This is a genomic window from Pseudomonas sp. FW305-7 (assembly GCF_058786735.1).
Genome location: NZ_JBYSZA010000003.1, coordinates 113494 through 168921, shown reverse-complemented (window position 1 = coordinate 168921; position 55428 = coordinate 113494). Strand labels below are relative to the sequence as shown.

Genomic DNA, 55428 nt, shown 5'->3' with positions numbered 1-55428 from the left:
CAGCCAGAGCGATGTGCTGGCCAATCTGGCTCAGGCCCGGCGCCTGCTTGAACAAGCGGCAGCGAGCGGCGCGAAGCTGGCCGTGTTGCCGGAAAACTTCGCCGCCATGGGTCGTCGCGACATCGCCGCCATCGGCCGTGCCGAGGCCCTTGGCGAAGGCCCGATCCTGCCATGGTTGAAACAGACCGCCCGCGACCTCAGGTTATGGATAGTCGCCGGCACATTGCCGTTGCCGCCGGTCGATCAACCCGACGCCAAGTCGCACGCCTGTTCGCTGCTGGTCAACGATCAGGGCGAAACCGTTGCGCGATATGACAAGCTGCACTTGTTCGATGTCGATGTAGCGGACAATCGCGGCCGTTACCGCGAATCCGATGACTATGCTTATGGCAGTGGTGTGGTCGTGGCGGACACCCCGGTGGGCAAAGTCGGTCTGACCGTGTGTTATGACCTGCGCTTTCCGGAGCTGTATAGCGAATTGCGCGCTGCCGGTGCCGAGTTGATTACCGCTCCGTCGGCGTTTACCGCGGTAACGGGCGCGGCGCATTGGGACGTACTGATCCGCGCGCGGGCCATCGAGACTCAGTGTTATGTGTTGGCGGCAGCACAGGGCGGCACCCATCCGGGACCGCGAGAAACCTTCGGGCATGCGGCGATCGTCGACCCGTGGGGGCGCGTGCTGGCGCATCAGGATCAAGGCGAAGCGGTGTTGTTGGCCGAACGCGATAGCGATGAACAAGCGTCCATCAGGGCGCGGATGCCGGTGACGAGTCATCGGCGGTTTTTCTCGCAGGGCGCACAGCGACCTGCCTCAGAACATGAATTTAAGGCCTAAACCATGAGCGAGTTGTTGTCCTCAGTCAGTGATCACCTTTTGGCGCCCGGCGGCGTGACGATCGAGAGCCTGCAAGGCGTGCTCGGCGATCTGGCGGGCCCGGGCATCGATGCCGCCGACTTGTATTTCCAAGGCCAGATCTCCGAGTCCTGGGCGTTGGAAGACGGCATCGTCAAGGAAGGCAGCTTCAACCTCGACCAGGGTGTCGGTGTGCGTGCTCAGTCCGGTGAAAAAACCGGTTTTGCCTACAGTAATGCGATCACCCTCGAAGCCTTGGGCGCCGCGGCGCGTGCGGCGCGTTCAATCTCCCGGGCCGGGCAGAACGGCACCGTGCAGGCGTTCACCACTCAGGACGTCGCGCAGTTGTACGCGCCGGACAACCCGCTGGAAGTGCTGAGCCGTGCCGAGAAAGTCGAACTGCTCAAGCGCATCGACGTCGCCACTCGCGCACTTGATCCGCGTATTCAGCAGGTTAGCGTGAGCATGGCCGGCGTCTGGGAGCGAATTCTGGTGGCGTCCACCGACGGCGGCCTGGCGGCGGACGTGCGACCGCTGGTGCGCTTCAATGTCAGCGTCATCGTTGAACAGAATGGCCGTCGCGAGCGCGGCGGGCATGGCGGCGGCGGGCGTACCGATTACCGTTATTTCCTCGCCGAAGACCGTGCCATGGGCTACGCCCGTGAAGCGTTGCGTCAGGCGCTGGTGAACCTCGAAGCGATTCCGGCACCTGCCGGTACCTTGCCGGTGGTGTTGGGTTCAGGCTGGTCGGGCGTGCTGCTGCACGAAGCGGTCGGTCATGGTCTGGAAGGCGACTTCAACCGCAAGGGCAGTTCGGCCTACAGCGGGCGCATGGGCGAAATGGTTGCCTCGAAGCTTTGCACCATCGTCGATGACGGCACCCTTAGTGGTCGTCGCGGCTCGCTGAGTGTCGACGACGAAGGCACGCCGACCGAGTGCACCACGCTGATTGAAAACGGCGTCCTCAAGGGTTACATGCAGGACAAGCTCAACGCGCGTCTGATGGGCGTGGCCCGTACCGGTAACGGTCGCCGTGAATCCTACGCGCATCTGCCGATGCCGCGCATGACCAACACCTACATGCTGGGTGGCGAAAGCGATCCGGCGGAAATCATCGCTTCGGTGAAGAAGGGCATCTACTGCGCCAACCTTGGTGGCGGTCAGGTCGACATCACCAGCGGCAAGTTCGTGTTCTCCACCAGCGAGGCGTACCTGATCGAAGATGGCAAGATCACTGCGCCGGTCAAAGGCGCGACGTTGATCGGCAACGGCCCCGAGGCGATGAGCCGGGTGTCGATGGTTGGTAACGATCTGGCGCTGGACAGCGGCGTGGGCACGTGTGGCAAGGATGGGCAGTCGGTACCGGTGGGTGTTGGCCAGCCGACGCTGAAAATCGATGCGATCACCGTGGGTGGCACGGGCGCATAAGGAAAGGTGAAACTGCGGGTGGCGCACAGGGCGACCACCCGGTGACGAATATCAACGCAGTCCGCGTTGAGTCTCGTCCAGTTCACGGATGTACTTGAAGATCTTGCGGCTGGAAGCAGGAGGTTTGTTTTGCGCAACCTCATGCTGAGCCTGACGGATCAGGGAACGCAGTTGCTGGCGATCGGCGTCCGGGTACTCGACGACGAATTTTTCCAGCACGGCATCGTCGCCTGCGATCAGGCGATCACGCCAGCGTTCGAGATTGTGGAAACGCTCGTTGTACTGACGAGTCGAGGCATCGAGTTGATCGAGCAACGTGAGAATCGCGTCAGTGTCCTGATCGCGCATCAGTTTGCCGATGAACTGCAAGTGCCGTTTACGCGCGATGTTCGCGGTGTGCTTGGGCGCATCGGCCAGGGCCCGGCGCATAGCGTCGGTCAACGGCAGTTTAGCGATCAAGTCGGGCTTGAGTGTGGTCAGGCGCTCGCCGAGGTCAACCAGAGCATGCAGCTCGCGTTTGACCTGAGATTTGCTTTTTTCTCCCGTATCGAGGGAGTCGTCGTAAGAATCAACCATGGGTGGCAGTCCGCAAAGAAACGCCGCCATGATAACCAGTCGGGGGCCGCTTGTCCGGCCCGGTCGCTCGATGACCCCAGCCGAAAGCAGAATTTGAGTGGAGATGAGCATGAGTGCAGTTGAAAGCGTCGGCCCGCAGGCATTGCCGGCACTGCAGGAACAGGTCGAGCAGATCATCGCCGAAGCCAAGCGTCAGGGCGCCAGTGCCTGCGAAGTCGCGGTGTCGCTGGAGCAGGGCCTGTCGACTTCGGTGCGCCAGCGCGAAGTCGAAACGGTCGAATTCAACCGTGATCAGGGTTTTGGCATCACGCTGTATGTCGGTCAGCGAAAGGGTTCTGCGAGCACCTCGGCTACTGGCCCGGATGCCATTCGCGAAACAGTCGCCGCCGCACTGGCGATCGCCAAACACACGTCTGAAGACGAAGCCTCGGGCCTGGCCGATGCAGCGCTAATGGCCAGGGACCTGCAGGATTTCGATCTATTCCACGAATGGGACATCACCCCGGAGCAAGCCATCGAGAAGGCATTGCTCTGTGAAGCGGCGGCATTCGACGCCGATGCGCGGATCAAGAACGCCGATGGAACTACCCTCAGCACCCATCAGGGTTGCCGCGTGTATGGCAACAGCCACGGTTTCATTGGTGGGTATGCGTCGACCCGGCACAGCCTGAGCTGCGTGATGATCGCCGAGGCCGATGGCCAGATGCAGCGTGATTACTGGTATGACGTGAGTCGTCAGGGCACATTGCTCGCCGATCCGGTGAGCATTGGCCAGAAGGCCGCGCAACGAGCGGCGAGCCGCTTGGGCGCGCGCCCGGTGCCGACATGCGAGGTGCCGGTGCTGTTTTCCGCTGAGCTGGCGGGCGGATTGTTTGGCAGTTTCCTTTCGGCAGTGTCCGGAGGCAGTCTGTATCGCAAATCGTCGTTCCTGGAAGGCACGCTGGGGCAGAAGCTGTTCCCGGAATGGCTGACCATCGACGAGCGCCCACACTTGATGCGTGCAATGGGCAGCGCTTCGTACGACGGTGACGGCTTGGCGACTTATGCCAAACCGTTCGTCGAAAAGGGCGAGTTGGTTTCATACATTCTCGGCACTTACTCCGGCCGTAAGCTCGGTATGCCGAGCACTGCCAACGCCGGTGGCGTGCACAACCTGTTCGTCACCCATGGCGACGAAGATCAGACTGCACTGTTGAAGCGTATGGGCCGTGGCTTGTTGGTCACCGAATTGATGGGCCATGGCTTGAACATGGTTACCGGCGATTATTCGCGCGGGGCGGCGGGGTTCTGGGTCGAGAACGGTGAAATCCAGTTCGCGGTGCAGGAAGTGACCATCGCCGGCAACATGCGCGACATGTTCAAACAGATCGTCGCCGTGGGTAACGATCTTGAGCTGCGCAGCAACATTCGCACCGGTTCGGTGTTGATCGAGCGGATGACCGTCGCGGGCAGCTAAGCTTCGGATTTCGTTCAGCAAAAAGGCGCGCCATCTCATCGGATGGCGCGCCTTTTTCGTTGGTGTCACACAAAACCCTGTGGGAGCGAGCCTGCTCGCGAAGGCGATTTAACTGCCAATCTCCATGGTGACTGACACGACGCCTTCGCGAGCAGGCTCGCTCCCACAATGAAATCTGCATGGCTCGGCACTCTTGTTTTGGTTCTCATTATCATCTAATAATAAATCTCATTACCGAATGAGCCCGGATCATGAGTTCTGCCTTGCACGAGCAGCCGTACCTCGAAAACTGGCGCTGGATGAGTCGCCAGATCCGTTGCGCGATGGATCCTGACGAACCGCGCCTGATCGAGCATTACCTCGCCGAAGGGCGGTATCTGGCCTGCTGTACGGCAACTTCCCCGTGGACCATCGCTGAAACCTCTTTCCGTCTGCTGCTCGACACCGCCACCGACATCGCCTTGCCGTGGCACTGGCGCAGCTTCTGTCTCGACCAAGCCTGGCGCCCATTGCGTGAAATGGAGCGTCTGTCCCTGTGCAAGTGCCGGCTCAAGCGCTGGCAGCGCTACACCTGGCAACTGGCGACCTGCGAGTTGCTTCCCTCGATTCCTCTTATTGAACTGGTGCAAGGATTTTCAGATGACCAAGACACGTATTGAGCGCGACAGCATGGGCGAACTGCAGGTGCCGGTGGACGCTCTCTACGGCGCGCAAACCCAGCGCGCAGTGGATAACTTCCCGATCAGCGGCAAGCCGATGCCGACCCAATTCATTCGTGCGCTGATTCTTGCTAAAGCGGCCGCCGCCCGGGCCAACGTCGAACTCAACCAGATCAGCGCCGCCCAGGGCAAAGCCATCAGCGACGCCGCCCAGGGCCTGCTCGAAGGCGACTTCATGCAGCATTTCCCGGTGGATATCTTCCAGACCGGTTCCGGCACCAGTTCCAACATGAACGCCAACGAAGTGATCGCCACCCTGGCCAGTCGCCTGCTCGACGAGCCAGTCAACGCCAACGATCACGTCAACTGCGGCCAAAGCAGCAACGACATCATCCCGACCACCATTCACGTCAGCGCGGCATTGGCCCTGCACGAGCAATTGCTGCCAGCGCTGCTGCACCTGGTGCAAGTCATCGAGCACAAAGCCGAGCAGGTGCATCATCACGTCAAAACCGGTCGCACCCACTTGATGGACGCGATGCCGGTGCGCATGAGTCAGGTGCTCAACGGCTGGGCGCAGCAACTCAAGGCCAACATCGGCCACTTGCAGGACCTGCTGCCAAGTCTGCAATCCCTGGCGCAGGGCGGCACGGCCGTCGGCACCGGCATCAATGCGCATCCTGAGTTCGCCGCACGTTTCAGCCGTCAACTCAGCCAATTGACCCACGTGCAATTCACTCAAGGCAAGGATCTGTTCGCCCTGATCGGCTCACAAGACACTGCCGTCGCCGTCTCTGGCCAGCTCAAGGCCATAGCCGTTTCGTTGATGAAAATCGCCAACGACCTGCGTTGGATGAACTCCGGCCCGCTCGCCGGTCTCGGTGAAATCGAATTGGAAGGCCTGCAACCGGGCTCGTCGATCATGCCGGGCAAGGTCAACCCGGTGATCCCGGAAGCCACTGCCATGGTTGCTGCGCAAGTGATCGGCAACGACTCGGTGATCACCATTGCCGGTCAGTCGGGCAATTTCGAGTTGAACGTAATGCTGCCGATCATCGCCCAGAACCTGTTGAGCAGCATCGAACTGCTGGCCAACTCCAGCCGTCTGCTTGGTGACAAGGCCATCGCGACATTCAAGGTCAACGAGTCGCGACTCAAGGAAGCGCTGTCGCGCAACCCGATTCTGGTCACCGCGCTCAACCCGATCATCGGCTACCAGAAAGCCGCGGAAATCGCCAAGCAGGCCTACAAACAAGGCCGCCCGGTGATTGACGTCGCCCTGGAACATACCGACCTGTCGCGCAGCCAACTGGAAGAGCTACTCAATCCCGAGAAGCTCACTGCCGGCGGCGTGTAAACCCCGCAACCGCTTTGGAGGCTCACCATGGAGCACTGGAAACGCACGATCGAACGGGCCAATCGCTGCTTCATGCTGGGCGAATTGATCGACGCCCGCGAGGCTTACCTGCAAGCCCTGGCCCTGGCGCAAGTGTTGTTCGAGCGCTGGGCGGATGCCGACGAAGCGGTGGCGGCCTGCGTCATCTCCCATCACAACCTGGCGGATCTGCACCTGCGCCTGAATCAGCCCGAGGAGAGCGCCGAGTATCTCTGCGCGATTCACCAACGGCTGTTGCAGACCATGCAGGACGAGCGCCTACGCCCGGCCCTGCGTGAGGCGGCGCTGCGCCAGAGCAGCAAGACCTACGTTGAATTACTGAACTTCATCAGCGAACACGGCGAATACCCGCGCACTCAGCGCCTGCTGCACCCGGATACCGGCAATGCGCGTCGCGCGCCTGCCCCACATCACCATGGAGTCCATTGAAATGGCTTTTACTTTGCCTGCCTTGCCTTACGCCTACGACGCCCTCGAACCGCATATCGATGCGCAGACCATGGAGATCCACTACACCAAGCATCACCAGACTTACATCAACAACCTCAACGCCGCCGTAGAAGGCACTGAATACGCCGAGTGGCCGGTGGAAAAACTGGTCTCCAGCGTGCAGCAGTTGCCGGAAAAACTCCGTGCGGCGGTGATCAATCAGGGCGGCGGTCATGCCAATCATTCGCTGTTCTGGGAAGTCATGGTGCCAAGCGGTGGCGGCAAGCCCGATGGCGCGCTGGCCAAGGCCATTGATGAACAACTGGGTGGTCTGGACAGTTTCAAAGAGGCCTTCACCAAAGCCGCGCTGACCCGTTTCGGCAGCGGTTGGGCCTGGCTCAGCGTGACCCCGCAGAAGAAACTGATCGTGGAAAGCAGCGGCAATCAGGACAGTCCACTGATGAACGGCAACACGCCAATTCTCGGTCTCGATGTCTGGGAGCACGCCTACTACCTGCGTTACCAGAACCGTCGTCCGGAATACATCAACGCCTTTTACAACGTGATCAATTGGCCTGAAGTGGCTGCGCGCTACAAAGCCGCACTGGTTTAAGTCTTCTATAAAAACAATCCAAGGCTGACTATGGGCACTGAAACACTGGCGATCGGAAGTGGGCGTATGTTTCGTTACGCGGTGGGCTTGCTCTTGCTGCTGGCGGGTATGACCTTGCTGGTCGCTCACGGGCTGGAATGGCTGGATCTGGAACCGAGGCTGTCGCGGGCGTTGCAAGGCGGGGCGATCTGCGCGCTCGGCACGGCGCTCGGCGCGGTCCCGGTACTGGTGATTCGGCGCATGCCCCAGGCGCTCAGCGATACATTGCTGGGTTTTGGCGCTGGCGTGATGTTGGCAGCGACGGCGTTTTCGCTGATCGTGCCGGGCATTGCCGCCGCTGAAAGCCTCGGCCTGACAGCGTGGGCCGCCAGCGGCTTGATCTGCTTCGGCATCATGCTCGGTGCGTTCGGGCTGTTTCTGGTCGACCGGCAATTGGCTGGTGCGTCTCCGGAGATGCTCGTGGGCACGGTCGAACGGCCGGTGATTCCGCCGCGGATCTGGCTGTTCGTGTTCGCCATCATTGCTCATAACATTCCGGAGGGCATGGCGGTCGGTGTCTCCGCTGGCGGCGGCATGCCGGATGCCGATAGTCTGGCCATGGGGATTGCCTTGCAGGATGTGCCGGAAGGTCTGGTGATTGCGCTGGTACTGGCTGGGGCGGGAATGTCGCGGGTCAAGGCGTTCTTGATCGGCGCGTCGTCGGGTCTGGTTGAGCCGGTTTTTGCCCTGCTGTGTGCGTGGCTGGTGAGCCTGGCGCAGGTGCTGTTGCCGTTAGGTCTGGCGCTGGCGGCCGGGGCAATGTTGCTGGTGGTGACCCACGAAGTGATCCCCGAGTCGCGACGCAATGGTCACGACAAACTGGCCAGTCTTGGCCTGTTGATCGGGTTTTGTCTGATGATGGTGATGGATACAGCGCTGGGTTGAGTTGAATTGTGGCGAGGGAGCAAGCTCCCTCGCCACAGGCGATCAGCCACCTTCGTCGAAGTAGTTGTTGATCAACGCCACCAGCGCATCCAGCGCTTCCTGTTCCTGATGCCCTTCGGTACTCAAGTAGATTTTGGTGCCTTTGCCAGCCGCCAACATCATCATCGCCATGATGCTTTTGCCATCAACCGTAGTCTCCGGCGTGCGGCCTACTCGGATCGTGCAATCGGGATACTGGCCGGCAACCCCGACAAACTTCGCCGACGCTCGGGCATGCAAACCCAGTTTATTGATGATTTCGATTTCCAGAGCAGGCATCGCGGTGTGAATCCTTTAAGTGAGGTCGCGGTGGCGAACCTGGACATTCTTCAGGGTTTTCTGCAGGGCCTGACCCAAGCGTTCGGTCAGGTAGACGGAGCGGTGATGCCCGCCGGTACAGCCAATGGCAATGGTGACGTAGGCGCGGTTACTCGCGGCGAAGCGTGGCAACCATTTGTGCAGATAGGTGAAGATGTCCTGGAACATTTCCTCCACCTCGGGCTGTGCTGCCAGATACTCGGCCACCGGCGCATCGAGACCCGATTGTGCACGCAACTCAGGTTTCCAGTAAGGATTGGGCAGGCAGCGCACATCGAACACCAGGTCCGCATCCACCGGCATGCCGCGCTTGAAGCCGAATGACTCGACCAGGAACGCGGTGCCCGGCTCCGGCTGATTCAGCAAACGCAGCTTGATGGTGTCGCGCAACTGGTACAGGTTCAGATGGGTGGTGTTGATTTTCAGGTCAGCGAGGTCGGCGATAGGGCCGAGCAGGGCGGTTTCATCCTGAATCGCCTCGGCCAGCGAGCGGTTGGCGTTGCTCAGTGGATGGCGACGGCGGGTTTCGGAAAAACGCTTGAGCAGCGTCTCCTCGTCAGCATCCAGATACAAGACATCGCACTGGATATGCTTGCTGCGGACATCTTCAAGCAGTTCCGGAAAACGGGTCAGATGGCTCGGCAGGTTACGCGCATCGATTGAAACGGCCACCAGCGGCTGCGCCAGTTCGGTGTGAATCAGCGCCCGTTCGGCCAGTTCTGGCAGCAGGCCAGCTGGCAGATTGTCGATGCAGTAGTAACCGTTGTCCTCAAGGACATCCAGGGCGGTACTTTTACCCGAGCCGGAACGGCCACTGACGATGATCAAGCGCATGATTACTGCCCGTTTTGCTCGTCCAGTACGACCTGGTACAAGGCTTCGTTGCTCGGAGCGCTGCGCAGCTTATCGCGCACGTCCTTGCGATCGAGCATGCTGGCGATCTGGCGCAGCAACTCCAGATGGGCATCGGTAGCCGCTTCCGGGACCAGCAGAACGAACAGCAGGTCAACCGGGGCGCCGTCGATGGCATCGAAATCGATAGGGGCTTCAAGGTGCATCAAGGCGCTGATTGGCGACTGGCAACCCTTGAGGCGGCAGTGAGGAATGGCGATGCCGTTGCCGAAACCGGTAGAGCCGAGTTTCTCACGGGCGATCAGGGCCTCGAAGACATCTTGCATCTCCAGATCCGGCACTTCGCGGGCGATCAGGTTGGCAATTTGTTCGAGGGCTTTCTTTTTACTGCCGCCCGGCACGTTCACCAGGGAACGGCCGGGGGTCAGGATACTTTCAAGTCGGATCATGGAATGGGGGGTTATCGACCGGTGGCGCCCTGGAGCAGGCTCTGGGTCTTTTCCTTATGCTTTTTGAGTTGTTTATCCAGCTTGTCGGTCAAGGCGTCGATCGCCGCGTACATATCGGTATGTTCCGCATTGGCGACCACTTCGCTGCCGGGTATATGCAAGGTGGCTTCGATTTTCTGCTTCAGCTTTTCGACGCACATCGTGACTTGCACGTTGGTGATCTTGTCGAAATGTCGTTCCAGTCGTTGGAGTTTTTCCTCGATGTAGGAACGCAGAGGTTGGGTCACTTCCAGTTGGTGTCCACTGATGTTGACTTGCATACAGCTTCTCCTTCGTTGCCAGTGCATAAAGCGGCAGGCTGGATAGCCTGCCACTGGAACGCTGTAACGTGGCTTACATCAACCGCTTGCGTTCGCTCGAAGGCGCGATCCCTAAGGACTCGCGGTACTTGGCGACGGTGCGGCGAGCCACCTGAATGCCTTGTGCCTCCAGTAAACCAGCGATCTTGCTGTCACTCAACGGCTTTTTCTGATTTTCCGCCGCAACCAGTTTTTTGATGATCGCGCGGATCGCCGTGGACGAGCATTCACCGCCTTCGGAGGTGCTGACGTGGCTGGAGAAAAAGTATTTCAGTTCATAAATACCGCGCGGGGTATGCATGAATTTCTGTGTGGTCACCCGGGAAATCGTCGATTCATGCATGCCGACCGCTTCGGCGATGTCATGCAGGACCAGCGGCTTCATGGCTTCGTCGCCGTATTCCAGGAAGCCGCGCTGATGCTCGACGATCTGGGTGGCCACTTTCATCAGGGTTTCGTTGCGGCTTTGCAGGCTTTTGATGAACCAGCGAGCTTCCTGCAACTGATTGCGCATGAAAGTGTTGTCGGCGCTGGTATCGGCGCGACGCACGAAACCGGCGTACTGGGCGTTTACCCGCAGGCGTGGCACTGACTCCTGATTCAGCTCGACCAGCCAGCGCTCGTTGTCCTTGCGCACGATGACGTCCGGGACGACATACTCGGCTTCAGTGGATTCGATCTGCGAGCCTGGACGCGGGTTGAGGCTCTGCACCAGTTCGATGACCTGACGCAGCTCGTCTTCCTTGAGCTTCATGCGGCGCATCAACTGGCTGTAATCACGGCTGCCGAGCAAGTCGATGTAGTCGGTGACCAGGCGCTTCGCTTCAGCCAGCCAAGGGGTCTTGGCCGATAGCTGACGCAGTTGCAGCAGCAGGCATTCACTGAGGTTGCGGGCGCCAATGCCTGCCGGTTCGAATTGCTGGATGCGGTGCAGGACGGCTTCGATCTCGTCCAGTTCGATGTCCAGTTCCGGATCGAACGCTTCAAGAATCTCCTCGAGGGTTTCGTCCAGGTAGCCCTGATTGTTGATGCAATCGATCAGGGTCACGGCGATCAGTCGATCGGTGTCGGACATCGGTGCGAGGTTCAATTGCCACAGCAGGTGACTTTGCAGACTTTCGCCAGCGGAGGTGCGGGTGGTGAAATCCCACTCGTCGTCATCGCTGGTTGGCAGGCTGCTGGCACTGGTCTGGTAAACGTCCTCCCAGGCCGTATCGACCGGAAGCTCGTTGGGGATACGCTCGCTCCAGTCGCCGTCCTCAAGGTTATCCACCGTTGGGGCGGTTTCCTGATAGGAGGGTTCCTGGATCTCGGTGTTGGGCTTCTGTTCGGCGTTGTCGGCCAGGGGATCGGAGTTGTCGAAGTCGTCGCCTTCTTCCTGGCGTTCGAGCATCGGATTGGATTCCAGGGCCTCCTGGATTTCCTGTTGCAGATCCAGGGTCGACAATTGGAGCAGGCGGATGGCCTGTTGCAGCTGCGGTGTCATCGTCAGCTGCTGGCCCATTCTCAAGACTAGCGATGGTTTCATGGCAGGGGCTTAACACCTTATTCGCCGGCGCTATGCGCCATCCACTACAGGGCGCCGGAGCGCCAAACTTAAGCAAATTATATGCCTGAAACTGAAGTGTTTGCCTAGAGCGCTGTAACAATTAAAGCGTATTAAATCCTGCTTGAATCGATACAGCACCCGGGCGGCTCACCGGGCACTTTGCGCTTACAGGCGGAATTCGTGGCCCAGATACACTTCCTTGACCAGATCGTTGGCCAGGATGGTCGCGGAGTCACCTTCGGCGATCAGTTGACCGTCGTTGACGATGTAGGCGGTTTCGCAGATGTCCAGCGTCTCACGCACGTTGTGGTCGGTGATCAGTACACCGATGCCCTTGGCCTTGAGATGGTGGATGATCTGCTTGATGTCGCCGACCGAAATCGGGTCGACACCGGCGAACGGTTCGTCGAGCAGGATGAATTTTGGCGCAGTCGCCAGAGCACGGGCGATTTCCACCCGGCGGCGTTCACCACCCGACAGGCTCATGCCGAGGTTGTCGCGGATGTGGCTGATGTGGAATTCCTGCAGCAGGCTTTCCAGCTCTTTGCGACGGCCGGCCTTGTCGAGCTCCTGACGGGTCTCGAGGATGGCCATGATGTTGTCGGCCACCGACAGTTTGCGGAAGATCGATGCTTCTTGCGGCAGATAGCCGATACCGGCCTTGGCGCGGCCATGCATTGGCTGGTGGCTGACGTCCAGATCGTCGATCAGCACGCGACCCTGATCGGCCTGTACCAGGCCGACGATCATATAGAAGCAGGTGGTCTTGCCGGCGCCGTTCGGGCCGAGCAGGCCGACGATCTGGCCGCTGTCGATCGACAGGCTGACGTCACGCACGACCTGGCGGCTTTTATAGGCCTTGGCCAGGTGCTGAGCTTTCAGAGTTGCCATTACTGGGTTTTCTCGTCGGTTTTCTTCTTCGGCTGGATCACCATGTCGATGCGCGGACGCGACTCGGTGACCTTGCTGCCGGTAGCGCGACCGGCGCTGGCGAGTTTCTTCACGGTGTCATAGACGATTTTCTCGCCTTGAGTCGTGTTGTTGTCCTTGTCGACAACCTTGGCCTTGTCGATCAGCACAACGCGGTTTTGCGCGGCGTGGTACTGAATCGTCACGCCCCAGCCCTGAACAGGCTTGGTGTCGCCAGCGGTCTGCAGTTGTTCGAAGTAGGCGAGGTTGCCCACCGAGGTCACCACGTCGATGTCACCGGTCGGCGTGCGAGTGATGGTCACGGTGTTGCCGGTAACCTTCATCGAGCCCTGAGTGATGATGACGTCGCCTTTATAAGTGGCAATGCCATTCTTGTCGTCCAGTTGGGCGTCGTCGGCCTGGATGCGGATCGGCTGTTGCTGATCGTTCGGCAGAGCCCAGGCGCTCACGCTTCCCAGTGCTGCGCCCAGACTGAGCAAAATAGGGAGGGTTTTAACGAGCCTCATACTGTCCTCTTACGTTCGATAGCAGGTGTATCCTGCTTTCCTTCAGATACGCTTTCATTCCCACGCCAGTCGATACACCGCCAGCGCCGTCGATTCTAACGGGTTGCTCGGTCTGCGCATATTGTTCCTGCGGGAACACGGTCATGCGCGTGGAGGTAACCAGCAAATCGCGGTTTTGCTCATCGGTGCGCTTGATGCGTACCGAATCGATCAATTCGACCTGGGTGCCGCCCGAATTCACTTCGCCGCGCTCACTGGTCACATGCCACGGAAATTCCGTCCCGCGGTACATGTTCAGGTCAGGCTTGGTGACCAGCGTGATGTCGGTCGCCTTGACGTGCTCGGCCTTGTCGGAGGTCATTTCATATTGCACTTTGCCGTCCGGCAGGTATTGCAGGGTATGCGTATTGGTTGCATACCAGTCGATAGGGGTTTCGACGGACGTGACCGGAGGCTTGTCGAGGAAGCGTTCCGGGCTGATGTTCCAGTAGCCTACCGCAGCGAATATCGCCGCGATGCAGCCGAACAGCAGGAAGTTGCGAAATTTTTTGCTAAACATGGTTTGGCTCACAGGTACGCGGCGTTGGCCGCATCAAGGCGGCCCTGGGCGCGCAGGATCAATTCGCAGAATTCGCGGGCGGCACCTTCGCCGCCACGGGCCCGAGTCACGCCGTGAGCGTGTTCGCGGACGAAATCGGCAGCGTTGGCAACGGCCATGCCCAGTCCCACGCGGCGAATCACCGGCAGGTCGGGCAGATCGTCACCGAGGTAGGCGACCTGTTCATAGCTTAGGCCCAGTTGTTCAAGTAGACCGTCCAGAACCACCAATTTGTCTTCGCGCCCCTGAAACAGGTGCGGGATGCCCAGGTTTTTCGCCCGGCGCTCGACCACGGGGGTTTTGCGTCCGCTGATGATGGCGGTCTGTACGCCGGCGTTCATCAGCATTTTGATGCCTTGGCCGTCGAGCGTATTGAATGTCTTGAATTCACTGCCGTCCTCAAGGAAATACAGACGTCCGTCAGTGAGGACGCCGTCGACGTCGAAAACTGCCAGTTTGATGGCTTTACCGCGATGCAGCAGATCGGTGCTCATTTACATCACTCCTGCGCGCAGCAGATCGGAGAGGTTGAACGCGCCGACCGGGCGATCTTCCTCATCGACAACGACCAGTGCGTTGATTCGGTGGTCTTCCATGATTTTCAGGGCTTCGGCGGCGAGCATCTCCGGCCGGGCAGTCTTGCCGTGGGCGGTCATGACCTGGTCGATGGTGGCGCTGCGAATGTCGATGCTGCGATCCAGGGTGCGGCGCAAATCGCCGTCGGTGAAGATTCCGGCCAGTTTGCCATCGGCTTCAAGGATTACGGTCATGCCCAGACCCTTGCGGGTCATTTCCATCAGCGCGTCCTTGAGCAGCGTGCCGCGCTGCACTTGCGGCAATTCCTGCCCGGCGTGCATGACGTTTTCCACCTTCAGCAGCAGACGACGGCCGAGGGCGCCACCCGGGTGGGAGAAGGCGAAGTCTTCGGCGGTGAAACCGCGCGCTTCCAGCAATGCCACAGCCAGGGCATCGCCCATGACCAGTGCGGCAGTGGTGGAGGAGGTCGGGGCCAGGTTCAGCGGGCAGGCTTCATGCTCGACGTGTACGTTGAGGTTGACTTCGGCGGCCTTGGCCAGCGGCGAGGCCGGGTTGCCGGTCACGCTGATCAACTGGATGCCCAGTCGCTTGATCAGCGGCAGCAGGGTGACGATTTCGTTGGTCGAGCCGGAGTTCGACAGTGCGAGGATCACGTCATCGCGAGTGATCATGCCCATGTCGCCATGACTGGCTTCGGCCGGGTGTACGAAAAATGCCGGGGTGCCGGTGCTGGCCAGCGTCGCGGCAATCTTGTTACCGACGTGCCCGGATTTGCCCATGCCGACCACCACAACACGGCCCTTGCTGGCCAGAATCATCTCGCAAGCGCGTACGAAATCGGCGTCGATATGGGGCAACAAGCCTTGTACGGCTTCCACTTCGAGGCGGATGGTGCGTTGTGCCGATTGGATCAGGTCGCTGGATTGGCTCATGTCAGAAATCGTATAGCCCGATGAAAAGGCGGCGATTATAGCGGTTATGTTGGAAAGCCTCACGCAAGTTCGTCGTGCTTTGTCATTACTCGTTACCAAAACCCGGGGAAACAGCCGCCAGACCTGTCATATCGCCGAACACGGGCCGGTACAAGCCTTGGGCGCTTGGCCTTTGCAGTGATATAGTTCGCCGCCAGTTCGGCCTGCCCGGGATGTACGTGCTTTTTAAGTAAAGCCAGGCGTCCGAGTGAGAGGCTGCATCGCAAGGAGTTTAGATGAGTGCCGATAACGCCTACGCGGTCGAGCTGAAGGGAGTCTCCTTCAAGCGCGGTGCGCGCAGCATTTTCAATAACGTCGATATTCGCATCCCGCGCGGCAAGGTCACCGGCATCATGGGGCCTTCCGGGTGTGGCAAGACCACGCTGTTACGGTTGATGGGCGCACAGTTGCGTCCGTCCAGTGGCGAAGTCTGGGTCAACGGTCAGAATCTGCCTGCGCTGTCGCGCAGCGATCTGTTCGATGCGCGCAAGCACATGGGTGTGCTGTTTCAGAGCGGCGCACTGTTCACCGATCTCGATGTGTTCGAGAACGTCGCTTTTCCCCTGCGCGTTCATACCCAATTGCCCGAAGAAATGATCCGCGACATCGTTCTGCTGAAATTGCAGGCGGTCGGTCTGCGCGGCGCTATCGAGCTGATGCCCGATGAACTGTCCGGCGGCATGAAACGCCGCGTGGCGCTGGCCCGGGCGATTGCGCTCGATCCGCAGATTCTCATGTACGACGAACCGTTCGTCGGTCAGGATCCGATTGCCATGGGCGTGCTGGTGCGACTGATCCGTCTGCTTAACGATGCGTTGGGGATCACCAGCATCGTGGTGTCCCACGATCTGGCCGAAACCGCGAGCATCGCCGACTACATCTATGTAGTGGGTGATGGTCAGGTGCTGGGGCAGGGCACGCCGGATGAGTTGATGAACTCGGATGAACCGCGTATTCGTCAGTTCATGACCGGCAATCCCGATGGCCCGGTGCCGTACCATTTTCCAGCGACGGATTACCGCGCAGATCTTCTGGGGAAGCGCTGATGCGCAGAATTTCATTAATAGAACGCGTGCGCCGTTTCGGCGAAGCGGCGATCGACGCCATTGCGGTGTTTGGTCGGGCAACGCTGTTCCTGTTTCACGCCTTGTTGGGGCGTGGCGGGATCAGCGGCGGTTTCGGTTTGCTGGTCAAACAACTGCATTCGGTCGGCGTGATGTCGCTGGTGATCATCGTGGTCTCCGGTATTTTCATCGGCATGGTGCTGGCGCTGCAGGGCTTCAGCATTCTGTCGAGCTACGGTTCGGAGCAGGCAGTGGGGCAGATGGTTGCGCTGACGCTGTTGCGTGAACTCGGCCCGGTGGTGACCGCACTGCTGTTCGCCGGGCGCGCCGGATCGGCACTGACCGCAGAAATCGGCAACATGAAGTCCACCGAACAGCTTTCCAGCCTGGAAATGATCGGTGTCGACCCGCTCAAATACATTATTGCCCCGCGTCTGTGGGCCGGTTTCATTTCCCTGCCGGTGCTGGCGATGATTTTCAGCGTGGTGGGTATCTGGGGCGGCTCGTGGGTGGCTGTCGACTGGCTGGGCGTGTATGAAGGCTCGTACTGGGCGAACATGCAAAACAGCGTGAACTTCACCAGTGACGTGCTCAACGGCGTCATCAAAAGTATCGTGTTTGCCTTCGTCGTGACCTGGATCGCCGTATTTCAGGGCTATGACTGTGAGCCCACTTCCGAGGGCATCAGTCGCGCCACCACCAAGACCGTAGTGTTTGCCTCGCTGGCAGTGCTGGGCCTGGACTTTATTCTGACCGCTTTGATGTTTGGAGATTTCTGATGCAAAACCGCACCCTGGAAATCGGTGTCGGCCTGTTCCTGCTGGCAGGGATCCTGGCTTTGTTGCTGCTTGCTTTGCGGGTCAGTGGCCTGTCTCCGACTTCGACCACCGACACCTATAAACTTTATGCCTACTTCGACAATATTGCCGGTTTGACGGTCAGAGCCAAAGTGACCATGGCCGGTGTGACCATCGGCAAGGTCACCGCAATCGATCTGGATCGCGACAGCTTCACCGGTCGGGTGACCCTGCAAGTGGACAAGAAGGTCGACAATCTGCCGACCGACTCCACAGCATCTATCCTGACTGCGGGTCTGCTGGGCGAGAAATACATCGGTATCAGCGTGGGCGGGGAGGACACCCGTCTGAAGGATGGTGGAACCATCCACGACACGCAGTCGTCTCTGGTACTGGAAGACCTGATCGGTAAATTCCTGCTCAATACCGTTAGCAAAGACGCCAAATGAGGAGCTTTTGAATGATCTCTACCTTGCGACGTGGCCTGTTGGTGTTACTCGCGACACTGCCACTGATGGGTACCGCTGTGGCGGCACAGTCGGCGCACGATCTGGTTCAGGACACCACGAACCGGATGCTTTCCGATCTGCAGGCCAATAAAGAGAAGTACAAGCAGGATCCGCAGGATTTCTATACGGCGTTGAACACCATCGTCGGCCCGGTGGTGGATGCCGAAGGTATTTCCAAAAGCATCATGACGGTCAAGTATTCGCGCAAGGCTACGCCGGCGCAGATGCGGACCTTCGAGGAAAACTTCAAGAAAGGCCTGTTTCAGTTCTACGGCAACGCCTTGCTCGAATACAACAACCAGGGCATTACCGTCGATCCTGCCAAGGATGAGTCGGGTGACCGCACCAGCGTTGGCATGACCGTCAAGGGCAGCAACGGCGCGATCTATCCTGTGCAATACACGCTGGAGAAGATCAACGGCGAGTGGAAACTGCGCAACGTGATCATCAACGGCATCAACATCGGCAAGCTGTTCCGTGATCAGTTCGCCGACGCGATGCAGCGCAACGGCAATGATCTGGACAAGACCATCAACAACTGGGCAGGTGAAGTGGCCAAGGCCAAGCAAACCACCGAGCAAGCTGCCGAGAAGCCAGCGCAATGAATGAGGCGGCAGTTCGTATGAGTGATGTCGACGAGCTATTGCTCAGCGGAGTGCTGGACTACCGCACCGGCCCTGACCTGCGCAAGGAAGGTCAGGCGCTGATCAAGTCGAGCAAGGCTGCTTCGCTGGTCATTGATTGCTCGGCAGTGAAGAAGTCCAGCAGCGTCGGTTTGTCGTTGCTGCTGTGCTTCATCCGTGATGCACAAGCCGCCGGCAAAGCGGTCAGCATCCGGGCGATGCCCGAAGACATGCGCGAAATCGCTCAGGTCAGCGAACTGACCGAGCTGTTGGCGCAACCCTGAACCCGCATCGATAAAGAAGCCCCCCGTCAGAGTCCTGCCAATGCGGGGTTCGCAGGCGCGGGGCTTTTTTGTATGATGTCCGACCCGTGCGCACAGGGCGCCGATTGAGGTTGAGCATGCAGGCCGTAGAAGTGAAGAGCTTCCTTGAAGGAAAGCTGCCCGGAACGTTGGTAGAAGTTGAGGGCGAAGGCTGCAATTTCCAGCTGAACGTGATTAGCGATGAACTGGCGGCGTTGAGCCCGGTGAAGCGTCAGCAGCAGATCTATGCCCATTTGAACCCATGGATCACCGATGGCAGCATCCATGCGGTCACTATGAAATTTTTCAGCAGCGCGGCCTGGGCCGAGCGCACCTGAGCCTAAGGGCGTCGAGATTCTTATGGATAAATTGATTATTACTGGTGGCGCTCGTCTTGATGGCGAGATCCGCATTTCCGGGGCAAAGAACTCTGCCCTGCCGATCCTGGCCGCCACCCTGCTGTGCGATGGCCCGGTGACGGTCGGCAACCTGCCGCACCTGCACGACATCACCACCATGATCGAGCTGTTCGGGCGCATGGGCATTGAGCCGGTGATTGACGAGAAGCTCAGCGTCGAAATCGACCCACGCACCATCAAGACCCTGATCGCGCCGTACGAACTGGTGAAAACCATGCGTGCCTCGATTCTGGTACTGGGCCCGATGGTTGCCCGTTTCGGTGAAGCCGAAGTCGCGCTGCCTGGCGGTTGCGCCATCGGTTCGCGTCCGGTCGACCTGCACATTCGCGGTCTCGAAGCCATGGGCGCAGTGATCGACGTCGAAGGCGGCTACATCAAGGCCAAGGCGCCTGAAGGCGGCCTGCGCGGTGCACAATTCTTCTTCGATACCGTCAGCGTGACCGGTACCGAAAACATCATGATGGCCGCTGCTCTGGCCAAGGGCCGCAGCGTGCTGCAGAACGCCGCGCGCGAGCCTGAAGTGGTTGACCTGGCGAACTTCCTCAACGCCATGGGCGCCAAGGTTTCCGGCGCTGGCACCGACACCATCACCATTGATGGCGTCGAGCGTCTGGGTTCGTGCTTCTACAAAGTCATGCCTGACCGTATCGAAACCGGCACCTACCTGGTGGCTGCTGCGGTCACCGGTGGTCGCGTCAAGGTCAAGGACACCGATCCGACCATCCTTGAAGCGGTTCTGGAAAAGCTTCGTGAGTCCGGCGCAGAAATCACCTGCGGTGAAGACTGGATCGAGCTGAACATGCACGGCAAGCGCCCGAAAGCGGTCAACGTGCGCACCGCGCCGTACCCGGCGTTCCCGACCGACATGCAGGCGCAGTTCATCTCGCTCAACGCCATTGCCGAAGGCACTGGTGCCGTGATCGAGACGATCTTCGAAAACCGTTTCATGCACGTTTATGAACTGCACCGCATGGGCGCCAAGATCCAGGTCGAAGGCAACACCGCCATCGTTACCGGTACTGAAGTGCTGAAAGGCGCGCCTGTGATGGCGACCGACCTGCGGGCGTCGGCCAGCCTGGTGATCTCGGCACTGGTTGCCGAAGGCGATACCCTGATCGACCGCATCTACCACATCGACCGTGGTTACGAGTGCATCGAAGAAAAATTGCAGATGCTGGGTGCCAAGATCCGTCGCGTTCCGGGCTGATCGCTGCATCGGGACACAGGGACGTGTCCACTGAATTCGTTTCGAGTCGAGGTTTTCATCCGTGAAAACCTCGATGTGTGTCCGGCGCCGATTGCGACCGGACATGAGTACCTTGATAAGGACTGACGTTTCCCATGTTGACCATCGCACTGTCCAAGGGCCGCATCCTTGACGACACGCTGCCGCTTCTCGCTGAAGCGGGCATCGTGCCGACCGAGAATCCGGACAAGAGTCGCAAGCTGATCATCCCCACGACGCAGGACGACGTACGCCTGCTGATCGTGCGCGCCACCGACGTGCCGACCTATGTCGAGCATGGCGCGGCCGACCTCGGCGTTGCCGGTAAAGATGTGCTGATGGAATACACCGGCCAGGGCCTGTACGAGCCACTGGATCTGCAGATCGCTCAGTGCAAACTGATGACCGCCGGCAAGATCGGCGCCGCCGAGCCCAAGGGCCGTCTGCGCGTGGCGACCAAGTTCGTCAACGTCGCCAAGCGCTATTACGCCGAGCAGGGCCGTCAGGTCGACATTATCAAGCTGTACGGTTCGATGGAGCTGGCGCCGCTGATCGGTCTGGCGGACAAGATCATCGACGTGGTCGACACCGGCAACACCCTGCGCGCCAACGGCCTGGAACCTCAGGAACTGATCGCTACGATCAGCTCGCGCCTGGTGGTCAACAAGGCTTCGATGAAAATGCAACACGCCCGAATCCAGGCGTTGATCGATACCCTGCGCAACGCAGTGGAATCGCGACACCGCGGCTGATCTACCTGCGCGACCCCAGGTCGCGCCGTCTATCCGCCTCATAGCCAGAATTCTCAGGTGCCCAAGCGGATCGAATGATAGTTTCGGGCGCCTGAGTTTTTTGCCATTCCTATGAGGCTCTCGCTATGACCGCACCGACTGCAATTCGCCGACTCAACGCTGCTGACCCGGATTTCGCGCATCATCTGGATCATCTGCTGAGCTGGGAAAGTGTGTCTGACGACTCGGTCAATCAGCGCGTGCTGGACATCATCAAGGCTGTGCGCGAGCGCGGTGACGCGGCGCTGGTCGAGTTCACCCAGAAGTTCGACGGCCTCGAAGTCGCCTCGATGGCCGACCTGATCCTGCCGCGCGAGCGCCTGGAGCTGGCCCTGACTCGCATCACCGTGGCGCAGCGCGAAGCGCTGGAAAAAGCCGCCGCCCGTGTGCGCAGCTACCACGAAAAACAGAAACAGGACTCGTGGAGCTACACCGAAGCCGACGGCACCGTGCTTGGCCAGAAGGTCACACCACTGGATCGCGCCGGCCTCTACGTGCCGGGCGGCAAGGCGTCGTACCCGTCGTCGGTGTTGATGAACGCGATTCCGGCCAAGGTTGCCGGCGTGACCGAAGTGGTCATGGTCGTGCCGACCCCGCGCGGTGAAATCAACGAACTGGTGCTGGCCGCCGCGTGCATCGCTGGTGTTGACCGGGTGTTCACCATCGGTGGCGCGCAAGCGGTTGCTGCTCTGGCTTATGGCACCGAAAGCGTGCCGCAAGTGGACAAGGTCGTTGGCCCGGGCAACATTTATGTCGCCACGGCCAAACGTCACGTATTTGGTCAGGTCGGCATCGACATGATCGCCGGCCCTTCGGAAATCCTTGTGGTCTGCGACGGCCAGACCGACCCGGACTGGATCGCCATGGACCTGTTTTCCCAGGCCGAGCACGACGAAGACGCCCAGGCGATTCTGGTCAGCCCGGATGCCGAGTTCCTCGACAAAGTCGCCGCCAGCATCGACAAACTGCTGCCGACCATGGACCGCGCGACCATCATCGAAACCTCGATCAATGGTCGCGGCGCGCTGATTCACGTGCGCGACATGGCGCAAGCCATCGAAGTTGCCAACCGTATCGCCCCGGAGCACCTGGAGTTGTCGGTCGCTGACCCGCAAGCCTGGCTGCCGCAGATCCGCCACGCCGGCGCGATCTTCATGGGCCGTCACACCTCCGAAGCGCTGGGCGATTACTGCGCAGGCCCGAACCACGTATTGCCGACTTCCGGCACTGCGCGGTTCTCTTCGCCGCTGGGCGTGTACGACTTCCAGAAACGTTCGTCGATCATCTTCTGCTCCGAAGCAGGTGCTTCCGAGCTGGGTAAAACTGCATCGGTACTGGCCCGTGGCGAATCGCTCAGCGCGCACGCCCGCAGCGCCGAATACCGCATCAAAGACGACGACTTTCTTCAAGGGCAGGGGGAATGATCATGAGTAAATTCTGGAGCCCGTTCGTCAAGGATCTGGTGCCTTATGTGCCGGGCGAACAGCCGAAGCTGACCAAGTTGGTCAAGCTCAACACCAACGAAAACCCGTATGGCCCATCGCCAAAAGCCTTGGCGGCGATGCAGACCGAACTCAATGACAACCTGCGCCTGTACCCGGATCCGAACAGCGATCTGCTGAAAAACGCCGTCGCCAAGTATTACGGCGTGCAGAGCAATCAGGTATTCCTCGGCAACGGCTCGGACGAAGTGCTTGCGCACATCTTCCACGGTCTGTTGCAGCACGAGCAGCCGATTCTGTTCCCGGACATCAGCTACAGCTTCTACCCGGTCTATTGCGGGTTGTATGGCATCAAGTTCGACGCCGTGCCGCTGGATGCGCAATTCCGGATCAACCCGGCGGACTACGCCAAGCCGAACGGCGGGATCATTTTCCCTAACCCGAACGCCCCGACCGGTTGCCTGTTGGCGCTGGACGCGGTCGAGCAAATCCTCAAGGCCAGCGCTGATTCGGTGGTGGTCGTGGACGAGGCTTACATCGACTTCGGCGGCGAGACGGCGATCAGTCTGGTGGATCGTTATCCAAACCTGTTGGTGACGCAGACCCTGTCCAAGTCGCGTTCGCTGGCCGGCCTGCGGGTCGGTCTGGCGGTGGGGCATCCGGATCTGATCGAGGCGCTGGAGCGGATCAAGAACAGCTTCAACTCCTATCCACTGGATCGTCTGGCGAATGTCGGCGCGGCGGCGGCATTCGAGGATCGCGAGTACTTCGACAAGACTTGCCGATTGGTCATCGAGAGTCGCGAGTGGGTGATTGCGCAGTTGCAGGCCAAAGGTTTTGAAGTGCTGCCGTCGGCAGCCAACTTCATCTTTGCCCGTCACCCGCAACACGATGCGGCAGGGCTGGCGGCGAAACTGCGCGAGCAGGGCGTGATCGTGCGGCACTTCAAGCAGGAGCGGATTGCACAGTTCCTGCGGATTTCGATTGGTACGCCGGAGCAGAATCAGGCGTTGATCAATGGGTTGGGTGATTTATAACTTTGTAAGTTGATCGTTCCCATGCTGCGTGTGGAACGATCAGCAAAGGTTGGTTTGTATTGCTGTTTTGAATGGTTTATTTGCTCATTTGTTGGACATTAAAATTTCCGTTCAAGATGAGAGCTTTATCAGCATCAAGAAATTCAAAAGTTCCATTTACAGATTTTAAGCCGTTGACTGTCCCAATCACGATGGACGCCCTGCCAAATTTTGGTTCACGGGTATCTTGTTCCGGGAGTTGGTAGGACCAAAACTCTACGACAGGCCCATGATCCAAGTCCGCAGGATAGTCGATGATATGAGCACCATCTCCAAGAGCTGGAGGGAAAGCCAGCGTCACACCCGAATGCTCGTCTTTGCCAGCAAGCATCCAGGGGTATTCTGAACCCGTGAAGGTAAACTGGATTTGTTTGGCCTTAATAGTCAGCCCTTCCGGTGATCTTGCTTCTAACGTACCGGTGCCGTTGCTTGTTTTAGATGACTTCATAACGTTATCCTTTTTTCGTTAATGATTCTGTTTGGGGGCGGAGGGTTCTATTCGTTTTTTCAGTCGTTAGTTTATTTTTATGAGTTAGCGTCTGCCTACTGATAGAAATGACAGTTTTTTAGCTTGATTTGGAATAGGTCGGAGGGTTCTTGCTTCTAAAGAATCAAGTCAGAGTGGACTGTTTTTACTTGGATTCGTAATTCGTAATTCGGAGCGGTAAACGTTAAATGTAAAAGCCCCTACCTCTACCCAATATAGAGAGGATCGATCGAGGGGCATTTCAGTATTTACATCGATCTGAGATATCGAGGTGTTTTGACCGATTGGGTGGGTGACTCCGCTTACTCGTGATGTGGCTCGCCAAGGAATGTCAGCGAACTGAACAACCCACGACTGTCCACATCAGTGCTGTTCTTCACCGGTACCTCAACCTGCGCCGCAATCACATTCAACCCTTCATTACGCACCAGCACTTGCGCACGCCCATCCATGTCCGTCTCGGTGCTCAAGGTGTTCGGCGCACTGCGATAATCGCCAATCAGTTTCACCCCCGCCGCCGGTTTGCCATCGAGCAACACCTGCACCGGCAATGAATTCCCCGGGCCAACAGTCAGCGGATCAACCTCCGGCAGAATCAGCAATTTGATCTGATCCAGTTTCGGCAGCTTCGCCCCCGGCTGATAAATCGCCAGGCTGTATTTGAACGTCTCCGTCGCCTCGACAGCGCCGGGGACTTTGCTGCGTCCTTCGTTGATCCACTTCTTGTCGGCGGTTTGCGACCACATGCCGTTATTCAATGCCACGGCCATAACCGCAGGCGACTTCAATGGTTTTAGCCGTGCGTGATCCGCCAGGCGCTCGACGCTGACCGGAATCATTTTGCCGCCCGCGTCATATGCCCAGGCACCACTGATCTTCTGCGCCTTGAACGCGTTGTCTTCAGCGCCATGGCCGTAGATCACTTCGATATTGCCGCGTCGTTGTTCGGTCCACAGGCCGTGGGCCGAGACTTGGCCGGCGAACAGCGCGGCGATGAGCACGAGGGTTTTGCCGTATTGCATGGGGGCTTCCTTTTACAGGTTGAGGGTCAGGCTGACAGTGAAGTTGCGCGGCTCACCGGGGTTGACCCAGTAGTTGCTGTAGGAGCGCTCGTAATACTTCTCGTCGAAGACGTTGTTCAGGTTCAGCCCGACGGTGACGTTGTCGCTGGCCTTGTAATGGGCGAGCAGGTCGACGGTCTGGTAGGCCGGCAATTCGAAATCGCTGCCGGACTCCCCCGAGCGGTCACCGACATAAGTGAACGCCGCGCCGACGTCCGAGCCGCGCAAATGACCATCCTGAAACTCATAAACACCGAGCAGACTGCCACTGCGTTTGGCCACACCGAGGATGCGGCTGCCGGTGGGAATCGTCGCGTCGCCCTTGGTCACTTCGGCGTCGATGTAAGCGAAGGCGCCGATCACCCGCAGCGCATCGGTCACTTGCCCGGTCACTTGCCAATCGAAACCGCGACTGCGTGCCTTGCCCACAGCACGGCTGGTGTCAGTGGCCGGGTCGAGGGCGAGGACGTTTTCCTTGTCGATGTGAAAGAAGGCGAGGGTGCTGCTCAGGCGCTCGTCGAACAGGTCGTTCTTGATGCCGACTTCGTAACCGACACCTTCTTCGGGGTCGAAGGATTTGCCGGAGGCGTCGAGGCCGTTGTTCGGTTTGAACGAGGTCGAGGCGTTGGCGAACAGGCCGGTGTTCGGCGTCAGTTGATAGAGCAGACCGGCGCGTTGGGTGAGCGCGTCATGACGCTGGCTGCTCTTGGCGTTACGGCTGTGGTCGTCGATGCGCTGGTCGAAATGCTCGAAACGCGCACCGATCATCCCGCGTAATTTATCGCTGAAGACGATTTGATCCTGCAGGTTCAAGGCGTGGCTTTCGACGTGTTCGAAGAAGTCCGTGCCTGAGCGAGCGCCACTGGGTTTCGGCTGGCCGTAGATCGGTTTGTAGATGTCGATGGCGTAAGGGCCACCGGCAATGGTGGTGACGCGCTCGTTCTTGCGGAAGTTTTCGTATTCGCTGCCGATCAGCAGTTCGTGTTGCCACGGGCCGAGGTCGAAGAGGCCGCGCAATTCCAGTTGGGTGATGCTGTCGTGCCAGTTGGTATCGCGTTCGCGATAGCGGCGGTTGACGGTGTGACCGTCGGCATTCAACGGGCGAGATTCGGAAGCGTCGCCCCAGAGTTTGCCTTCTTTGTAATGGCTGGCCAGACGCAGTTTCCAGCTGTCATTGAGGTGATGTTCGAGGGTCGCCTGCAGCAAGTTGTTGTGGTTGTCGATGTTGCCGTCGTTGGGTTCGCCGAGGAAAGTCGAGCGCGAGACGCCGCTCCACTTGTTGTTCGGCGCAACGATGCCACGATCGAAGGTGGAGCTGTGCCGGACGATTTCGCTCTCAATCAACAGCGACGTGTCCGGGTTCAATTGCCAACTGATCGAGGGTGCGACGAAGAGGCGCTGGCTGTCGACGTGATCGCGAAAGCTGTTGTTGTCTTCGACCGCGAGGTTGATCCGCGAGAGCACATTGCCCTGATCATCCAGCGGCGTGTTGACATCCAGGGCGGTGCGGTAGCGGTCCCAACTGCCGGCGCTGGTTTGCAGGGTGGTGAAGGCTTCGGGCTGCGGTTTCTTGGTGACGATGTTCACTGTGCCGCCGGGATCGCCTCGACCATAAAGGCTGGCCGCCGGGCCTTTGAGCACTTCGATACGTTCGATGTTGGCCGCGTCAGGCGTGCTCGGATAACCGCGATTGGCGCTGAAGCCGTCTTTGTAGAACTCCGACGTGGTGAAGCCGCGCACGCTGTATTCGTAGAGGGTGAGGCCGCCAAAGTTATTTTGCTTCGACACGCCACCGGCAAAATCCAGTGCGCGCTCGACGCTGCTGCTGCCCAGATCCTTGAGCACGCTGGCGGGCACCACGCTGATCGCTTGCGGGATATCGCGAATCGCCGTGTCGGTTTTTGTCGCGCTGGACGAGCGGGTGGCGCGGTAGCCTTTGACCGGTCCGGTCGGGGATTCATAGTCGGAGATGACGCTGATGGCGTCGAGTTCGAGGGGTTTGGGTTCTTCAGCGCAGGCTGGATCGACCAGCAAACCGAGGCTTAGGCCCAGCAGAGAGGCCTTTGTTCGAGACGACATGTTATGTTGTTCCAATTATCAAAATTGAAACAATATAACATGCCTGTTGAGAATGTCTTTTATCCGCGCTGTCGGCGCGAAAAAAGTTTTACTCTTCTTTTTCCTGCACCGGCGCCGGTGGTGGACGCAAGCCGATTTCAGCGGTGAGTTTCAGTTCCTTGCCGTTACGCATCACCTGAATCGTCACTTTGTCAGTCGGTTTGATCCGCGCGACCTGGTTCATCGAACGGCGACCATCACCGGCCGGTTCGCCATCGATGCTCAGAATCACGTCGCCCAATTGCAGGCCGGCCTTCTGCGCCGGGCCGTCGCGGAAGATCCCGGCAACGACAATCCCCGGACGTCCGGACAAACCGAACGACTCTGCCAGCTCCTGAGTCAGCGGCTGCACTTCAATCCCCAACCAGCCGCGAATCACCTGGCCGTGCTCGATGATCGACTTCATTACTTCCATTGCCAGCTTCACCGGAATCGCGAAACCGATGCCCTGCGAGCCACCGGATTTGGAGAAGATCGCCGTGTTGATCCCGGTGAGGTTGCCGTTGGCGTCGACCAGCGCGCCGCCGGAGTTGCCCGGGTTGATCGCTGCGTCGGTCTGGATGAAATCTTCGTAGTTGTTCAGGCCCAACTGATTACGCCCGGTGGCACTGATGATGCCCATGGTCACAGTCTGGCCAACGCCGAAGGGGTTGCCGATGGCCAGCGCGACGTCGCCGATGCGAATGTTGTCGGAGCGGCCGACGGTGATGGCCGGCAGGTTTTTCAGGTCGATCTTCAAGACCGCGAGGTCGGTTTCCGGGTCGCTGCCGATCACCCGTGCGAGGGTTTCGCGGCCATCCTTCAGCGCCACAACGATTTGGTCGGCACCGCTGGTCACGTGGTTGTTGGTGAGGATGTAGCCTTCCGGGCTCATGATCACGCCGGAGCCGAGGCTCGATTCCATGCGCTTTTGCTTCGGCGAGTTGTCACCGAAGAAGCGGCGGAACTGCGGATCTTCAAACAGCGGATGCGCCGGTTTGTTGATGACTTTGGTGGTGTACAGGTTAACCACCGACGGCGCGGCGATGGTCACTGCGTCCGCATAGGACACCGGCCCCTGCTGCACGCTGGTGGTTTGCGGAGCCTGTTGCAGGTTGACGTCGAGGCTCGGCAGCCCGACCCACTGCGGGTAACGCTGAATAATCAACAGAGCGATAAGCACGCCGGCCAACAGCGGCCAACCCATAAAACGCAGCGCCTTGAGCATTAAGCACGTCCTGGAAAAGTTGCAGGCGGGGTCAGACCGCCCATAATGTCGCGCATTATACGAGGCCGCGCGTGCCTCTGAACGGGATATTTAGGAGTCTTTCATGGCCGTTGCCCTCAGCACCCTCGTCGAAGAAGCCGACCGTTATCTTGGCGCTGCAAAAATTGCCGATTATTGCCCCAACGGCTTGCAGGTCGAGGGCCGACCGCAGGTGATGCGCATCGTCAGTGGCGTCACCGCCAGTCAGGCGTTGCTTGATGCTGCTGTCGAAGCCGAGGCCGATCTGGTGCTGGTACACCACGGTTATTTCTGGAAAGGCGAGAACCCGTGCATCACCGGCATGAAGCAGCGTCGCCTCAAGACCCTGCTCAAGCACGACATCAGTCTGCTTGCCTACCACTTGCCGCTGGACCTGCACCCGGACGTCGGCAACAACGTGCAACTGGCGCGTCAACTGGACATCACCGTCGAAGGCCCGCTGGATCCGGACAATCTGAAGATCGTCGGGCTGGTGGGGTCGCTGGACGAGCCGGTGAACGCCCGTGATTTTGCCCGTCGAGTGCAAGAACGCATGGGGCGCGAACCGCTGCTGATCGAAGGCAGCGGCATGATTCGCCGGGTCGGCTGGTGCACCGGTGGTGGTCAGGGCTACATCGATAACGCCATCGCTGCCGGCGTTGATCTGTTCATCAGCGGCGAGGCCTCCGAGCAAACTTTCCACAGCGCCCGGGAAAACGACATCAGCTTCATTGCCGCCGGCCACCATGCCACCGAACGTTATGGCGTGCAGGCGCTCGGTGATTACCTGGCGAAGCGTTTCGCCGTCGAACACATCTTCATCGACTGCCCGAATCCGATCTGAAAACCACCGCATTTCCCTGTAGGAGTGAGCCTGCTCGCGATAGCTTTGTCACATCCAGGATAGCAGTGACTGACACACTGCTATCGCGAGCAGGCTCACTCCTACAGGGGGTGGGTGCCCAAACGAGTGGGCATATTCATATACCCTTTCGATCTAGTTGGCGTCCTGATTAGAAGAGGTCGCTGTGCTAGGATTCCCCGCTCGAACACGGCCCGCTGGCCGTTCATAAGAAAGCTTTCGTGAGTAGCCATGGTCGACAAACTGACGCATCTGAAACAGCTGGAGGCGGAAAGCATCCACATCATCCGCGAGGTGGCCGCCGAGTTCGACAACCCGGTGATGCTGTACTCCATCGGTAAAGACTCCGCCGTGATGCTGCACCTGGCACGCAAGGCGTTCTTCCCGGGCAAACTGCCGTTTCCGGTGATGCACGTCGACACCCGGTGGAAATTCCAGGAGATGTACAAGTTCCGCGACAAGATGGTCGAAGAACTGGGCCTGGACCTCATCACTCACATCAACCCGGACGGCGTGGCGCAGAACATCAACCCATTCACCCACGGTAGCGCCAAGCACACCGACATCATGAAAACCGAGGGCCTCAAGCAGGCACTCGACAAGCATGGTTTCGACGCAGCATTCGGCGGCGCCCGTCGCGATGAAGAGAAGTCCCGTGCCAAAGAGCGCGTGTACTCGTTCCGCGACAGCAAGCACCGCTGGGATCCGAAAAACCAGCGTCCGGAGCTGTGGAACGTCTACAACGGCAAGGTCAACAAGGGCGAATCCATTCGCGTGTTCCCGTTGTCGAACTGGACCGAGCTGGACATCTGGCAGTACATCTACCTCGAAGGCATCCCGATCGTGCCGCTGTACTTTGCCGCCGAGCGTGAAGTGATCGAGAAGAACGGCACGCTGATCATGATCGACGACGAGCGCATCCTTGAGCACCTGTCCGACGAAGACAAAGCGCGCATCGTCAAAAAGAAAGTGCGTTTCCGTACCCTTGGCTGCTACCCGTTGACGGGCGCGGTGGAGTCCGAGGCCGAAAGCCTGACGGACATCATTCAGGAAATGCTCCTGACGCGAACTTCCGAGCGCCAGGGCCGTGTCATCGACCACGATGGCGCAGGCTCGATGGAAGACAAAAAACGTCAAGGCTATTTCTAAGGGGCTGTCATGTCGCATGTTTCTGATTTGATCAGCGAGGACATCCTCGCCTACCTGGGCCAGCACGAACGTAAAGAACTGCTGCGCTTTTTGACCTGCGGTAACGTCGATGACGGCAAGAGCACCCTGATCGGGCGCCTGCTGCACGACTCGAAGATGATCTACGAAGATCACCTGGAAGCGATCACCCGCGATTCGAAGAAAGTCGGCACCACCGGTGATGACATCGACCTGGCATTGCTGGTCGACGGCTTGCAGGCCGAGCGCGAGCAGGGCATCACCATCGATGTCGCTTACCGCTATTTCTCCACCGCCAAACGCAAATTCATCATCGCCGACACCCCCGGCCATGAGCAGTACACCCGCAACATGGCCACGGGTGCGTCCACCTGTGACCTGGCGATCATCCTCGTCGACGCCCGTTACGGCGTGCAGACCCAGACCCGTCGCCACAGCTTTATCGCCTCCCTTTTGGGGATCAAACACATCGTCGTCGCCATCAACAAGATGGACTTGAAGGGCTTCGATGAAGGCGTGTTCGAGTCGATCAAGGCCGACTACCTGAAGTTCGCCGAAGGCTTGAAGATGAAGCCGACCAGCATGCACTTCGTGCCGATGTCTGCCCTCAAGGGCGACAACGTGGTGAACAAGTCCGAGCGCTCGCCTTGGTACAAAGGCCAGTCGCTGATGGAAATTCTCGAGACCGTGGAAGTGGCGGGCGACCGCAACTTCACCGATCTGCGTTTCCCGGTGCAGTACGTCAACCGTCCGAACCTGAACTTCCGCGGTTTCGCCGGCACACTGGCCAGCGGCATCGTCAAGAAGGGCGACGAAGTCGTGGTGCTGCCGTCGGGCAAGAGCAGCCGCGTGAAGTCCATCGTCACTTTCGAAGGTGAGCTGGAGCACGCCGGTCCTGGTCAAGCGGTGACGCTGACCATGGAAGACGAAATCGACATCTCCCGTGGCGACCTGCTGGTGCATGCCGACAACGTGCCGCCGGTCACCGACAGCTTCGAAGCGATGCTGGTGTGGATGGCTGAAGAGCCGATGCTGCCGGGCAAGAAATACGACATCAAACGCGCCACCAGTTACGTGCCGGGCTCCATTGCCAGCATCGTCAACAAGGTCGACGTGAATACCCTTGAAGAAGGCCCGGCGAGCGCGTTGCAGCTCAACGAAATCGGCAAGGTGAAGATCGCGCTCGACGCGCCGATCGCCCTCGACGGTTACGAAAGCAACCGCACCACCGGCGCGTTCATCATCATCGACCGCTTGACCAACGGCACCGTCGGCGCCGGCATGATCGTCGCGCAGCCAGTGGCTCATGGCACGGCTTCGCACCACGGCAAACTGGCCCACGTTGCCACCGAAGAGCGCGCTCAGCGTTTCGGTCAGCAACCGGCCACCGTGTTGTTCAGCGGTCTGTCGGGCGCGGGCAAGAGCACCCTGGCCTACGCGGTTGAACGCAAGCTGTTCGACATGGGCCGCGCGGTGTTTGTGCTGGATGGCCAGAACCTGCGTCACGACCTCAACAAAGGTCTGCCACAGGATCGCGCCGGCCGCACCGAGAACTGGCGTCGTGCCGCGCACGTGGCGCGTCAGTTCAACGAAGCGGGCCTGCTGACCCTGGCAGCGTTCGTTGCGCCAAGCGCTGAAGGTCGCGAGCAGGCCAAGGATCTGATCGGCAAGGATCGTCTGCTCACCGTTTACGTGCAGGCCTCGCCGGCCGTGTGCGCCGAGCGTGATCCGCAAGGTCTGTACGCGGCTGGCGGCGACAACATCCCGGGCGAATCCTTCCCGTACGACGTGCCGCTGAACGCCGATCTGGTGATCGACACGCAGACACTGAGTCTGGAAGACAGCGTCAAGCAAGTGCTGGATCTGCTGCGCAAGCGGGGCGCGATCTAAGCAATAAAGCAGCGACAAGCTTCTAGTTTCAAACTGCAAGAAAAAGCCCGCCGATGAGTAATCTTCGGCGGGCTTTTTTGTTGTCTTGAGATTGCTATCGCTGGCAAGCCAGCTCCCACAGGGATTTTCAGCGCACACAAAGATTGTGTAACGCAGAGAAACCTGTGGGAGCTGGCTTGCCAGCGATGAGGGCGGATCAGGCGCCTGAGGACTTCGCTGGATATTCGCGGTGCATCTGTTCCAGCAACGCATCCTTGTCCAGCCACAGCTGATTGATCCAGCCCTGAAACTGCAGGCGATATTCGCCGTCCTGATCGTAGTTCTTGCCAATGAACTGTTGCGGGATCTTCAGCTCTTCAAAGTGCACCACCACATCGCGCACATTGCCACACAGCAAATCCCAGAAGCCCGGACGGCCGCCCGGATAGTGAATGGTCACGTTGACGATCGACTCGAGTTGCTCGCCCATCGCATCCAGCACAAACGCGATGCCGCCAGCCTTGGGCTTGAGCAGGTATTTGAACGGTGACTGTTGCTGCGCATGCTTGCCTTCGGTGAAGCGCGTGCCTTCAACGAAGTTGAAGATCCCCACCGGATTATTACGAAACTTCGCGCAGGTCTTGCGCGTGGTTTCCAGGTCTTTGCCTTTCTTTTCCGGGTGCTTTTCCAGGTAGGCCTTGGAATAGCGCTTCATGAACGGAAAGCCCAGCGCCCACCAAGCCAGGCCGATCACCGGCACCCAGATCAGCTCCTGTTTGAGGAAGAACTTCAGCGGCTGGATTTTCCGATTGAGCACGTATTGCAGCACCAGAATATCGACCCAGCTCTGATGGTTGCTGGTGATCAGGTACGAGTGCTTGTAGTCCAGGCCTTGCAGCCCGCTGATGTGCCAGCGCGTGCGCCGCACCAGGTTCATCCAGCCTTTGTTGTTGCTGATCCACGCTTCATGCGTGTGGCTCATCAACCAGAGTGAGGCACGCCGGGCGAGGTCGAATGGCAGCACTTTGATCAGCGCCACACAGAACAGAAACGAGCACAGCAGAATCGTATTGAGTGCCAACAGCAGCGAGGCGATCACGCCGCGCAACGGTGCAGGTAGAAAATCCAGCATTTACACATCCATAGGTCGGTTGGCGGCTTGAATCGCGGTGAGGGCGATGGTGTAGACGATGTCATCAACTTGCGCGCCGCGCGGCAAATCATTCACCGGTTTGCGCAGGCCTTGCAGCATCGGCCCGAGGCTGACGCAATCGGCGCTGCGTTGCACGGCTTTGTGCGTGGTGTTGCCGGTATTCAGATCAGGAAAGACGAACACCGTGGCGCGACCGGCCACCTGACTGTTCGGCGCCAGTTGCCGGGCAACCTCCGCGTTGGCGGCAGCGTCGTATTGCAGCGGGCCGTCGATCAGCAGCGAGTGCTGTTGTTCGTGAGCGAGCAGGGTGGCTTCGCGGACTTTCTCGACTTCTTCGCCGGTGGCCGATTCGCCGCTGGAGTAACTGATCATTGCCACGCGCGGGGTAATGCCGAACGCCGCAGCCGAGTCGGCGCTTTGCAGGGCAATCTCGGCCAGTTCCACGGCGCTTGGATGCGGATTCATCACGCAGTCGCCATACACCAGCACTTCTTCCGGAAACAGCATGAAGAACACCGACGACACCAGCGTGCAGCCCGGTGCGGTTTTAATCAGTTGCAGGGCCGGGCGGATGGTGTTGGCGGTGGTGTTGATCACGCCGGACACCAGTCCGTCGACTTCATCCAGCGCGAGCATCATGGTGCCGATCACCACGGTGTCTTCCAGTTGTTGCTCGGCCATCGGCGCATTGAGGCTCTTGGTTTTGCGCAGGGCCACCATCGGTTCGACGTAGCGCTCGCGGATCAGGTCCGGATCGAGAATCTCCAGCCCCGGCGGCAGCACGATGCCTTGGGCGCGGGCCACCGCTTCGACGTCTTCGGGTTTGGCCAGCAAGACGCAACGGGCAATCCCGCGTTCCTGGCAGATCGCCGCCGCCTGCACGGTAAACGGCTCGCTGCCTTCGGGCAGAACGATGCGCTTGTTGGCGGCTTGGGCGCGTTGGATCAGTTGATAGCGGAATACGGCAGGTGACAGGCGCATTTCCCGTGGCGTGCCGCAGCGCTGGTGCAGCCAGTTGGCGTCGAGATGGCTGGCGACGAAATCGGTGATGATCTCCGCACGCTCGCGGTCGTCGATCGGGATTTCCTTGTTCAGGCCATTGAGCAGGTTGGCGGTGTCGTAGGAGCCAGTGCTCACCGACAACACCGGCAAACCGGCCTGCAAAGCGCCACGGCACAGATCCATGATGCGCGGATCGGGCAGGGTGTCGCTGGTCAGCAGCAGACCGGCCAGCGGCACGCCGTTGATCGCCGCGAGGCTGACGGCGAGGATGATGTCGTCGCGATCGCCCGGTGTCACCACCAGCACGCCGGGCTTGAGCAGCTCGACGGTGTTGCGCATGGTGCGTGCGCAAATGATGATTTTGGTCATCCGCCGGGTTTCGTAGTCGCCGGCGTTGAGCACCTGCGCGCCCATCAGGTCGGCGACGTCGCGGGTGCGCGGCGCATTCAATTCAGGCTGATACGGAATGCAGCCGAGCAGGCGGAAATCACCGCTGCGCAGCAATGGCGAATGTTCTTTCAGACGCGCGGCGAAGGCGTCCATGCTTTCTTCGGTCTTGACCTTGTTGAGGATCACACCGAGAACTTTCGGGTCTTTCGGGCCACCGAACAACTGCGCCTGCAATTCGACACGGCCAGAGAGTTCGGCCAGCACTTCGTTTTCCGGCGCCGAGACCAGAATCACCTCGGCATCGAGGCTTTTGGCCAGGTGCAGATTGACCCGTGCGGCGTAACTGGCGCTGCGGGTCGGCACCATGCCTTCCACCACCAGCACGTCCTTGCCGATGGCGGCCTGTTGGTACAGGGCGATGATTTCCTCGAGTAACTCGTCGAGCTGACCGTCACCGAGCATCCGCTCGACGTGGGCCAGGCCCAGCGGTTGCGGCGGCTTCAGGCCGTGAGTGCGCGCCATCAGTTCGGTGGAACGTTCAGGGCCGGTGTCGCCGGGATGCGGCTGGGCAATCGGTTTGAAGAAGCCGACTTTCAAGCCCGCTCGCTCCAATGTACGCACCAGCCCGAGGCTGATGGAGGTCAGGCCCACGCCAAAATCGGTGGGGGCGATAAAAAAAGTTTGCATGCGAATTCTCTAAAGTTGCATGGCAATGGTGTCAGCTTATGTCTGGCTGACTACCGAAATTCAGTCGCCAAGGTTATCGCTAACCGAGCCTTGCGCGCACCAACCACAGGCAAAGGGTTGGCCTATTTTTTCAATACGTTGCGCCGGGTCCAGCACCCAGGCTCGCGATTGCCACGGCGGCTGATGACGCAGGTGTTGGGTGTGGCCGCAGGAAAGCTCGGCCACCCAGTGACCTTCCTCGTCCTGATGAAAGCCGGTAATGGTCGAATCCCGTTTGTCCGGGTTGTGTTCGCTTTCGCGCGATTGCTTCGCTAAACTTGGCCTTTCTATATTCTTATGCAAAAGGTCTCGCCCCATGCTGATCGCCGCCAATAAGGCTGTCTCCATCGACTATACCCTCACCAACGACGCTGGTGAGGTCATCGACAGCTCCGCCGGCGGCGCTCCGCTGGTTTACCTGCAAGGCGCAGGCAACATCATCCCGGGCCTGGAAAAAGCTCTGGAAGGTAAAGCTGTTGGTGATGAGCTGGAAGTTTCCGTTGAACCGGAAGACGCTTACGGCGAATACGCCGCTGAACTGGTCAGCACCCTGAGCCGCAGCATGTTCGAAGGCGTTGACGAGCTGGAAGTCGGCATGCAGTTCCACGCTTCGGCGCCGGACGGCCAGATGCAGATCGTCACCATTCGTGACCTGGACGGCGACGACGTGACTGTCGACGGCAACCACCCACTGGCCGGTCAGCGCCTGAACTTCAAAGTGAAGATCGTTGACATCCGTGATGCCAGCCAGGAAGAAGTCGCTCATGGTCACGTCCATGGCGAAGGTGGCCATCACCACTGATTTCTGCGCTAAGCTTTCGAGAACTGGAGAGGCGCCTGCGGGCGCCTTTTTAGTCCGCGGCTGTCCTTGGTGGCCTCGCCAAGTGGCTGTTTCGAGTAGAACACGGGAATCCTGGAGTCCGTCATGAGTGCTTTTCACGACCTTAAGTTGACAGCCCTGGATGGTCAGGAGCTACCGCTGGCACCGTTCAAGGGCCAAGTCGTGCTGGTGGTCAACGTCGCCTCCAAGTGCGGCTTGACCCCACAGTATGCGGCGCTGGAAAACCTCTATCAGCAATTCAAAGGCCGAGGCTTCAGTGTGCTGGGCCTGCCGTGCAACCAATTTGCCGGTCAGGAACCGGGCACCGAGCAGGAAATTCAGGAATTCTGCAGCCTCAACTATGGCGTGACGTTTCCGTTGTCGAGCAAGCTTGAAGTCAACGGTCACGATCGTCATCAGCTCTACCGCTTGTTGGCGGGCGAGGGCGCGGAGTTTCCCGGTGACATCACCTGGAATTTCGAGAAGTTTCTGCTCGGCAAGGACGGCCGGGTGCTGGCTCGGTTCTCGCCGCGCACGGCGCCGGATGATCCGACGGTGATTGGCGCGATCGAGAAGGCGCTGGGTTAAATCGCCAAAGATCAAAAGATCGCAGCTTTCGGCAGCTCCCACAGGGATTGCCGATGCTGCGATCTTTTCGTTTCTATCCCTTAATCATTCAAATCAATAGTGCTGTTCAAAGCTTGCAACGCTTCATATTATCGCCGTCATAAAGTCATTCCCTGTGGAGCCTTCCAATGCCGGTTCAAGCCTTGTTCAAACCGTTTCATCTCGGTGCCCTCGAACTGCCGACCCGCGTGGTCATGGCGCCCATGACCCGTTCGTTTTCTCCAGGCGGCGTGCCTAATTCGAAAGTCATCGAGTACTACCGCCGTCGCGCAGCAGCCGGTGTCGGCCTGATCATCACCGAAGGCACCACCGTCGGCCATATTGCCTCGAACGGCTATCCGAACGTGCCGCAGTTCTTTGGTGATGCGCCATTGGCCGGCTGGAAGAAAGTTGTCGATGCGGTTCACGCCGAGGGCGGCAAGATCGTTCCGCAACTGTGGCACGTGGGCAGCGTGCGGCGCATCGGTACCGAGCCGGACGCCAGCGTGCCGGGTTACGGCCCGTCGGAAAAACTCAAGGACGGTCAGGTCGTCGTGCACGGCATGAGCAAACAAGACATTCAGGACGTGATCGCCGCGTTCGCTCAAGCCGCTAAAGATGCACAAAACATCGGCATGGACGGCGTGGAAATCCACGGCGCTCACGGCTACCTGATCGACCAGTTCTTCTGGGAAGGCAGCAACCAGCGCACTGACGAATACGGCGGCAGCCTGGCCAACCGTTCGCGTTTTGCCATCGAACTGATTCAAGCCGTGCGTGCGGCGGTCGGTGAAAGCTTTCCGATCATCTTCCGCTTCTCGCAGTGGAAGCAGCAGGATTACACCGCGCGTCTGGTGCAAACCCCGGAAGCGCTGGGCGAGTTCCTCAAGCCGCTGTCCGACGCTGGCGTGGATATTTTCCACTGCTCGACGCGCCGCTTCTGGGAGCCGGAATTCGATGGCTCCGATCTGAATCTGGCCGGCTGGACACGCAAACTGACTGGCAAGCCGACCATCACCGTTGGCAGTGTTGGCCTGGATGGCGAGTTCCTGCAGTTCATGGTCAACACCGACAAGGTTGCGCAGCCGGCCAGTCTGGAGAACCTGCTGGAGCGCCTGAATAAAGAGGAGTTCGATCTGGTAGCGGTGGGGCGTGCGCTGCTGGTCGATCCGGACTGGGCGCTGAAAGTGCGTGAAGGGCGTGAGCAGGACATTCTGCCGTTCAGCCGTGAGGCGTTGATGACGCTGGTTTAAGCGTCGCTCTCACTGGCGCCATCGCTGGCAAGTCGAAACGTCGCACCGCAGCTCCCACAGGTTTTGCGGGTGTTCACAAAAATTGTGTTCATCACAGCCCCTTGTGGGAGCTGCGGTGCGACGTTTCGACTTGCCAGCGATGGCGGCTTCAAAATCAGCGAAGACCTAAGGCAGTGTCTGTGCATTCGGCACAACCTGCTCCCCCACGCACGCCCCACGCAAATGACTTTCAAACTGCTCAATCACCGCTGGCCAGCCTTGGCGACTTGCATGCTGCCGCGCATTGAGCCGCACGCAACGCAACGTTTCGTCCTCCTCCAGCAACCACGCCGCTGCATCGCAAAACGCGTCTTCATCGCCTGGCATTGCCAGCACGCCGTTGTAGCCATGGCGAATATGTTGCGCCGCCGCTGCCTGATCGTAAGCCACGACACCCAGCCCTGAAGCCAGCGCTTCCAACACCACGTTGCCGAAGGTTTCCGTCAGGCTTGGAAACAGGAACATATCACCCGACGCATAGTGCGCCGCCAAGGCTTCACCGCGTTGCGAACCGCAGAAGATCGCCTCGGGCAGATCCTTTTCCAGTGCCATGCGTTGCGGCCCGTCACCGACCACGATGAGCTTCATATTGCGCTGTGGATAAGTGCTGCGCAGTTTTTCAAAGCTGCGTTTGAGTAAACCAAGGTTTTTCTCTGGTGCGAGCCGTCCTACATGAATCACCGCAATGTCACGCTCGCCCAGTCCCCATTGCTCACGTAAAGCGTTCAGCCGTTTGGCTGGGTGAAATAACTGGCTGTCCACACCTCGCGACAACAAGGCCAGACGCTCGAAATGCCGGCGCTCCAGTTCCAGGCGCTGACTGACGCTCGGCACCAGCGTCAGCGCCGAACGGTTGTGAAACCAGCGCAGGTAATGGGTCAGCATCCGGGTCAGCAGACCGAGGCCGTATTGACTGGTGTATTGCTGGAAATTGGTGTGAAAGCCGCTGACAACCGAAATCCCCAGTCGCCGCGCCGCGCGCAACGCCGATAAACCGAGCGGGCCTTCAGTGGCGATATACAGCACATCCGGACGCTGACGCTTCCAGCGCCGCAGCAGTTTGTGCATCGACGACTGACCCCATTGCAGCCCCGGATAACCGGGTAACGGCCAGCCGCGACACAACAGCAGCGCATCATCTTCACTGCGCTGCGGATCATCGGCCTGACGCGGACGCACCAGTTCGACGCGATGCCCGCGCGCGCGCAGTCCATCGCACAAGCGGCCAAGGGTATTGGCCACGCCGTTGATTTCCGGTGGGAAGGTTTCGCTGATCAGAGTGATATGCAGAGCTGTCGTCATGACCTTAGTGTCGGCTGAGGCCATGTCTTCATTGTGTCGAGTTGATGATGGATTGATGACAGATGCTTATCTGTCTGCCTAAACCTTTGGCCTATGCGGTCGTTAGCTTTGGCTTAAACTCTTTTTCCAGGAAAACGGCTGTGTCCGAGAATGCTTATGCGCCGGCTGAGGCGCAACTGTTGGTTGCGGGTGAACAAACTCCAGAGTTTTATGTTGTCGCACGGTGGAAGTTCATTCTGCTGTCGATCCTCAGTTTTGGCCTGTATTTCTATTTCTGGATTTACAAGAACTGGAGCCTGCACAAGCGCAGTACTCAACAAGAGCTATGGCCGTGGGCGCGAGCTTTTTTCTATTTGTTTTTTGTGCATCAGCTTTACCGGCTCGCCAAAAAACGAATTCTCGACAGGGGCGGTAAATCCAATTGGGATCTTGAGCAGTGGGCGACAGTCTTTGTCGTATTGACCGTAGTCGCGCACATATTCGAAAAGCTTCCCAAGCAGATTCCTGAGCTGAGTTTTCTTGGTCTTGTCGCCTTGATCATGTTGCCGATAAGAGTTTATGTCGCGAGCGAAGGTCAACAACTGATCAATTTGGCTGCGAACGACCCGCAAGGCCTGAGTAACAATCGCCTCAACGCCTGGAACTTGCTGATCATCCTGCCAGGCGTTGCGGTGTGGGTGTTGGTAGGGCTGTTGTTAGCTGGCGTTTACCCCTGAGTTATCAGGATTAAAGACTGGAGGCTCAGGCTTTTTCCTGAGCCAGTGCCTCGGCACCACGCTCACGCACCCAGAACAGCGTTGCCCCGGCTACAGCAGCCGGCATCATCAGGATGTTGACCAGCGGAATCAGCAGCACCAGATAAACAATCCCGCCGAAACTCATACTCTGCCAGCGCTTCTGCCGCAGCCAGGCGAGCATTTCGTTCCAGCCAAGTTTGTGGTTGTCCGCCGGGTAGTCGATGTACTGGATCGCCATCATCCAGACGCCGAACAATAGCCACAGCGGTGCGGCGATGATGTTCACCACCGGGATGAACGAGAGGATGAACAGGCCGATGGCCCGTGGCAGGAAGTAGCCGAGTTTGCGCATTTCCCGGGCGAGGGTGCGCGGGATCATCTCGATCAGTTCGCCCCAGCTGAACGCCGGGAAATCATCGGTGCCACGCACCACCACTTCGACTTTTTCCGCGAGGAAACCGTTGAACGGCGCGGCGATGATATTGGCCAGCATGGTGAAGCTGAAAAACACCATCAACGCCACCAGCACCACGAACAAGGGCCAGAGGATGTAGCTGAGGAAACTCAGCCAGTCGGGCAGCGAGGGCATCAGCGTATCGACCCACAGGCTGAACTGGTGGCCGGCCAGATAGATCAATCCGACGAACAGCACCAGATTGATGGCCAGCGGCAACAACACGAACAGTCGCAGGCCGGGGCTGAGGACCAGTTTGAGGCCTTCGCGAAGGTATTGCGGGCCGGACAGAACAGGGGCGGGCATAAGGTGCTCCGAGCATAGGGAAAACGCGCCGACCTTACCGACTTTGCAACAGCTGCGAAAGCACGGCAGAGCGATCGACATTCACTGTAACAAAGATCAGAGGAACGCTATTCGTCAGTGAATCGTTTACCGTCCGCTCTCAAAGCTCGAAGCGAATCCGCGATTCACGGCGTTGTGCTGGTGGTAACGCTTCTCCGCGTTTTACGGCGGCCAGTAGCTGCTCGACCCCTATATGAACGGCATCGGCCTGCACGTTGCACGGTTTGAAATCCGCGACATTGTCGAGGCCTTGGCGGTGCGCCTGAATGATTTTCACGTCCTGGCGAATCACGATGTGGGTGTACAGATGAATGAAAGGGCGCAACAGGCCCAGTACCCAGCGAGGTAAGCGGAAGCGGTAGGCGATGTAGGTGTAGACGCGCGACTGGCGCGAATCGATGGGCGTGATCTGACTGATGATGAAGAATGCCGAACGCTCGCCCCACCGATAGTCGCAGCGGGTGACGTTGGGCGCAAAAAAACGATCGGTGTGCACCAGCGGCTCGCCGTCTGGGTTGCTCAGCCAGTCCATCAAACCGATCTTGTCGCCGTCGTCGTGATACGTCACTTCAATGCTCTGCGCTTTACACGCCAGCGTGGCTTCCATCGTTCGCCCGCTGCTGGAACGGAAGATACCCTCGTGGACAAAAACAGTGTGTGGCACATCCATGAAGTTCTGCACGAGGCTGCCGACGTCGGCCTCGAAGGTGTTGATCATGAAATAGGACTGCCAGGGTTTTTCGCCGTAGACCGGGAGCTTGAACACGGTTTTGCTTTGCGGGTCACCTGTGCCGGTGTAGACCCAGACCAGTCCGTCCTGTTCCTGCACCGCAAAGTGACGCTGGCGGTAGCGATACGCGGGGGATGTCGACGAGCACGACTTCTCGCCGACGCTGGGGATATGCACCACTTGCCCCTGAGCGTTGTAGCGCCAGCCATGATAAGGGCACACCAGGCAATCGTCGGCAATCTTGCCCGCCGACAGGCGCGTGCCGCGATGCACGCACTGGTCGAGCAATGCGGCTACCTGGCCGTCACGCTGGCGGAAAAGCACCAGGTTCAAGCCTAGAATCTTCGCCCGGTAAGGTTTGTTTTTGCGCAGTTCTTTCTGTGCGCACGCCACATACCACTGTTCGAGGGTGCCATCGTCGGGCGTCTCGAGGAGGTTGTTCAAAGGTGCCGACATGAGCTTTCCGTCAGAGCGAGAAGGGCTTCGGCTGTTTCCAGTCGATTGATAAGCGAACGCGGCTTGAAGTCGCCCGCACGAATGCCGCTCGACTCCGCCGCCTGTTGCAGCACCTGCGCGAGCTGATCAGCGCCGCCGTCGAGCAGGCGCACCTGCACCGGTCCCAGTTGCCCGAGCTGGCGTGCCTGGCCGTAATGAAAGGCGTCGGACAGTGCCGCCTCGATCGTCAGCGCCAAAGCACTGGCATCAAGGTCTCGGGACATCGCCACCAGCGCCGTGTAATGCGGTGGCGAAGCATAGGCATTGGGGATCAGACATGCGCCAGCCTGGGTGGTCGGGCAACGCTCGAACAGGTTCTGCACGACGTGTTCATCGAGTTTTTCTCCGACCAGATCACTGGTCCCCGTGGCACGTCCCACAAACTCGACCCGTGGCGTGGCGCCCGACATGCCGACGACGCGGACCCGATCGCCCAAAGCGTAGCGGTACAAGCCGCCACCGGTGCTCAGCAGCACCTGCGCCGTTTCGCCCAGACGTAACGAATGAGCGTGGCGCAGGCTGCCGTCTTCGCAAAGAAATTCCAGATAATGGCTGCCGATCGCCAACGGGCAACCCGGTCCGTCGCCGAAGGGAACACTCACGACGCCTTCGGTGGCAAACAGACTTTTTGGTAGCCACTGCGCCTGCGGAAAACGCGCGGCCAGTTGCGTGAAGTAATGGCGACTCGGACCTTCCATCCAGCAACTGACGGCGGCCAGGCGTGGCCATAACTCGCTGCAGTCACCCTGGGCGCGCGCGCGGCGTAACGCCGAGCGGCGCGGCGCGGGGAGCGCGGCCTCCAGCCATGCAAACGTCTGCAACTGTTCGGGTGTTTCGGCGTCGAACAGTGGCTGTAACAGGCTGGTCAGAAAGGTCGGGCTCCATACGCTGATAAAGCTCAAATCAGCATCGGCCAGCAAGGCCAGCAGGGTCTGGCGGCGCCATTGCGACAGTGCACCGTTAAACTCTGGAATCAGCAACGTCCCTGCCAGACCGGCCAGATGACTGCCGCTCAAATACTCCAGATCACTGGCCGAGCCGAGACAAATGCCATTGGGCCCGGCGACGGGCATTTGCAGGGGCGGCGACATCGACCAATAACTCGAGCCATGACTGATGCCCGGCACCTGGCGATGCATGTCGGCGAGCCACACGGTCAGCGCGCTGTGCATTTCTGCGAGGAAGGCGCGCGTATAGGGAATCGCTTTTTGCAGCGCGCTGTTGCCGCTCGTACGCTCGAAAAACAGCGGTGTGGCGGTGGTCAGAATCGCTGCGGATTCATGTTGAGCGCGTTCGATCCACGGCTGCAGTTGTGCGTAGGTGTGGACCGGTACGTTATCGCGAAACTGCGACGAGTCCTGCAGTCGGGCAAAGTGGTGGGCGCGGCCGAATGCGCAATCACGATTGGTTTCGAGCAGGCGCTGCAATAAGCGTTCTTGCGTTGCTTGCGGTTGCTCGAGTTGCGCGTGCCATTGATCGAGTGCCGGCTTGGCGTGCTCGAGGAAGGTCTGCCACAGCGCGCGTTTGACATCCATGTTGGCGCTCATCAGAAGTAGGTCTTGTCCAGTTGCGTCAAGTCATCGGGTAACCGCTGGGGCGGCAGGAAAACCAGCAGCCAGCCATACCAGAGTGGCCGGGTTTCCTTCAGGTTGGAGGCCTCATGCATTTGCTGCCAATGCATGGCCGAGTGCCGATGATGAGTGAGGTTGTAGTTGAAGTTCAGAAACGCCCAGCGAATCAGTCGCGGGGCGCGCATGTTATAGGCGCCCTCGACGACATCCAGCGGCGTACGCATGTGGTACACCCACTGCAGCGACGACCAGGAAAATGCAAAAGCGCTATAGGTGATGAGCACAACGTGCCACGTCCACCCCAGCAACAGTCCGATCAATAACCACGCGGCGACACCGGCAATGACTTCGTAGCGGATTCGTTTGAAGTCGGCGCTGGAGAAGTCCTTGAAGGCTGCGGCATAGGTGTTGACCTCTGCGGTTTGCGACCACTTGTCCGTGATGCGCGCCGGCAGCACCGGCAATAAAAGACTGCCGATAAACGCCGCCAACCAGATACCGCCCAGCACCGCGAAGTAGTACTCGATTCGTTTGCACCACAGCGACTCACCCGCAACTGCAAAGTCGGCCAGCTCTGCGCGTGTGCGATTGCGGACGTGATGACCCAGGTGATTGATATGGATCAGCGTGGCCGAAGCACCAAACAGGGTAGAAGCCCACCACATGACAAAGTAGTTGAGTTTTTTGCGACTGTGCGCCAGTCCATGAAAGGACTCGTGCATCATCGAGAAGACGCCTTGCATGACCAGACAAAACGGAATGAGCACCAGCCATTTGAGCCCGCCCGCATCGGTGTGGGACAGCCACGTCAGGGTAATACCCCAAACCAGCGTCTGCAGTGCCAGAACACACAGATTGCCCACGTCGAAACGACGCATTTGCGAAATGTCACTGGAACTGCGCATATGGGGTCCTTGAGAATGCTCGAGTCGAAAAAGTATACCGTCCTGACCGCTTTGCTAACGATCAAATGCTGACGCGGCGGAGCGATGAGGAACCGTAGAAAACTTTATGTCGTATCTAAAACGCCTTTTCAGCAGACGCTCGCTGACAAAATCCGTAAGTGCAGACATCCCCCGGCGTACCCTGCGGTTTGCACTTGATGAGCAGGTTCCTCGCTATTGGTACCGTGGCTGGCCTCATGTAACACGCTTTTTCGATGGCCTGTCGATCATGTTTCCACTTGGCGAAAAACTCTTCATCGACAGTGTCGTGCACTTTCGAAAGGCGATCGACGAAGATCCGGCGCTGGCCCAGGCCGTTGACGCGTTCGTTTATCAGGAAGCGTCGCATATCCGCGAACATCGTTCGTATAACCAGCTACTCGCGGCACAAGGCGCCCCGATTGATACGCTGGAACAACTGCTGATGCGCCGCCAGGAGGTGGGCAACAAATTTTCCCCGGTGATGCGCCTGGCCATGACGGCCAGCCTGGAACATTTCACCGCGATCCTCTCCGATCAACTCTTGCGTCATCCCGCGATCCTTGAAGGCGCCGATACGAAGATGGCCATGCTGTGGCGCTGGCATGCGGTCGAAGAAACCGAACACAAGGCCGTCGCCTACGATGTGCTGGGCGTGGTAGTGAGCAATCCGCTGCGGCGATACCTGATGCGTTGCGGGGTCATGCTGATCATGACGGGCTACTTTGCCATCGATGTCCTGTATTTCATTTACCGACTGGCAAGCAATGATGGGCAGCGTCGCAACGGGCGCGAATGGCTGCGTTTGCTCGGATGGTTATTCGTCCGACCCGGCCCACTGATCCGTGTGTTTCCGAAATGGCTGGCCTGGTTCATTCCGGGGTTTCACCCCAACCATCTCGACACCCGTGAAGCGTTGGCAACGGCGCGGCAAACCCTCGACGAATACGCTGGGCGCACACCATGAAAGGGCCTTCGGCGATGACACCCGCCTGGACACCTGAGGGATTTGCCGAGTGGTCACGGCATTTTCCGGCAACCGAATTCGTCGCGCCCGACGCATTGCTGGACTGCACGGAGCAATTTATCGCGTCCTGGCCCAAGCCCACGCTCAACCTTTCCCAGGACACGTTGGTGGTACTGGTGGCCGGGCTGTTTTCCGAATGGTTGCCCGGCTGTTTTCAGGATTGCGCGCGGACGTTGCGGCGCCGGGGCTATCCGGTTTTGCGCATGCCTGTGCGTTCCTCTCGGGGCGTCATGGCGCAAGGTCGACATATCAGTCAGGTGCTGACGGCCCGACTCAGGCAGGGGCAGCGATTTGTCGTGTTGGCGCACAGCAAGGGTGGGCTTGACGCGCTCGCGGCATTGGCAGAGGACAAACGGTTGAGTCAGGCGTGTGACGGTGTGGTGCTGGTGCAACCACCGACAGGTCCGTCCACAGTCATCGATGACGTGTTGGCTTGCAGCGCAGGGCAGTCGAACCTCGACTACCCGTTTGATCGCCTTCGCCGGGTGTTGGCAAAAACCCGTTGGGTGGCCGCTGGCGCACGGGATATCAGCAGTCTGCGCGACCCGCACATCAGCGACCTGCTCAAACATTTGCCCGCCGACGTGCAATGCCTGCACGTGATCAGTTGGAGCGCCGTCCCCAGTTCGCGCTTCGATACCCATCATGCTCGCCTCAATGCGCGACGACCGGGTTGGGCCCATGACGGCCAGTTTTACCTCGAACATCAACGCATCGCGGGCATGCCGCAGATCTGCCTGCCCCGGCTCGACCATGGTCAACCGGTGCTGGGCGGCGGTGGCTTTGACGCCACGCGTTTCTGGTTGACGCTATTGGATGTCCTGCACGGTTGCGCTCAGACGAGATAGATTTCAAACCCTGGGATGCGCTCGGCATCCTGCGGCGTCAACGCCGTGGCATTGCCCACACAAGGCGCCGTGTACAAGTCCATGGCTATGGACACGGCGCGATAGCGCTTCATGGCCAGCCAGAATGGGTCATGGTCATACAGGCATAGTTGCATCAACGCGTACTGACCGCGAACGCGCATCCACGTCGCGTCCAGCAGTGCCGCAAAAATCTGCGGGTCGCGTTGTCGGACGTGCAAATGGGTCAGGTAAACGTCGCGCAGCGCCTCGCCGGGCGCGGCAATGGCGGGGCGCCCCAACAGCGGCGCACAGGTGTTGAACGCGAGGCGCAGGGCCTGGTGGGTCAGCGGCAAAGTCTCAACCACCACGCGTTTGATCCGCCCGGCATCCCAGGGCGCGACGCAGCCCAGCAGGTTGTCTCGGGTGTCCAGTGCCAGCAGAAATGACGAGAGGCCGAAGTCCGGCCAAGTCTCCAGGCGCCTGGCAAACAGCGCCTCACTGAAGACGTTGCCGAAGGGCTGATCTGCCGATTCCCGGTCTAGAAACGCACGAAGTGCGTCGGCGTGACACGGCTGCGCTTGCACGATGCGCACGTGCTCCGGCGTTCGCGGGGTGCTTCCCCAGCCACGCTGGGCATACACGGCGACGTTGCTGTAGCCCCGCCAGTGCGCCAGCCCGAGTGGATTGGCGCGCCGTCCGCCGAGCAGTGACTGGGTGGCGAGACGGTTGTCGCGGATGACACAGCAATAGGCGTGCTGCACCCCCGTTTCACCGGCCAGTGCTGCAAGACGGACTTTGACCTCGGCCATCCACGACAGCGACAGGCGTCGGTCAGGCACCAGCCGCAGGTCACCCAGATAGGCCACGGGCTGAATGTCGCCCTGAAGATAGCCCTCACGCACCACCAGGCTGGCGATGCCCTTCAGATCACCGGTTTCGTTCTCGGCCAGCCAGGTGCGATGGTCGCTAGCATGACAACGGTGCAGCGCAAAGTAGTCCGGCCCGCGATCGAAGCGCATTGGCAAACCACCCTGCATGGCCCGCCGCGCCTGAAAATCGAGCAACTGCCGATTGTCCGCCGCGCTGGCCTGGCGGATCAGCATGGTTGCACGGCGGCAAACAGACGCAGCGCCAATGGCCGAAGGTTTTCGGGGTGTAATTCACATAGACAGACCAGCTCATCGCCCGACGCATAACGAGGATTCTGCTGTAGAAAATACGCGACGTTTTCCAGGCGCAGGTGAGGGGCGGGGACGTGTGCCAGCTCGGTCGTCAAGCGACCTTGTGGCACTGTGAAAGACAGCACGCCCGTTGCGGGATCATAGGCCTCGCCGAAACGATCCACTGCCAGATAATCCGCCAGTGCCTTAACCGCAGGGTCCGTCACCACGCCAGCGCGGGGGGCGTAGTTCAACGCCATGGCGGCCAGATAACGGTAGGTGCGGTGACCCTTGCAGATCAGAAACCAGTACAGCGGAACGTCAGGCTGCTCCTGCCAGATCTCACCGGCCAGGCGCATCCACGCGAAAGCCAGTTGCTGGCTGCCCCAGTGTTCGCGGTCAATGATAGTGTCGCCGGAAAAAATCACCCTGATCGATTGCCCGCACCACGTGCGCTCGTAGCGTTTGAGTGTGGTGAAACCGACGATAGTCTGATCCGCGCAACGCAACACGATGCAATGGGTCTTGTCCTGCAAATCCTGATCAAATTGCGGGCGAGAGATGTCGCAGTAGGAGGCGGAATAAATCTCGAACATCCGATTGATTTCATGTGGATGCAGATCGGAGCATTCAACTGACGTTGCGCTCAAACGCATGGAGATCCTCGGCATCGCAAGCAAGATGTCTGGAGTTTGGCGAGTTGAAAGGGTCAATGCAACGTAGACTTCCTTTCGTCGCTGTCATTTTCTGAAGGTGCAAACCTTGAATAACCGAGCAGAAATCGCCGTTCATGGCGGTATGAAAAATTGAGTTTGTTCTAACCTATCAGGCGCCTTATTCATGTCATCCACGTTTGTCAGTCATCACTTTGATACTTCGATCGTGACGCGACCCTTCCTCTGGCTGGTGATCTACACCGTCGTCACTGGCGCGCTGTATTTTCTCGTCACGCACTATCCGATGGGCGCGGTGCGGGTGATTCAACCGACAGGTTTTGACGCGCACATTGCTCGACTGCCTTACACCTTGCCGCTGTACCTGAGCTATGTATTGATCATGCCGGCACTGGTGCTACTGGGGCGGCGCCGCGAATGGCTGTTGCCCGCTTTTTTTGCGGCGGCCGTGGCGTCCGGAACCTGCCTGCTGAGCCACTTGTTCTGGCCAACCATGATCGAGCGTCCGGAGAACTCGTCGCAGTGGCTCACGTGGTTCTACCAACTCGACTCACCGCTGGCCGCCTCGCCCAGTGGGCACATGGCTTTGCCGGTGGCGATCAGCGTTGTCCTCGCTTGCCTGCGCGTCCGTACGGCCTGGCTCTTCAGTCTGTGGAGCGTGGTGCTGGGGATTACCGTGTTGACGACGGGCCAGCACGTGCTGCTCGACGTGGTGTATGGCGCTGCGATCGGCGGCTTGGCAGGCCTGTTCACCGTCATGCTCAAGCGCCTGAAAGTGGATCTGCGCAGCATGGCGGCGATCCTGCTGGAATGGCTGTGCATCATCGTCACGTTGCGCATCGCCCTGTACGTGGGGGACTGGCGCCTGTATGGCGTGGCCTTCGTGGTGATTGCCGCGCGCCAACATGCGCTGTTCATCCTGTACCACGACGCGACGCACTATCACCTGACCCGTCATCGCACGCTCAACGACTTTCTGATCAACCTGGCAATCGGTGTGCCGGGAATGGTCCCGGTGGAATTCTATCGGCCCCTGCACCTCGAACATCATCAACAGACCGGAACCGCCAACGACCCGGAGCGCCGCTTTTTGTATCACCGCCAGCCTTGGGATTTCCGTCCACTGAGCGGCAAATTGTTGCTGCGACAATTGCTCGGGGATCTGTTGTTGATCAACACGCTGCGCAATCTGCGCGCCTACAAGGCTGCGGGCGGAGCATCCCCGAAGATGACCCGGCCGGCATTGGCAGCCGGTGTGATCTGGCTGGTCCTTTTATCTTTCATCGCTTGGCAGACGTCGGCCCAGACGATCTTGTTGGTTGTTTTTTTCTGGTTGGTGCCACTGGCCACGCTGGGCACCCTGCTGCAGAAAATCCGCAGCATTGCCGAGCACAGTGGCGGACCTGACGTCACCCCCGGTTGGCGGGAGTGGACATATGCATGGAAAGTCGGGTGCGTAGGGCGGTTTTTCATTTGGCCTTATCACATCAATCTGCACCTGCATCATCACCGCAGTGCCAACCATCCCTGGCATGTTCTCCCGCGTCTGGTTACGGCTGATGAAGCGTTGCTGGACTCACGGACGCTGCCCTCGCTGCTCTGGTCGGGGGTGAACAAGAACCGTTGATCCAGCTTGTTTCCCGGGCAGCAGCGCAGACGTAAAGAACGCCCCACGTTTTCAACTTGCAGCTTCGCCCTTGGGGTTGCTGGCAATCAGGCTGGCGCCGCACGCGGTTTTCATCCCGTGAAGCGCCACCGCGATGCCGCCGACATCCAGCAGGGCGCTGCCCTGCGTGATCGGGAAAACCCCTTTGCACAGTGGGCAAACCACCTTATGACCAACACCGGACATGGGTTTGCCGTTCAGGTCCGTCTGGTTGAAAGCTTCAAGAACGGTGCCACCATGACTGGTGGAGTCGCCGAGCCGAATGATGTCCATGGCAGCAGGCCTCCTAGAGATCGTCCATCCAGTTGGTTTTCGGTTTCTGGTCGGCGAGGAATTCTTCCAGCGTGTGATCCTGTTCAATGACATGCATTTTTGGCGCCGAATGGGCATTCGGTGCGGCTGGCGGCTCCTCGGTGCTCGCGGTCTGTGGCATCAGGTTGACGCCGAAATGATCATTGCCTGAAGGCTTTTTGCCGGGTGTTGGCGAGGTCACGGCAATGATCGTTGCCTGGTCAGGGCGGCGCATCGGAATGACCACGCTGGTGTCCGCGTTCAGATAACTGGCCATCGTTGCCAGGGTGAGGCCGACAAACGGCGAGGCCGAGCCAGTGTCGCCCAAGCGCTGGGTCAAATCGTAGCTCTCGCGCGAATCGAGCAGGTCTAGCGGACTGTGCGCGGCGGTGAGCGCTGGCAGCAGTTCAGCCAGAGGTGTGGTGTTCAAGCCACCATCAAAGAAAACTCGAGCCGGTTTTTGAGGGAGCCCGTCAGTAGCGCTTTTCCAGCCTGCGGCCAGTTTGACGGTCAAGGCTTCGCGCTTGAGGCGTTCTCCGTTGTCAGGCCGTAGCAGCGACACGGTGACTGGTCGATGCAGTTTGGCCAACACTGGCAGCGCGTCCCATTGCTCGAAAGCGCGTTGAGTCCATGGTTGAGGAATGAACTCCGACGGTTGGAACTCCACAGTTGGTTTACGTGCGCCCCAACCGGAGAATTCCGGGTCGATCTTGTTCTCGTTCACCTTCGCGAACTGGGCGTAATAACGCAGCCATTCCACGCGCTCGGGACGGCCGACGACCAAGGCGACCATTGAGTCGGTGAGTTCGCCGGGTTGTCGTGGCCCGGTGCCGAGGCCGATGGGTTTATTACCTTTCGTGCTCAACGCCAAGGCCATGTTGAAGCCTTCATTGGCGTAGACCAGCAGTGCCGGCAAATCTGGATTGTGCTCGAAGGTCTGGAACAACGTCTCCAGTAAATCTTCGGGGGTATCACTGCAGACAATTCCGTCCTGCATATTACGAATGCGATGCCAGTGCAACCCGGCGGGGCCGCGCAGGTCATTGACCATCACCGACAGGCTTTTCCGGGTTCTTTCAGGCGTAAAGCGCAGATTCGGTGTATCGGGTTTCCAGCCACGAACCACGGTCACGGTCGGAATGGGCCATTTCTCCAGGAAATCGCGCAAGCCCAACTCCAAGGCATCTGCCTCCCTCTTCTCAGAGGCGGCATCCTTGTCATCGGCGGTTACCGGGTACTTCTTCGGGTCCATGGGCAGGATGCTGCCGACGTGCAGGGCTTCGGATTGTTTGGCATTTTGTTCTTGCAGGGTTTGCCAGGCCTGGCCTTGGCGGTAAACGTCAAGGCTCATTCCGATGCTGAGCACATCGAGTGTTTCCAGGCGAGGCGAAGTGGCAGGGGCGCGGTAACGAGTATCAGCAGGCATGGCGGCGGCCTCCTTGGCCGAAGTATAGGAAGCCACGGGCGAAGCCGGGCTGGCAAAGCAACGAGTAGCCGTCAATAAATGTTCAGCCGATTGAGCCAGATGGCTGGTCAGCAGAAGGCTGGTGAAAGACAGGTACGTAAATAGCTCGCGCATCAAGGGACACCGCCAAAACGAATGGGCTCGCCATTCTTCAGTTCAGTTCGCGTCTGCGTGGCCACCAATGCGGGCATTTGATCCTTCACAGCGTCAGGCAGCTTGCCACTCTTTCGATAGATCACCGTGGCGTCGATCAGTGGTTTGTTTTCATCCTGAAGATAAAGCGCCTCCACATCATCATCCGGTCCGTCACTCTGTAATTCCGCGTCAGCCTGGGCCCTCCCTCTGGCGCGGGTGCTCCCACAATCCAGTCGCCAATCCGCAACACGACACAGATACGCATAAAAGGTCGCATCATCAACGCTCTCACCTGCACCAATTGCCACGTCATAGGCCAGCACTTGTCGGCTATGTTCAGGGTTGTTGGGAATGGATGAGTGAAAGGACTGAGCTTCCGAGTACTCCTCGCCTTGGAGACGTAGCCGCGCCTCATAAGGCGTTTCCCCGCGAGTGATCAGAACCATGCCATTGCCTTGAGACCGAGCGGCAAACACATGAGCCCACTGCGAGGCGTCCTTGCCCTTGTTGCGGGCCTCTTCAACGCTCTTGATGTCTTGTCCATATTGGAAAGCCAAGGCCTCTTCCATGGTCTCCTGACGGCTGCGGCGTGGGTTTTCTGGCTCCCAGCCTCCATTGGCCACGCCGATCGAAGCATCGACAGGATCCAGTTTGTCCTTGACCTGGTACACCCCGCTTTTTGATTGCTCTCCAGGGGCGGTGACGACGCCGTCGTTAGCAAAGTTCACGTCACCCGGTACCGGTAATTGAGGTGCGGTCAATACCACGCTGGCGCCCTTGTCCAGGCTACCATTGGGTATCCGGTCCATGAAGCCCAGTCCGGTGTCTTCCCATGGTTGCTCACTGTCCTGGCGCAATAGGTAGACGTAAGGAGGCACATGTTTACCGACGGGTTCTTTTTCGCCTTTACGTTTGCGCAGGGTAAATACCCGTTGATGGAAACGTTGCGGAAGGATCTTGCGCGCGGGCTGGCCATCGACCTCCTCGCCGATACCCTGCCAACCGATACCCTGGACGTTCTTCAGGCCCACAACCTGATCCTGAGGGGTGAAATAGAGAAAAGTGCAGCCGCGGTTGTCACGTTCATTGAAGGTGATTTTTTCTCCACGGATCGTGGTTTGACATGCTGATGTACCCGTCCAGCCAGGTCCGCCAATCGCGCCGTAGCCCTGTTTGTTTTTCAGGGCTACGCCCGATAGAGCTGGCACCGGATTAGGGCTGCCCGCGATGAATTGCAAGATGCCGTTGAGCGTAGCGATGCGTGCGCCGGTCGTTTGCTGACCGCCCAATTTCTGGACTTTATCCATATTGGGCTGAAACAGGCTGTAGGGTGAGTTGAGCATGACCACGCCATCGGCGGGTTTGGCACCGTCTTCTTTGAGGAAAGCATGGGCCAACAGCGTAAGAAGCGTGCCCTGACTGTGGCCAACCACATTGATCGTATCGTTCGGATGACGTTTGTGAATGATCTTGATCAACATGGCCAGGCGCATGGCAGCCAGCACCATGTAGCGCCGACCGGCGGCTGAAAACAACGGGTGGGTCATGGTGCCGCCGATTTTGTTCAGCGAGATGAAGCCGAGCAGCATGCCGTTGAAACCCTTGCCCCACATATCCGGCAGGTTGGTGGTGGCGTTGGCGAACTGGCCGCCTTCCTTGGTACCGGCCTTGTCCAGGCGGTTGCCGTCTCGATCCAGCCACTGACCGTGCTTCTCGTCTTTCTGAATGAACGCCTCTTCCTCGCGAAACCCCCAATAGAATGGCACTACCACACTGCGCGGCTGGCATCCCTCGCTAGTGGTTCCTGACTTGCGACGGAAGTACACGGCGTCAGGGTTAATGGCCTTGCCGTCATCATCGTCGGGCACACTGTAGCTGGCCGGCAACAGGTATCCCGGGTTGTTCGCGCCGTTGGGGAAGGTACGTGGCATATCGAGACGTTCGTTCAGCCCCGCGCACAGACCCTGCTCAATACGTGCGTAGCAACCCGCGAGGTCGTTGACGCCGTGCACGAGGATCGTCACACAGGGCTTCGGTGGTGGTGGAATCAGGTGGATATCGCCACCGCTGGGCATGGTGATCGATTGGCTGGAAGCGATCTTTTTCGGCTGGGTAGGATCAGTCATCGCCCATTTCCTCCTTGAAAATTCCATTGGTCTGCGCGTGGGGGCAAGGTCATGACGGATTTGTCCGCTGGCGCCTATTGGCGCTGCGCCTCAAAAACGAAGGGATCGCCCTGATTCGGGAAGTGCAACAGGTACTGCACCACCGGTTTTTTTGCTTGGGGTACCCGGTAATCCACTTGCAGCCCGGTCGGATTGTTTTCCAGCTCTGCCCCAAGGTATGCGTTTTCCGGATAGCTGAACTGATTGCCGGGCGCCTTGCGAATGGCCGAGCAAGAGGAGAAAAGTCGCGGTAACGCGTAGAGATGCTGGTCGTGTACCAGCAACACCAGGGGATAGCGACTACCGTAGCCACTGCTGACGTAATGCAACTCCAGGCACGTTGAGGCGCCTTGGCGCCAAGCCGTGGCGGTCGCCACGTTTTCCGGATCGATGGGGTCACCGACGGGCCATTGCGGCGAGGCGAGGTTGACCGCCTCGCGCAGCGGCCAACGTTGTTTGCCGACCGTCAGGGCTTCTCCGTCAAAGACAATGACGGGTGTGCCTTTGGGCGGGTCGAGCTTCAGTTCGTCGGGCGCGCTCCACTGCGCATCCTCAAAACGTTCAAATGCCGGGCGCATGGCGTTGACCCACAGGCAATGCCTTGGCGATTCAGAGCAAGGCCTGGCCAGCTCGCTGCCGTCTCCGGCGAACAGGTTGTCGCCCAGCGACCGATAGAACGCACGGTAATCGGTGAACTGTACCGGGGCGGCCTGCGCCAGAAAGGGCAGGCCCGCAACGAGAAACAGGCTCAGACAACGGGTGAGTTTGCTCATCGATATTCCTTGGCGCCGGTTGCCTTGATGTACTCCGGATTGGTGGTCCAGAAGATCGTTTTGCCGATGGCGGCAGTGGACCGGTATACGTGGTTATAACGCCCCCGCTCGCGGACATTGACCATGGTGTTGGTCTTTTTGTTGAGCTGCTTCCAGTAGGTGATTTTTTCCGGCTTCGAGACTTGCGCAACACCGAAAA

The 55428-nt window shown here is 59.2% G+C and carries 58 protein-coding genes (2 of these 58 cut by a window edge); 28 read left to right on the top strand and 30 right to left on the bottom strand.

Translation table 11 applies throughout. The features are described 5' to 3' along the window. Together AC3WMT_RS06055 and tldD are read left to right on the top strand one after the other, a co-directional pair. On the top strand, window positions 1-835 hold the 3' portion of the coding sequence (locus AC3WMT_RS06055) for a carbon-nitrogen hydrolase family protein (RefSeq protein WP_103303126.1). It extends 26 nt beyond the left edge of the window; the window shows 835 of its 861 coding nt (coding positions 27-861); the start codon falls outside the window, past its left edge; it ends in the stop codon at window positions 833-835. 3 nt (window positions 836-838) lie between these two features. Further along, complete coding sequence (gene tldD, locus AC3WMT_RS06050) at window positions 839-2281, top strand: metalloprotease TldD (protein WP_034154473.1); 1443 nt, start codon at window positions 839-841, stop codon at window positions 2279-2281. Between the two features lie 51 nt (window positions 2282-2332). Here tldD and yjgA read toward each other — a convergent pair whose 3' ends face one another. Further along, window positions 2333-2857 carry a ribosome biogenesis factor YjgA gene (gene yjgA, locus AC3WMT_RS06045; protein ID WP_007915377.1) on the bottom strand — a complete coding sequence of 175 codons (525 nt, stop codon included), beginning with the start codon at window positions 2855-2857 and terminating at the stop codon, window positions 2333-2335. Window positions 2858-2966: 109 nt separating this feature from the next. Here yjgA and pmbA point away from each other — a divergent pair, with 109 nt between their 5' ends. The 6 genes from pmbA to AC3WMT_RS06015 all read left to right on the top strand — a co-directional run bounded on the left by pmbA (window position 2967) and on the right by AC3WMT_RS06015 (window position 8334). Next, window positions 2967-4313 carry a metalloprotease PmbA gene (gene pmbA, locus AC3WMT_RS06040; protein WP_103303125.1) on the top strand — a complete coding sequence of 449 codons (1347 nt, stop codon included), beginning with the start codon at window positions 2967-2969 and terminating at the stop codon, window positions 4311-4313. Window positions 4314-4564: 251 nt separating this feature from the next. Beyond that, window positions 4565-4972: a FagA protein gene (locus AC3WMT_RS06035; protein ID WP_103303124.1), complete on the top strand. Its 408-nt coding sequence runs from the start codon at window positions 4565-4567 to the stop codon at window positions 4970-4972. Continuing rightward, complete coding sequence (locus AC3WMT_RS06030; protein ID WP_103303123.1) at window positions 4953-6329, top strand: class II fumarate hydratase; 1377 nt, start codon at window positions 4953-4955, stop codon at window positions 6327-6329. The genes AC3WMT_RS06035 and AC3WMT_RS06030 overlap by 20 nt, the downstream gene beginning before the upstream one ends. Before the next feature lie 27 nt (window positions 6330-6356). Next, window positions 6357-6797 carry a DUF2753 family protein gene (locus AC3WMT_RS06025; RefSeq protein ID WP_007953590.1) on the top strand — a complete coding sequence of 147 codons (441 nt, stop codon included), beginning with the start codon at window positions 6357-6359 and terminating at the stop codon, window positions 6795-6797. 1 nt (window position 6798) lies between these two features. After that, entirely contained in the window at window positions 6799-7410 is a 612-nt protein-coding gene (locus AC3WMT_RS06020; RefSeq protein WP_103303122.1) for a superoxide dismutase, read from the top strand. A 30-nt stretch (window positions 7411-7440) separates the two neighbouring features. Continuing rightward, window positions 7441-8334: a ZIP family metal transporter gene (locus AC3WMT_RS06015; RefSeq protein ID WP_103303121.1), complete on the top strand. Its 894-nt coding sequence runs from the start codon at window positions 7441-7443 to the stop codon at window positions 8332-8334. 42 nt (window positions 8335-8376) lie between these two features. Here AC3WMT_RS06015 and AC3WMT_RS06010 read toward each other — a convergent pair whose 3' ends face one another. From AC3WMT_RS06010 to AC3WMT_RS05965, 10 genes are all read right to left on the bottom strand, one after another. Next, window positions 8377-8652: an HPr family phosphocarrier protein gene (locus AC3WMT_RS06010; RefSeq protein ID WP_008085079.1), complete on the bottom strand. Its 276-nt coding sequence runs from the start codon at window positions 8650-8652 to the stop codon at window positions 8377-8379. A gap of 15 nt (window positions 8653-8667) precedes the next feature. Then, window positions 8668-9525, bottom strand: coding sequence for an RNase adapter RapZ (gene rapZ, locus AC3WMT_RS06005; protein ID WP_103303120.1), 858 nt, complete (start codon window positions 9523-9525; stop codon window positions 8668-8670). A gap of 2 nt (window positions 9526-9527) precedes the next feature. Continuing rightward, entirely contained in the window at window positions 9528-9992 is a 465-nt protein-coding gene (gene ptsN, locus AC3WMT_RS06000) for a PTS IIA-like nitrogen regulatory protein PtsN (RefSeq protein WP_103303119.1), read from the bottom strand. 11 nt (window positions 9993-10003) lie between these two features. Then, complete coding sequence (gene hpf, locus AC3WMT_RS05995) at window positions 10004-10312, bottom strand: ribosome hibernation-promoting factor, HPF/YfiA family (protein ID WP_008085073.1); 309 nt, start codon at window positions 10310-10312, stop codon at window positions 10004-10006. A 73-nt stretch (window positions 10313-10385) separates the two neighbouring features. Beyond that, entirely contained in the window at window positions 10386-11879 is a 1494-nt protein-coding gene (locus AC3WMT_RS05990; protein ID WP_103303118.1) for an RNA polymerase factor sigma-54, read from the bottom strand. Between the two features lie 186 nt (window positions 11880-12065). Further along, window positions 12066-12791 carry an LPS export ABC transporter ATP-binding protein gene (lptB, locus tag AC3WMT_RS05985; RefSeq protein WP_007953572.1) on the bottom strand — a complete coding sequence of 242 codons (726 nt, stop codon included), beginning with the start codon at window positions 12789-12791 and terminating at the stop codon, window positions 12066-12068. Then, complete coding sequence (lptA, locus tag AC3WMT_RS05980) at window positions 12791-13336, bottom strand: lipopolysaccharide transport periplasmic protein LptA (protein ID WP_103303117.1); 546 nt, start codon at window positions 13334-13336, stop codon at window positions 12791-12793. Before lptA ends, lptB begins: the two co-directional genes overlap by 1 nt. Then, a complete protein-coding gene (lptC, locus tag AC3WMT_RS05975; protein ID WP_103303116.1) occupies window positions 13323-13895 on the bottom strand; it encodes an LPS export ABC transporter periplasmic protein LptC in 573 nt (190 codons plus the stop codon). Before lptC ends, lptA begins: the two co-directional genes overlap by 14 nt. Before the next feature lie 8 nt (window positions 13896-13903). Then, window positions 13904-14428: a KdsC family phosphatase gene (locus tag AC3WMT_RS05970; RefSeq protein WP_103303115.1), complete on the bottom strand. Its 525-nt coding sequence runs from the start codon at window positions 14426-14428 to the stop codon at window positions 13904-13906. Further along, window positions 14429-15403, bottom strand: a complete 975-nt coding sequence (locus AC3WMT_RS05965) for a KpsF/GutQ family sugar-phosphate isomerase (protein WP_047299779.1) — start codon at window positions 15401-15403, stop codon at window positions 14429-14431. A 275-nt stretch (window positions 15404-15678) separates the two neighbouring features. Here AC3WMT_RS05965 and AC3WMT_RS05960 point away from each other — a divergent pair, with 275 nt between their 5' ends. The 10 genes from AC3WMT_RS05960 to hisC all read left to right on the top strand — a co-directional run bounded on the left by AC3WMT_RS05960 (window position 15679) and on the right by hisC (window position 23651). Further along, on the top strand, window positions 15679-16488 hold the full coding sequence (locus AC3WMT_RS05960) for an ATP-binding cassette domain-containing protein (RefSeq protein ID WP_103303114.1): 810 nt from the start codon (window positions 15679-15681) through the stop codon (window positions 16486-16488). Beyond that, complete coding sequence (mlaE, locus tag AC3WMT_RS05955) at window positions 16488-17285, top strand: lipid asymmetry maintenance ABC transporter permease subunit MlaE (protein ID WP_103303113.1); 798 nt, start codon at window positions 16488-16490, stop codon at window positions 17283-17285. The genes AC3WMT_RS05960 and mlaE overlap by 1 nt, the downstream gene beginning before the upstream one ends. Next, window positions 17285-17752: an outer membrane lipid asymmetry maintenance protein MlaD gene (mlaD, locus tag AC3WMT_RS05950; protein ID WP_007967220.1), complete on the top strand. Its 468-nt coding sequence runs from the start codon at window positions 17285-17287 to the stop codon at window positions 17750-17752. The genes mlaE and mlaD overlap by 1 nt, the downstream gene beginning before the upstream one ends. Window positions 17753-17763: 11 nt before the next feature. Beyond that, on the top strand, window positions 17764-18417 hold the full coding sequence (locus tag AC3WMT_RS05945; RefSeq protein WP_103303112.1) for an MlaC/ttg2D family ABC transporter substrate-binding protein: 654 nt from the start codon (window positions 17764-17766) through the stop codon (window positions 18415-18417). Continuing rightward, entirely contained in the window at window positions 18414-18719 is a 306-nt protein-coding gene (locus AC3WMT_RS05940; protein ID WP_103303111.1) for an STAS domain-containing protein, read from the top strand. The genes AC3WMT_RS05945 and AC3WMT_RS05940 overlap by 4 nt, the downstream gene beginning before the upstream one ends. Window positions 18720-18835: 116 nt before the next feature. Then, a complete protein-coding gene (locus tag AC3WMT_RS05935) occupies window positions 18836-19075 on the top strand; it encodes a BolA family protein (protein ID WP_007912386.1) in 240 nt (79 codons plus the stop codon). 22 nt (window positions 19076-19097) lie between these two features. Then, a complete protein-coding gene (gene murA / locus AC3WMT_RS05930) occupies window positions 19098-20363 on the top strand; it encodes a UDP-N-acetylglucosamine 1-carboxyvinyltransferase (protein WP_103303110.1) in 1266 nt (421 codons plus the stop codon). Window positions 20364-20497: 134 nt separating this feature from the next. Further along, window positions 20498-21133 (top strand): ATP phosphoribosyltransferase, encoded by a 636-nt coding sequence (hisG, locus tag AC3WMT_RS05925; protein ID WP_007967226.1) that lies wholly within the window; start codon window positions 20498-20500, stop codon window positions 21131-21133. A 125-nt stretch (window positions 21134-21258) separates the two neighbouring features. Further along, window positions 21259-22596, top strand: a complete 1338-nt coding sequence (gene hisD, locus AC3WMT_RS05920; RefSeq protein WP_103303109.1) for a histidinol dehydrogenase — start codon at window positions 21259-21261, stop codon at window positions 22594-22596. Between the two features lie 2 nt (window positions 22597-22598). Further along, on the top strand, window positions 22599-23651 hold the full coding sequence (hisC, locus tag AC3WMT_RS05915) for a histidinol-phosphate transaminase (protein WP_103303286.1): 1053 nt from the start codon (window positions 22599-22601) through the stop codon (window positions 23649-23651). Between the two features lie 76 nt (window positions 23652-23727). Here hisC and AC3WMT_RS05910 read toward each other — a convergent pair whose 3' ends face one another. The 4 genes from AC3WMT_RS05910 to algW all read right to left on the bottom strand — a co-directional run bounded on the left by AC3WMT_RS05910 (window position 23728) and on the right by algW (window position 28563). Further along, a complete protein-coding gene (locus AC3WMT_RS05910) occupies window positions 23728-24138 on the bottom strand; it encodes a hypothetical protein (RefSeq protein WP_103303108.1) in 411 nt (136 codons plus the stop codon). 341 nt (window positions 24139-24479) lie between these two features. Beyond that, a complete protein-coding gene (locus tag AC3WMT_RS05905; protein ID WP_103303107.1) occupies window positions 24480-25199 on the bottom strand; it encodes a DUF4198 domain-containing protein in 720 nt (239 codons plus the stop codon). A 12-nt stretch (window positions 25200-25211) separates the two neighbouring features. Further along, window positions 25212-27317, bottom strand: coding sequence for a TonB-dependent siderophore receptor (locus tag AC3WMT_RS05900; RefSeq protein ID WP_103303106.1), 2106 nt, complete (start codon window positions 27315-27317; stop codon window positions 25212-25214). A gap of 88 nt (window positions 27318-27405) precedes the next feature. After that, on the bottom strand, window positions 27406-28563 hold the full coding sequence (gene algW / locus AC3WMT_RS05895) for a Do family serine endopeptidase AlgW (protein WP_103303105.1): 1158 nt from the start codon (window positions 28561-28563) through the stop codon (window positions 27406-27408). A 103-nt stretch (window positions 28564-28666) separates the two neighbouring features. Here algW and AC3WMT_RS05890 point away from each other — a divergent pair, with 103 nt between their 5' ends. The 3 genes from AC3WMT_RS05890 to cysN all read left to right on the top strand — a co-directional run bounded on the left by AC3WMT_RS05890 (window position 28667) and on the right by cysN (window position 32500). Beyond that, the gene (locus tag AC3WMT_RS05890) at window positions 28667-29425 is read left to right on the top strand and encodes a Nif3-like dinuclear metal center hexameric protein (protein ID WP_103303104.1); all 759 of its coding nucleotides are present in this window, start codon (window positions 28667-28669) and stop codon (window positions 29423-29425) included. A 249-nt stretch (window positions 29426-29674) separates the two neighbouring features. Continuing rightward, a complete protein-coding gene (gene cysD / locus AC3WMT_RS05885; protein WP_007912374.1) occupies window positions 29675-30592 on the top strand; it encodes a sulfate adenylyltransferase subunit CysD in 918 nt (305 codons plus the stop codon). Window positions 30593-30601: 9 nt separating this feature from the next. Beyond that, entirely contained in the window at window positions 30602-32500 is a 1899-nt protein-coding gene (gene cysN / locus AC3WMT_RS05880) for a sulfate adenylyltransferase subunit CysN (RefSeq protein ID WP_103303103.1), read from the top strand. A 196-nt stretch (window positions 32501-32696) separates the two neighbouring features. Here cysN and yihG read toward each other — a convergent pair whose 3' ends face one another. Genes yihG through AC3WMT_RS05865 form a run of 3 tightly spaced genes read right to left on the bottom strand, consistent with a single transcriptional unit; the run spans window position 32697 to window position 36098 of the window. Next, window positions 32697-33611 carry a 1-acylglycerol-3-phosphate O-acyltransferase, YihG family gene (yihG, locus tag AC3WMT_RS05875; RefSeq protein ID WP_103303102.1) on the bottom strand — a complete coding sequence of 305 codons (915 nt, stop codon included), beginning with the start codon at window positions 33609-33611 and terminating at the stop codon, window positions 32697-32699. After that, on the bottom strand, window positions 33612-35711 hold the full coding sequence (gene pta, locus AC3WMT_RS05870) for a phosphate acetyltransferase (protein WP_103303101.1): 2100 nt from the start codon (window positions 35709-35711) through the stop codon (window positions 33612-33614). A 60-nt stretch (window positions 35712-35771) separates the two neighbouring features. Then, the gene (locus AC3WMT_RS05865; RefSeq protein WP_103303285.1) at window positions 35772-36098 is read right to left on the bottom strand and encodes a DUF3565 domain-containing protein; all 327 of its coding nucleotides are present in this window, start codon (window positions 36096-36098) and stop codon (window positions 35772-35774) included. On the opposite strand from AC3WMT_RS05865, the gene AC3WMT_RS05860 reads away from it, so the two are divergent. The 3 genes from AC3WMT_RS05860 to AC3WMT_RS05850 all read left to right on the top strand — a co-directional run bounded on the left by AC3WMT_RS05860 (window position 36067) and on the right by AC3WMT_RS05850 (window position 38429). Then, window positions 36067-36552 carry an FKBP-type peptidyl-prolyl cis-trans isomerase gene (locus AC3WMT_RS05860; RefSeq protein WP_095119463.1) on the top strand — a complete coding sequence of 162 codons (486 nt, stop codon included), beginning with the start codon at window positions 36067-36069 and terminating at the stop codon, window positions 36550-36552. The genes AC3WMT_RS05865 and AC3WMT_RS05860 overlap by 32 nt on opposite strands. Before the next feature lie 123 nt (window positions 36553-36675). Further along, complete coding sequence (locus AC3WMT_RS05855; protein ID WP_103303100.1) at window positions 36676-37158, top strand: glutathione peroxidase; 483 nt, start codon at window positions 36676-36678, stop codon at window positions 37156-37158. Between the two features lie 167 nt (window positions 37159-37325). After that, a complete protein-coding gene (locus tag AC3WMT_RS05850) occupies window positions 37326-38429 on the top strand; it encodes an NADH:flavin oxidoreductase (protein WP_103303099.1) in 1104 nt (367 codons plus the stop codon). A 165-nt stretch (window positions 38430-38594) separates the two neighbouring features. Here AC3WMT_RS05850 and AC3WMT_RS05845 read toward each other — a convergent pair whose 3' ends face one another. Next, window positions 38595-39794: a glycosyltransferase family 4 protein gene (locus AC3WMT_RS05845; RefSeq protein ID WP_103303098.1), complete on the bottom strand. Its 1200-nt coding sequence runs from the start codon at window positions 39792-39794 to the stop codon at window positions 38595-38597. 38 nt (window positions 39795-39832) lie between these two features. Between AC3WMT_RS05845 and AC3WMT_RS05840 the strand changes: the two genes are divergently transcribed. Then, complete coding sequence (locus AC3WMT_RS05840) at window positions 39833-40486, top strand: hypothetical protein (protein WP_103303097.1); 654 nt, start codon at window positions 39833-39835, stop codon at window positions 40484-40486. A gap of 25 nt (window positions 40487-40511) precedes the next feature. Here the strand turns inward: AC3WMT_RS05840 and cysZ are convergent, their stop codons facing one another. The 4 genes from cysZ to AC3WMT_RS05820 all read right to left on the bottom strand — a co-directional run bounded on the left by cysZ (window position 40512) and on the right by AC3WMT_RS05820 (window position 45007). Next, the gene (gene cysZ / locus AC3WMT_RS05835) at window positions 40512-41267 is read right to left on the bottom strand and encodes a sulfate transporter CysZ (RefSeq protein ID WP_103303096.1); all 756 of its coding nucleotides are present in this window, start codon (window positions 41265-41267) and stop codon (window positions 40512-40514) included. A gap of 139 nt (window positions 41268-41406) precedes the next feature. Continuing rightward, the gene (locus AC3WMT_RS05830; protein WP_103303095.1) at window positions 41407-42492 is read right to left on the bottom strand and encodes a Rieske 2Fe-2S domain-containing protein; all 1086 of its coding nucleotides are present in this window, start codon (window positions 42490-42492) and stop codon (window positions 41407-41409) included. Continuing rightward, a complete protein-coding gene (locus AC3WMT_RS05825; protein WP_103303094.1) occupies window positions 42477-44078 on the bottom strand; it encodes a GH3 family acyl-acid amido synthetase in 1602 nt (533 codons plus the stop codon). The genes AC3WMT_RS05830 and AC3WMT_RS05825 overlap by 16 nt, the downstream gene beginning before the upstream one ends. Then, window positions 44078-45007, bottom strand: coding sequence for a fatty acid desaturase (locus AC3WMT_RS05820; RefSeq protein ID WP_103303093.1), 930 nt, complete (start codon window positions 45005-45007; stop codon window positions 44078-44080). Before AC3WMT_RS05820 ends, AC3WMT_RS05825 begins: the two co-directional genes overlap by 1 nt. Window positions 45008-45113: 106 nt before the next feature. On the opposite strand from AC3WMT_RS05820, the gene AC3WMT_RS05815 reads away from it, so the two are divergent. Then, the gene (locus tag AC3WMT_RS05815) at window positions 45114-45992 is read left to right on the top strand and encodes a metal-dependent hydrolase (protein ID WP_177431368.1); all 879 of its coding nucleotides are present in this window, start codon (window positions 45114-45116) and stop codon (window positions 45990-45992) included. Window positions 45993-46006: 14 nt separating this feature from the next. Next, window positions 46007-46900, top strand: coding sequence for a hypothetical protein (locus AC3WMT_RS05810; RefSeq protein WP_103303092.1), 894 nt, complete (start codon window positions 46007-46009; stop codon window positions 46898-46900). Here AC3WMT_RS05810 and AC3WMT_RS05805 read toward each other — a convergent pair. Then, window positions 46888-48003: a hypothetical protein gene (locus AC3WMT_RS05805; protein WP_103303091.1), complete on the bottom strand. Its 1116-nt coding sequence runs from the start codon at window positions 48001-48003 to the stop codon at window positions 46888-46890. The genes AC3WMT_RS05810 and AC3WMT_RS05805 overlap by 13 nt on opposite strands. Next, window positions 47997-48656 carry a hypothetical protein gene (locus tag AC3WMT_RS05800; protein WP_213028743.1) on the bottom strand — a complete coding sequence of 220 codons (660 nt, stop codon included), beginning with the start codon at window positions 48654-48656 and terminating at the stop codon, window positions 47997-47999. Before AC3WMT_RS05800 ends, AC3WMT_RS05805 begins: the two co-directional genes overlap by 7 nt. 244 nt (window positions 48657-48900) lie before the next feature. Here AC3WMT_RS05800 and AC3WMT_RS05795 point away from each other — a divergent pair, with 244 nt between their 5' ends. Further along, window positions 48901-50361, top strand: coding sequence for a fatty acid desaturase (locus tag AC3WMT_RS05795; RefSeq protein ID WP_103303089.1), 1461 nt, complete (start codon window positions 48901-48903; stop codon window positions 50359-50361). 51 nt (window positions 50362-50412) lie between these two features. Here the strand turns inward: AC3WMT_RS05795 and AC3WMT_RS05790 are convergent, their stop codons facing one another. The 5 genes from AC3WMT_RS05790 to AC3WMT_RS05770 form a co-directional block, all read right to left on the bottom strand. Next, window positions 50413-50673 carry a PAAR domain-containing protein gene (locus AC3WMT_RS05790; RefSeq protein WP_054048120.1) on the bottom strand — a complete coding sequence of 87 codons (261 nt, stop codon included), beginning with the start codon at window positions 50671-50673 and terminating at the stop codon, window positions 50413-50415. Window positions 50674-50686: 13 nt separating this feature from the next. Continuing rightward, complete coding sequence (locus tag AC3WMT_RS05785) at window positions 50687-52270, bottom strand: type VI lipase adapter Tla3 domain-containing protein (RefSeq protein WP_305888149.1); 1584 nt, start codon at window positions 52268-52270, stop codon at window positions 50687-50689. Continuing rightward, window positions 52270-54417 carry a T6SS effector phospholipase Tle3 domain-containing protein gene (locus AC3WMT_RS05780; RefSeq protein ID WP_103303087.1) on the bottom strand — a complete coding sequence of 716 codons (2148 nt, stop codon included), beginning with the start codon at window positions 54415-54417 and terminating at the stop codon, window positions 52270-52272. Before AC3WMT_RS05780 ends, AC3WMT_RS05785 begins: the two co-directional genes overlap by 1 nt. Before the next feature lie 74 nt (window positions 54418-54491). Next, the gene (locus AC3WMT_RS05775) at window positions 54492-55229 is read right to left on the bottom strand and encodes a hypothetical protein (protein ID WP_103303086.1); all 738 of its coding nucleotides are present in this window, start codon (window positions 55227-55229) and stop codon (window positions 54492-54494) included. Next, on the bottom strand, window positions 55226-55428 hold the final stretch of the coding sequence (locus AC3WMT_RS05770) for a hypothetical protein (RefSeq protein ID WP_103303085.1). It continues 412 nt past the right edge of the window; 203 of the gene's 615 nt are visible here — the last part of the coding sequence; the start codon falls outside the window, past its right edge; its stop codon occupies window positions 55226-55228. The genes AC3WMT_RS05775 and AC3WMT_RS05770 overlap by 4 nt, the downstream gene beginning before the upstream one ends.

Bases quoted from the DNA above. Each gene is read 5' to 3' on its own strand.
- AC3WMT_RS05820 (WP_103303093.1), bottom strand. From the start codon at position 45,007: ATGCGCAGTTCCAGTGACATTTCGCAAATGCGTCGTTTCGACGTGGGC.
- AC3WMT_RS05960 (WP_103303114.1), top strand. From the start codon at position 15,679: ATGAGTGCCGATAACGCCTACGCGGTCGAGCTGAAGGGAGTCTCCTTC.
- AC3WMT_RS05860 (WP_095119463.1), top strand. From the start codon at position 36,067: ATGCTGATCGCCGCCAATAAGGCTGTCTCCATCGACTATACCCTCACC.
- cysZ (WP_103303096.1), bottom strand. From the start codon at position 41,267: ATGCCCGCCCCTGTTCTGTCCGGCCCGCAATACCTTCGCGAAGGCCTC.
- cysN (WP_103303103.1), top strand. From the start codon at position 30,602: ATGTCGCATGTTTCTGATTTGATCAGCGAGGACATCCTCGCCTACCTG.
- AC3WMT_RS05970 (WP_103303115.1), bottom strand. From the start codon at position 14,428: ATGAGCACCGATCTGCTGCATCGCGGTAAAGCCATCAAACTGGCAGTT.
- AC3WMT_RS05845 (WP_103303098.1), bottom strand. From the start codon at position 39,794: ATGGCCTCAGCCGACACTAAGGTCATGACGACAGCTCTGCATATCACT.
- hisG (WP_007967226.1), top strand. From the start codon at position 20,498: ATGTTGACCATCGCACTGTCCAAGGGCCGCATCCTTGACGACACGCTG.
- mlaE (WP_103303113.1), top strand. From the start codon at position 16,488: ATGCGCAGAATTTCATTAATAGAACGCGTGCGCCGTTTCGGCGAAGCG.
- AC3WMT_RS05990 (WP_103303118.1), bottom strand. From the start codon at position 11,879: ATGAAACCATCGCTAGTCTTGAGAATGGGCCAGCAGCTGACGATGACA.
- pta (WP_103303101.1), bottom strand. From the start codon at position 35,711: ATGCAAACTTTTTTTATCGCCCCCACCGATTTTGGCGTGGGCCTGACC.
- AC3WMT_RS05865 (WP_103303285.1), bottom strand. From the start codon at position 36,098: ATGGAGACAGCCTTATTGGCGGCGATCAGCATGGGGCGAGACCTTTTG.
- AC3WMT_RS05785 (WP_305888149.1), bottom strand. From the start codon at position 52,270: ATGCGCGAGCTATTTACGTACCTGTCTTTCACCAGCCTTCTGCTGACC.
- AC3WMT_RS05790 (WP_054048120.1), bottom strand. From the start codon at position 50,673: ATGGACATCATTCGGCTCGGCGACTCCACCAGTCATGGTGGCACCGTT.
- AC3WMT_RS06030 (WP_103303123.1), top strand. From the start codon at position 4,953: ATGACCAAGACACGTATTGAGCGCGACAGCATGGGCGAACTGCAGGTG.
- AC3WMT_RS05910 (WP_103303108.1), bottom strand. From the start codon at position 24,138: ATGAAGTCATCTAAAACAAGCAACGGCACCGGTACGTTAGAAGCAAGA.
- yihG (WP_103303102.1), bottom strand. From the start codon at position 33,611: ATGCTGGATTTTCTACCTGCACCGTTGCGCGGCGTGATCGCCTCGCTG.
- AC3WMT_RS05900 (WP_103303106.1), bottom strand. From the start codon at position 27,317: ATGTCGTCTCGAACAAAGGCCTCTCTGCTGGGCCTAAGCCTCGGTTTG.
- hisC (WP_103303286.1), top strand. From the start codon at position 22,599: ATGAGTAAATTCTGGAGCCCGTTCGTCAAGGATCTGGTGCCTTATGTG.
- AC3WMT_RS05855 (WP_103303100.1), top strand. From the start codon at position 36,676: ATGAGTGCTTTTCACGACCTTAAGTTGACAGCCCTGGATGGTCAGGAG.
- hpf (WP_008085073.1), bottom strand. From the start codon at position 10,312: ATGCAAGTCAACATCAGTGGACACCAACTGGAAGTGACCCAACCTCTG.
- AC3WMT_RS06010 (WP_008085079.1), bottom strand. From the start codon at position 8,652: ATGCCTGCTCTGGAAATCGAAATCATCAATAAACTGGGTTTGCATGCC.
- AC3WMT_RS06015 (WP_103303121.1), top strand. From the start codon at position 7,441: ATGGGCACTGAAACACTGGCGATCGGAAGTGGGCGTATGTTTCGTTAC.
- AC3WMT_RS06025 (WP_007953590.1), top strand. From the start codon at position 6,357: ATGGAGCACTGGAAACGCACGATCGAACGGGCCAATCGCTGCTTCATG.
- AC3WMT_RS06020 (WP_103303122.1), top strand. From the start codon at position 6,799: ATGGCTTTTACTTTGCCTGCCTTGCCTTACGCCTACGACGCCCTCGAA.
- AC3WMT_RS05780 (WP_103303087.1), bottom strand. From the start codon at position 54,417: ATGACTGATCCTACCCAGCCGAAAAAGATCGCTTCCAGCCAATCGATC.
- tldD (WP_034154473.1), top strand. From the start codon at position 839: ATGAGCGAGTTGTTGTCCTCAGTCAGTGATCACCTTTTGGCGCCCGGC.
- pmbA (WP_103303125.1), top strand. From the start codon at position 2,967: ATGAGTGCAGTTGAAAGCGTCGGCCCGCAGGCATTGCCGGCACTGCAG.
- AC3WMT_RS05825 (WP_103303094.1), bottom strand. From the start codon at position 44,078: ATGAGCGCCAACATGGATGTCAAACGCGCGCTGTGGCAGACCTTCCTC.
- AC3WMT_RS05965 (WP_047299779.1), bottom strand. From the start codon at position 15,403: ATGAGCCAATCCAGCGACCTGATCCAATCGGCACAACGCACCATCCGC.
- algW (WP_103303105.1), bottom strand. From the start codon at position 28,563: ATGCTCAAGGCGCTGCGTTTTATGGGTTGGCCGCTGTTGGCCGGCGTG.
- AC3WMT_RS05830 (WP_103303095.1), bottom strand. From the start codon at position 42,492: ATGTCGGCACCTTTGAACAACCTCCTCGAGACGCCCGACGATGGCACC.
- lptC (WP_103303116.1), bottom strand. From the start codon at position 13,895: ATGTTTAGCAAAAAATTTCGCAACTTCCTGCTGTTCGGCTGCATCGCG.
- rapZ (WP_103303120.1), bottom strand. From the start codon at position 9,525: ATGCGCTTGATCATCGTCAGTGGCCGTTCCGGCTCGGGTAAAAGTACC.
- AC3WMT_RS05905 (WP_103303107.1), bottom strand. From the start codon at position 25,199: ATGCAATACGGCAAAACCCTCGTGCTCATCGCCGCGCTGTTCGCCGGC.
- lptA (WP_103303117.1), bottom strand. From the start codon at position 13,336: ATGAGGCTCGTTAAAACCCTCCCTATTTTGCTCAGTCTGGGCGCAGCA.
- AC3WMT_RS06035 (WP_103303124.1), top strand. From the start codon at position 4,565: ATGAGTTCTGCCTTGCACGAGCAGCCGTACCTCGAAAACTGGCGCTGG.
- AC3WMT_RS05805 (WP_103303091.1), bottom strand. From the start codon at position 48,003: ATGCTGATCCGCCAGGCCAGCGCGGCGGACAATCGGCAGTTGCTCGAT.
- hisD (WP_103303109.1), top strand. From the start codon at position 21,259: ATGACCGCACCGACTGCAATTCGCCGACTCAACGCTGCTGACCCGGAT.
- ptsN (WP_103303119.1), bottom strand. From the start codon at position 9,992: ATGATCCGACTTGAAAGTATCCTGACCCCCGGCCGTTCCCTGGTGAAC.
- cysD (WP_007912374.1), top strand. From the start codon at position 29,675: ATGGTCGACAAACTGACGCATCTGAAACAGCTGGAGGCGGAAAGCATC.
- murA (WP_103303110.1), top strand. From the start codon at position 19,098: ATGGATAAATTGATTATTACTGGTGGCGCTCGTCTTGATGGCGAGATC.
- AC3WMT_RS05810 (WP_103303092.1), top strand. From the start codon at position 46,007: ATGACACCCGCCTGGACACCTGAGGGATTTGCCGAGTGGTCACGGCAT.
- lptB (WP_007953572.1), bottom strand. From the start codon at position 12,791: ATGGCAACTCTGAAAGCTCAGCACCTGGCCAAGGCCTATAAAAGCCGC.
- AC3WMT_RS05850 (WP_103303099.1), top strand. From the start codon at position 37,326: ATGCCGGTTCAAGCCTTGTTCAAACCGTTTCATCTCGGTGCCCTCGAA.
- AC3WMT_RS05795 (WP_103303089.1), top strand. From the start codon at position 48,901: ATGTCATCCACGTTTGTCAGTCATCACTTTGATACTTCGATCGTGACG.
- AC3WMT_RS05940 (WP_103303111.1), top strand. From the start codon at position 18,414: ATGAATGAGGCGGCAGTTCGTATGAGTGATGTCGACGAGCTATTGCTC.
- AC3WMT_RS05890 (WP_103303104.1), top strand. From the start codon at position 28,667: ATGGCCGTTGCCCTCAGCACCCTCGTCGAAGAAGCCGACCGTTATCTT.
- AC3WMT_RS05775 (WP_103303086.1), bottom strand. From the start codon at position 55,229: ATGAGCAAACTCACCCGTTGTCTGAGCCTGTTTCTCGTTGCGGGCCTG.
- yjgA (WP_007915377.1), bottom strand. From the start codon at position 2,857: ATGGTTGATTCTTACGACGACTCCCTCGATACGGGAGAAAAAAGCAAA.
- AC3WMT_RS05840 (WP_103303097.1), top strand. From the start codon at position 39,833: ATGCTTATCTGTCTGCCTAAACCTTTGGCCTATGCGGTCGTTAGCTTT.
- AC3WMT_RS05815 (WP_177431368.1), top strand. From the start codon at position 45,114: ATGTCGTATCTAAAACGCCTTTTCAGCAGACGCTCGCTGACAAAATCC.
- AC3WMT_RS05800 (WP_213028743.1), bottom strand. From the start codon at position 48,656: ATGTTCGAGATTTATTCCGCCTCCTACTGCGACATCTCTCGCCCGCAA.
- mlaD (WP_007967220.1), top strand. From the start codon at position 17,285: ATGCAAAACCGCACCCTGGAAATCGGTGTCGGCCTGTTCCTGCTGGCA.
- AC3WMT_RS05935 (WP_007912386.1), top strand. From the start codon at position 18,836: ATGCAGGCCGTAGAAGTGAAGAGCTTCCTTGAAGGAAAGCTGCCCGGA.
- AC3WMT_RS05945 (WP_103303112.1), top strand. From the start codon at position 17,764: ATGATCTCTACCTTGCGACGTGGCCTGTTGGTGTTACTCGCGACACTG.